General features: G+C 67.6%; 48 protein-coding genes and 2 pseudogenes (2 of these 50 cut by a window edge). 7 read left to right on the top strand and 43 right to left on the bottom strand.

Annotation, left to right across the window (positions count from 1 at the left end; genetic code table 11):
- The 3 genes in view from CBM2594_RS00545 to CBM2594_RS00555 are tightly spaced (at most 27 nt apart) and all read left to right on the top strand, a layout consistent with a single transcriptional unit that may run on beyond the window.
- Positions 1-202, top strand: partial view of an MBL fold metallo-hydrolase gene (locus tag CBM2594_RS00545; RefSeq protein WP_116355130.1) — the 3' end only. It extends 536 nt beyond the left edge of the window; only the last 202 of its 738 coding nucleotides appear in the window; its start codon lies beyond the left edge, outside the window; its stop codon occupies positions 200-202.
- 27 nt (positions 203-229) lie between these two features.
- A complete protein-coding gene (locus CBM2594_RS00550) occupies positions 230-703 on the top strand; it encodes an OsmC family protein (RefSeq protein WP_116355131.1) in 474 nt (157 codons plus the stop codon).
- A gap of 19 nt (positions 704-722) precedes the next feature.
- Entirely contained in the window at positions 723-1568 is an 846-nt protein-coding gene (locus CBM2594_RS00555; protein ID WP_116357635.1) for an alpha/beta hydrolase, read from the top strand.
- An 18-nt stretch (positions 1569-1586) separates the two neighbouring features.
- Here CBM2594_RS00555 and CBM2594_RS00560 read toward each other — a convergent pair whose 3' ends face one another.
- From CBM2594_RS00560 to CBM2594_RS00675, 24 genes are all read right to left on the bottom strand, one after another.
- On the bottom strand, positions 1587-2702 hold the full coding sequence (locus CBM2594_RS00560) for a YbdK family carboxylate-amine ligase (protein WP_116355132.1): 1116 nt from the start codon (positions 2700-2702) through the stop codon (positions 1587-1589).
- The gene (locus tag CBM2594_RS00565) at positions 2702-3928 is read right to left on the bottom strand and encodes a cation:proton antiporter (protein WP_116355133.1); all 1227 of its coding nucleotides are present in this window, start codon (positions 3926-3928) and stop codon (positions 2702-2704) included. The genes CBM2594_RS00560 and CBM2594_RS00565 overlap by 1 nt, the downstream gene beginning before the upstream one ends.
- Positions 3929-4094: 166 nt before the next feature.
- The gene (locus CBM2594_RS00570; protein ID WP_116355134.1) at positions 4095-6068 is read right to left on the bottom strand and encodes a tetratricopeptide repeat protein; all 1974 of its coding nucleotides are present in this window, start codon (positions 6066-6068) and stop codon (positions 4095-4097) included.
- A gap of 150 nt (positions 6069-6218) precedes the next feature.
- Positions 6219-7370, bottom strand: a complete 1152-nt coding sequence (locus CBM2594_RS00575; protein WP_116355135.1) for a branched-chain amino acid ABC transporter substrate-binding protein — start codon at positions 7368-7370, stop codon at positions 6219-6221.
- Between the two features lie 168 nt (positions 7371-7538).
- A complete protein-coding gene (gene putA, locus CBM2594_RS00580) occupies positions 7539-11522 on the bottom strand; it encodes a trifunctional transcriptional regulator/proline dehydrogenase/L-glutamate gamma-semialdehyde dehydrogenase (protein ID WP_116355136.1) in 3984 nt (1327 codons plus the stop codon).
- 194 nt (positions 11523-11716) lie between these two features.
- A complete protein-coding gene (locus CBM2594_RS00585; protein ID WP_116355137.1) occupies positions 11717-14002 on the bottom strand; it encodes a primosomal protein N' in 2286 nt (761 codons plus the stop codon).
- A 523-nt stretch (positions 14003-14525) separates the two neighbouring features.
- Positions 14526-15617 (bottom strand): uroporphyrinogen decarboxylase, encoded by a 1092-nt coding sequence (gene hemE, locus CBM2594_RS00590; protein ID WP_116357636.1) that lies wholly within the window; start codon positions 15615-15617, stop codon positions 14526-14528.
- A gap of 52 nt (positions 15618-15669) precedes the next feature.
- Positions 15670-16620 (bottom strand): alpha/beta hydrolase, encoded by a 951-nt coding sequence (locus tag CBM2594_RS00595; protein ID WP_116355138.1) that lies wholly within the window; start codon positions 16618-16620, stop codon positions 15670-15672.
- A 46-nt stretch (positions 16621-16666) separates the two neighbouring features.
- Positions 16667-17107, bottom strand: a complete 441-nt coding sequence (locus CBM2594_RS00600; protein WP_116355139.1) for a CoA-binding protein — start codon at positions 17105-17107, stop codon at positions 16667-16669.
- Between the two features lie 714 nt (positions 17108-17821).
- The gene (locus CBM2594_RS00605) at positions 17822-18238 is read right to left on the bottom strand and encodes a F0F1 ATP synthase subunit epsilon (protein WP_010811262.1); all 417 of its coding nucleotides are present in this window, start codon (positions 18236-18238) and stop codon (positions 17822-17824) included.
- Between the two features lie 96 nt (positions 18239-18334).
- The gene (atpD, locus tag CBM2594_RS00610) at positions 18335-19738 is read right to left on the bottom strand and encodes a F0F1 ATP synthase subunit beta (RefSeq protein ID WP_092316765.1); all 1404 of its coding nucleotides are present in this window, start codon (positions 19736-19738) and stop codon (positions 18335-18337) included.
- A 33-nt stretch (positions 19739-19771) separates the two neighbouring features.
- The gene (atpG, locus tag CBM2594_RS00615) at positions 19772-20647 is read right to left on the bottom strand and encodes a F0F1 ATP synthase subunit gamma (RefSeq protein ID WP_116355140.1); all 876 of its coding nucleotides are present in this window, start codon (positions 20645-20647) and stop codon (positions 19772-19774) included.
- 74 nt (positions 20648-20721) lie between these two features.
- A complete protein-coding gene (gene atpA / locus CBM2594_RS00620) occupies positions 20722-22263 on the bottom strand; it encodes a F0F1 ATP synthase subunit alpha (RefSeq protein ID WP_116355141.1) in 1542 nt (513 codons plus the stop codon).
- Between the two features lie 38 nt (positions 22264-22301).
- The gene (locus CBM2594_RS00625) at positions 22302-22847 is read right to left on the bottom strand and encodes a F0F1 ATP synthase subunit delta (protein WP_116355142.1); all 546 of its coding nucleotides are present in this window, start codon (positions 22845-22847) and stop codon (positions 22302-22304) included.
- 2 nt (positions 22848-22849) lie between these two features.
- Entirely contained in the window at positions 22850-23320 is a 471-nt protein-coding gene (locus CBM2594_RS00630; protein WP_116355143.1) for a F0F1 ATP synthase subunit B, read from the bottom strand.
- Between the two features lie 99 nt (positions 23321-23419).
- Complete coding sequence (gene atpE / locus CBM2594_RS00635; RefSeq protein WP_011299478.1) at positions 23420-23686, bottom strand: F0F1 ATP synthase subunit C; 267 nt, start codon at positions 23684-23686, stop codon at positions 23420-23422.
- A gap of 71 nt (positions 23687-23757) precedes the next feature.
- Positions 23758-24624, bottom strand: coding sequence for a F0F1 ATP synthase subunit A (gene atpB / locus CBM2594_RS00640; RefSeq protein ID WP_116355144.1), 867 nt, complete (start codon positions 24622-24624; stop codon positions 23758-23760).
- A gap of 244 nt (positions 24625-24868) precedes the next feature.
- Positions 24869-25375, bottom strand: a complete 507-nt coding sequence (locus CBM2594_RS00645; protein ID WP_116355145.1) for an ATP synthase subunit I — start codon at positions 25373-25375, stop codon at positions 24869-24871.
- Between the two features lie 317 nt (positions 25376-25692).
- On the bottom strand, positions 25693-26595 hold the full coding sequence (locus CBM2594_RS00650; protein WP_116355146.1) for a ParB/RepB/Spo0J family partition protein: 903 nt from the start codon (positions 26593-26595) through the stop codon (positions 25693-25695).
- A gap of 16 nt (positions 26596-26611) precedes the next feature.
- Positions 26612-27385, bottom strand: coding sequence for a ParA family protein (locus CBM2594_RS00655; protein ID WP_012354286.1), 774 nt, complete (start codon positions 27383-27385; stop codon positions 26612-26614).
- A gap of 85 nt (positions 27386-27470) precedes the next feature.
- Positions 27471-28172 (bottom strand): 16S rRNA (guanine(527)-N(7))-methyltransferase RsmG, encoded by a 702-nt coding sequence (gene rsmG / locus CBM2594_RS00660; RefSeq protein ID WP_116357637.1) that lies wholly within the window; start codon positions 28170-28172, stop codon positions 27471-27473.
- 21 nt (positions 28173-28193) lie between these two features.
- Positions 28194-30152 (bottom strand): tRNA uridine-5-carboxymethylaminomethyl(34) synthesis enzyme MnmG, encoded by a 1959-nt coding sequence (gene mnmG, locus CBM2594_RS00665; RefSeq protein ID WP_116355147.1) that lies wholly within the window; start codon positions 30150-30152, stop codon positions 28194-28196.
- 210 nt (positions 30153-30362) lie between these two features.
- Entirely contained in the window at positions 30363-31235 is an 873-nt protein-coding gene (locus CBM2594_RS00670; protein WP_116355148.1) for an N-formylglutamate amidohydrolase, read from the bottom strand.
- Positions 31236-31237: 2 nt separating this feature from the next.
- Complete coding sequence (locus CBM2594_RS00675; protein ID WP_116355149.1) at positions 31238-32233, bottom strand: Bug family tripartite tricarboxylate transporter substrate binding protein; 996 nt, start codon at positions 32231-32233, stop codon at positions 31238-31240.
- A 142-nt stretch (positions 32234-32375) separates the two neighbouring features.
- Here CBM2594_RS00675 and CBM2594_RS00680 point away from each other — a divergent pair, with 142 nt between their 5' ends.
- Positions 32376-33287, top strand: a complete 912-nt coding sequence (locus tag CBM2594_RS00680; RefSeq protein WP_116355150.1) for a LysR substrate-binding domain-containing protein — start codon at positions 32376-32378, stop codon at positions 33285-33287.
- A 283-nt stretch (positions 33288-33570) separates the two neighbouring features.
- On the opposite strand, the gene CBM2594_RS00685 is transcribed toward CBM2594_RS00680, so the two are convergent.
- The 13 genes from CBM2594_RS00685 to CBM2594_RS00745 all read right to left on the bottom strand — a co-directional run bounded on the left by CBM2594_RS00685 (position 33571) and on the right by CBM2594_RS00745 (position 49330).
- On the bottom strand, positions 33571-34314 hold the full coding sequence (locus CBM2594_RS00685; protein WP_116355151.1) for an ABC transporter ATP-binding protein: 744 nt from the start codon (positions 34312-34314) through the stop codon (positions 33571-33573).
- Between the two features lie 9 nt (positions 34315-34323).
- Entirely contained in the window at positions 34324-36177 is a 1854-nt protein-coding gene (locus tag CBM2594_RS00690) for a branched-chain amino acid ABC transporter ATP-binding protein/permease (RefSeq protein ID WP_116355152.1), read from the bottom strand.
- 3 nt (positions 36178-36180) lie between these two features.
- Complete coding sequence (locus CBM2594_RS00695; RefSeq protein WP_116355153.1) at positions 36181-37233, bottom strand: branched-chain amino acid ABC transporter permease; 1053 nt, start codon at positions 37231-37233, stop codon at positions 36181-36183.
- Positions 37234-37485: 252 nt separating this feature from the next.
- Entirely contained in the window at positions 37486-38634 is a 1149-nt protein-coding gene (locus tag CBM2594_RS00700; protein ID WP_112777012.1) for an ABC transporter substrate-binding protein, read from the bottom strand.
- Between the two features lie 288 nt (positions 38635-38922).
- On the bottom strand, positions 38923-39684 hold the full coding sequence (locus CBM2594_RS00705) for a sulfite exporter TauE/SafE family protein (RefSeq protein ID WP_116355154.1): 762 nt from the start codon (positions 39682-39684) through the stop codon (positions 38923-38925).
- Between the two features lie 85 nt (positions 39685-39769).
- On the bottom strand, positions 39770-40270 hold the full coding sequence (locus CBM2594_RS00710; protein WP_232346539.1) for a hypothetical protein: 501 nt from the start codon (positions 40268-40270) through the stop codon (positions 39770-39772).
- A 353-nt stretch (positions 40271-40623) separates the two neighbouring features.
- A complete protein-coding gene (locus CBM2594_RS00715; RefSeq protein ID WP_217449860.1) occupies positions 40624-41679 on the bottom strand; it encodes a branched-chain amino acid ABC transporter permease in 1056 nt (351 codons plus the stop codon).
- Entirely contained in the window at positions 41679-42563 is an 885-nt protein-coding gene (locus CBM2594_RS00720; protein ID WP_116355156.1) for a branched-chain amino acid ABC transporter permease, read from the bottom strand. Before CBM2594_RS00720 ends, CBM2594_RS00715 begins: the two co-directional genes overlap by 1 nt.
- Positions 42564-42867: 304 nt before the next feature.
- A complete protein-coding gene (locus tag CBM2594_RS00725) occupies positions 42868-44076 on the bottom strand; it encodes an ABC transporter substrate-binding protein (RefSeq protein WP_062795875.1) in 1209 nt (402 codons plus the stop codon).
- 79 nt (positions 44077-44155) lie between these two features.
- Positions 44156-44881, bottom strand: a complete 726-nt coding sequence (locus CBM2594_RS00730; RefSeq protein WP_116355157.1) for an ABC transporter ATP-binding protein — start codon at positions 44879-44881, stop codon at positions 44156-44158.
- A 15-nt stretch (positions 44882-44896) separates the two neighbouring features.
- A complete protein-coding gene (locus tag CBM2594_RS00735) occupies positions 44897-45673 on the bottom strand; it encodes an ABC transporter ATP-binding protein (protein ID WP_116355158.1) in 777 nt (258 codons plus the stop codon).
- 352 nt (positions 45674-46025) lie between these two features.
- Entirely contained in the window at positions 46026-47717 is a 1692-nt protein-coding gene (locus CBM2594_RS00740) for a GMC family oxidoreductase (protein WP_116355159.1), read from the bottom strand.
- Positions 47718-47833: 116 nt separating this feature from the next.
- Positions 47834-49330, bottom strand: coding sequence for a CoA-acylating methylmalonate-semialdehyde dehydrogenase (locus CBM2594_RS00745; RefSeq protein WP_373457577.1), 1497 nt, complete (start codon positions 49328-49330; stop codon positions 47834-47836).
- Between the two features lie 281 nt (positions 49331-49611).
- Between CBM2594_RS00745 and CBM2594_RS00750 the strand changes: the two are divergent.
- Positions 49612-49708: pseudogene (locus CBM2594_RS00750) on the top strand (LysR family transcriptional regulator); the annotation flags it as partial.
- On the opposite strand, the pseudogene CBM2594_RS00755 reads toward CBM2594_RS00750, so the two are convergent.
- Positions 49678-50118 (bottom strand): annotated as a pseudogene (locus CBM2594_RS00755) (aldehyde dehydrogenase family protein); the annotation flags it as partial. The pseudogenes CBM2594_RS00750 and CBM2594_RS00755 overlap by 31 nt on opposite strands.
- Positions 50119-50399: 281 nt before the next feature.
- On the opposite strand from CBM2594_RS00755, the gene CBM2594_RS00760 reads away from it, so the two are divergent.
- Entirely contained in the window at positions 50400-51287 is an 888-nt protein-coding gene (locus tag CBM2594_RS00760) for a LysR family transcriptional regulator (protein WP_116355161.1), read from the top strand.
- Here CBM2594_RS00760 and CBM2594_RS00765 read toward each other — a convergent pair.
- From CBM2594_RS00765 to CBM2594_RS00775, 3 genes are all read right to left on the bottom strand, one after another.
- On the bottom strand, positions 51284-52216 hold the full coding sequence (locus CBM2594_RS00765; RefSeq protein WP_116355162.1) for an alpha/beta hydrolase: 933 nt from the start codon (positions 52214-52216) through the stop codon (positions 51284-51286). The two genes, CBM2594_RS00760 and CBM2594_RS00765, sit on opposite strands and share 4 nt — an antisense overlap.
- Before the next feature lie 126 nt (positions 52217-52342).
- Positions 52343-52753: a Cu(I)-responsive transcriptional regulator gene (gene cueR, locus CBM2594_RS00770; protein WP_116355163.1), complete on the bottom strand. Its 411-nt coding sequence runs from the start codon at positions 52751-52753 to the stop codon at positions 52343-52345.
- Positions 52750-55263, bottom strand: a complete 2514-nt coding sequence (locus CBM2594_RS00775) for a heavy metal translocating P-type ATPase (protein WP_116357639.1) — start codon at positions 55261-55263, stop codon at positions 52750-52752. Before CBM2594_RS00775 ends, cueR begins: the two co-directional genes overlap by 4 nt.
- 195 nt (positions 55264-55458) lie before the next feature.
- Here CBM2594_RS00775 and CBM2594_RS00780 point away from each other — a divergent pair, with 195 nt between their 5' ends.
- The gene (locus tag CBM2594_RS00780) at positions 55459-55659 is read left to right on the top strand and encodes a heavy-metal-associated domain-containing protein (RefSeq protein WP_116355164.1); all 201 of its coding nucleotides are present in this window, start codon (positions 55459-55461) and stop codon (positions 55657-55659) included.
- 61 nt (positions 55660-55720) lie between these two features.
- Here CBM2594_RS00780 and CBM2594_RS00785 read toward each other — a convergent pair whose 3' ends face one another.
- Together CBM2594_RS00785 and CBM2594_RS00790 are read right to left on the bottom strand one after the other, a co-directional pair.
- A complete protein-coding gene (locus tag CBM2594_RS00785; protein WP_116355165.1) occupies positions 55721-56443 on the bottom strand; it encodes an OmpW/AlkL family protein in 723 nt (240 codons plus the stop codon).
- Between the two features lie 268 nt (positions 56444-56711).
- A protein-coding gene (locus CBM2594_RS00790; RefSeq protein WP_116355166.1) for an alkyl/aryl-sulfatase crosses the window boundary here: on the bottom strand, positions 56712-57410 show its final stretch. Its footprint extends 1287 nt past the window's final position; the window shows 699 of its 1986 coding nt (coding positions 1288-1986); its start codon lies off the right edge, out of view — the gene reads right to left on this strand; it ends in the stop codon at positions 56712-56714.

Here is a 57410-nt window from a genome sequence, read left to right on the forward strand (position 1 = left end):
CCATGACTACAAGGGCCGCACCGTCTCCACCATCGGCCATGAACGCGCGCATAACAGCCGCGTCGCGGGCCGCACGCGCGAACAGTTCGTCGAGATGATGCGCAACCTGAACCTGCCGCGGCCGAAGATGATCGATGTCGCCGTGCCGGCCAACCAGCGCCTGGGCCTGCGCGACGGCGAAAGCGTGCCGCACGGCGCCTGAGGTTTTCCTAACGTTAGGAGTCTTTGCATGTCCACATACACCGCTGAAGTTCTGTGGGAACGCGACGGGCAGGATTTTGCCGGCAACCGCTACAGCCGCCGGCATGTGCTGCGCTTCGACGGCGGCGCCGAAGTGCTGGGCTCGTCGTCGCCCCACGTGGTGCCGCTGCCGATGTCCGACCCCGGCGCGGTCGACCCGGAGGAGATGTTCATCGCCTCGCTGTCCAGCTGCCACATGCTGTGGTTCCTGTCGCTGGCGGCGAAGCAACGCTTTGTCGTCGAGCGCTACCTCGACGCGGCCACCGGCGTGATGGAAAAGAACGCAGACGGCCGCATGGCGATGACGGTGGTAACGCTGCGCCCGCAGGTCACCTTCAGCGGCGAGCGCGAACCCACGCGCGAACAGCTCGATGCCCTGCACCACGCCGCGCACGAGGCCTGCTTTATCGCCAACTCGGTCAGGACCGAAGTGCGCTGCGAACCGGTCTACGCCGACGCCTAGCCGCGCCCGGCACATGGCCATGCCCGCCCGCGCCCTGTCCACCGCAACGGCACTGTCGGCTTCACGGACCACGCGGGCGCGCCTGTGGCGCTGGCTGGCCGCAGCGCTGGCGGGAATCGCCGCGATCGCCATGCTGCAAGACCACTTTCTCTATTTCCCCGAACGCGCGCCGGTCGACGACATGGTCTCGCCCGGACTGCGCGCCTGGCCCGGTCCGGACGACTTCCGCGGCCTGGTGGCCGAGCCGCCCGGGCCGGTGCGGGCCACCGCCATGGTGTTTCACGGCAACGCCGGTCATGCCGGGCATCGCGGCTACTACGCCCGTGCGCTGGCGCCGCTGGGGATCCGCGTGATCCTGGCCGAATACCCGGGCTATGGTCCGCGCACCGGCACGCTGGGCGAGCGCAGCTTCGTCGCCGATGCGGAGCAATCGATAGCGCTGGCGCGGCGCCAGTTCGACGGGCCGCTGCTGCTGATCGGGGAATCGCTTGGGGCAGGCGTGGCGGCCGCCGCGGCCGCGCGCCAGCGCGACAACGTTGCCGGGGTGCTGCTGATCACGCCGTGGGACAAGCTGGCGCACCTGGCGTCGCACCACTATCCCTGGCTGCCGGCCGGCTGGGTGCTGCGCGATCGCTACGACAGCGTCGCCAACCTTGCTGGCTTGGGTCGCCCGGTGATGGTGGCGGTGGCGGCGCGCGACACCATCGTGCCGGCGCGCTACGGCGAGGCGTTGCATGCGTCGCTGGGCGAGCCGCGGCGCCTGGCGGTGATCGACGGCGCCGGGCACAACGACTGGACCGCACATGTCGATGCCGGCTGGTGGCGCGAAGCGCTGGACTTCCTGCTGCCGCGGCCGCCGCGCTGAAGAATCCCTGATGCGGTCTCAGGCGGCCCAGCGGTCGCAGGCCTTGCGCACGGTTTCGCGCTGGCTGCGCGCGTCCGCATCGACCTGGCGCAGCCAGCGGGCGTCGCCGTCGCGGCGCTCGGCCAGCGCGCGGATATTGGCCAGCGCCTCGAGCGAGCCGAGGGCCTCGGCATGCGGCACCAGCGCGTCGCAGATCGACAGGATGTGGTCGGCGATCGGCATGCGGGTCAGCTCGTTGGGATGCACGTACTCGCCCTCCAGCCCGAAGCGGCAGGCCTGGAAGCGGTTGAAGGTGTACACCAGGTAGTCGTCTTCCTGCGGCATGAACGGGCGCGACAGCAGCAGGTAGCGCGCCAGCATCTGGATATACGCGGCGATATCGCAGGCGCGCTGCACCGTCAGCGGCGTGTCCATCACGCGGACCTCGATGGTGCCGAACTCCGGCTTGGGGCGGATATCCCAATAGAAGTCCTTCATGCTTTCGATCACGCCGGTATTGCGCATTTTCTCGAAGTACGCGGTGAAGGCGTCCCACGTCAGCAGGAACGGCGCGCGCCCGCTCATCGGGAAGGCCGCGACCGAATTCAGCCGGGCCGAGGCAAAGCCGGTATCGACCCCTTGCACATAGGGGGACGATGCCGCCAGCGCGACGAAGTGCGGCACATAGCGGCCGATGGCGTGCAGCAGGAACAGCGATTCGTCGGCGCTGGGGCAGCCGATATGCACGTGCTGGCCGAACACGGTGAACTGCTTGGCCAGGTAGCCGTACAGCTCCGAGATGTACTGGTAGCGCGGCGAATCCGAGATGGTGCGGTCGGACCACTGCTGGAACGGATGCGTGCCGCCGCCAGCGATGCCCAGGTTCAGCGAGCGCGACGCCTGCACCATCAGGTCGCGCATCACGGTCAGTTCTTCCAGCGCCTGCTGGTAGCTGTGGCAGATGCCGGTGCTGATCTCGATCATCGACGGGCTGATCTCGGGCTTGATGTCGCCGGCATGCTCGGCGCCCTTGAGCGCGCGCAGCAGGTCGGGCGCGAACGGGGCCAGGTCATAGTCATGCCGGTTGACCAGCTGCAGCTCCAGCTCGACGCCGAAGGTCAGTGCCTCGGAGTGCTTGAACGGTTCGAGCGACATCAGCGCCCTCCTCCATTGGCCCGGATATCGACGCGGACTTCGCCTGCATAGCGCAGCGCCCAGGCCGCGATCACGGGGCCGAAAAGTTGTTCGATGGCCAGCGCGCACAGGATGATGGCGGCCAGCGGTTGCCCGGTGCCCGGGTAGAGGCGCGCGACGTCATGCATCAGCAGGTAGGCCAGGCCTGACATGGGCGCCAGCGCCAGCCCCAGCGCCATGCACTGGCGCAGGCTCAGCCCCGAGAACGAGCCCAGCGACACCACCCCGGCCAGCTTGGCCACATGGCGCAGCACCACCAGCGCAATGGCGTAGACGCCGCCCACGGCCCAGTCCTGCGCCGTCAGCGGCAGGCCCAGCGACACCACCATCACGATGATCAGCAGGCTGCCGGCGCTGCCGAAGTGCGGCGGCCACACATGCGGCTGGTTGTCCTGGTGCTTGAACACCACGCCGGCGAGCATCAGCGTCAGCGGCATCGACAATTTTAGTACCCGGGTCAGCGCCAGCGTGAACAGCACCAGCCCCACCAGCACCAGGAAGCTGTAGTGGTCGTCGGCCGACATGCGGTCATAGATGGCGTGCCCGAGCTTGCCCACCACCCACGCCAGCAGGCACGAACCCACCAGCAGGTACAGCGGATGCAGCAGCGCGGCGCCCAGGTTGCCGTATTCCGAATGCAGCCAGCCGGTGGCGACCTGCACGATGGCGGCGGCGTAGATGCTGTTGAGCGCGGCCATCGCCATCAGCCGCTCGGTGACCTGCCCGTCGGCGCGAAGTTCGTTCTTCAACTGCAGCACGATGGTGGGCGAGGTGCTGACCGCGATGCCGCCGGCCAGGATGGCCACGCCCGGCGAGGCGCCCATCCACTGCAGCACCGCCGCCACCAGCCCCCAGGTCAGCAGGCTTTCGAAGGCGCTGGTCAGCAGCAGCCAGCGGTTGGCGCGCAGCCAGGTCAGCGAGAGTCGATGCCCGAGTTCGAACAGGGCCAGTGCCAGCGCCATATCGATCAGGATACGGGTCTGGTTGATCATGTTCTCGTCGACGATGCCGCGGCCCAGCATGCCGGCGCACAGCCCCGCCGCGGCGTAGCCGACGATGCGCGGGCAGCGCAGCCAGCGCCGGCTCAGCTCGCCGGCCAGGCCGGCGCCGACCAGGGCCAGTCCGACCCAGAAGAGGCCGCCGGGCGCGAGCGGGAGGCTAGGAAAAAGTTGGCTCAGTCCATTCATGGCGACATGGTAATGTAAGCACTTCACAATCCATGTCAGTGATTGTCCGACACCGCACCAAACGCGCGCCTTATTTCGGTCATCTGCGCGTAAAAAACGCCATCTGCGGATGGCGTTTTTTACATTCCTTACATCTTCAGCCGATTCGCGCGGCGCGAGAGACGTTTCAGACGCCCCACATCTTCCACACCGGACGGGTGGCCTTCAATGCCGCCTCGACCTGCCCGTACAAGGTGCGCGTGGCGCCCTGCGCGGCACCGCGGGCACGCGCCTGCTCGAAGTAGCCGAGCGCGGCTTCGCGCAAGCCCTGGCCGAGTGCGGACTGCACCGCGCGCAGGTAGACCTCGGCGTCCCAGTCGTCACGTGCCGCGAAGGCGGCGACGAAATCCGCCAGCGCGGCATCGTGGCGGCGCGCGGCGTTGTGCACCAGGCCGCGCTGCACGCGCGCGCCGGCCTGGTCGTGCGGGTCGCCCTCGGTCAGCGCCACCGCCTGCTCGAACAGCGGCAGCGCGCGCTCGGGCTCGCCCAGCTCGCGCCAGACCTGGCCGAAGCGGTTGAACAGCCACGCATCTTCCACCAGCAGCGCGCGGCGCTGCTGGGTCTCGATCTCGGCCAGCGCATCGGTGCGGTCGTGCTCGTCCATGCCGGCCATGCGCGCCTGCAGCAGCGCGGCATAGTGCGCGCGCGCATGCGCCATCGGGTGCGCGGCCTCGCTGCGGGCTTCCACCGGCAGCGCGTCCAGGCGCGCGTCCATGTGCGCCATCGCGGCGCGCGCGGCCTCGGTCGGCTCGGCGCCGCCCATGGCCTTCCAGGCGGCGATCATGCGGCTGAAGGCCCACGTCACGTCGGCCGGGTTGCGCTCGAGCGGGTAGCGGTTGAGCACCTCGCCCGCCAGCTCCGCCACCTTCTGGTGCTGGCCCGCGTCGGCGTGGCAATCGAGCAGGTCGATCCAGTGCTCGATGAACTCGCTGGCGGCCATGCCCTGGCGGTGCAGCGCGATGCGCTCGTCCGCATGCGCGGCGTCGGCCGGCAGGCTGCGCGCCAGCAGCCGGCACAGCAGCGAATAGACATGGGGGTCGGCATTGCCGCCATGGCCGGCGGCATCGCCCTGGCCAGTGGCAAAGTACTGGTCGAAGCGCGCCACGCCCGCGCGCCCGGCCTGGACCAGCAGCGGACGCAGCGCGGCCTCGGCGGCCGGCACATCGTCGATGAACTCGCCCAGCGCCATCGCGGCGCGGTAGTAGCCGGCGCCGTCGTCGGACTGGTCGGTCAGGGTAAAGCGCAGCCACGGCTCGCGGTCGGCGGAGGCGGTGCCCGCGGTGCCTGCCTCGCGCTGCGCCAGCTGGTGGCGCCAGGCCAGTTCGCGTACCTGGCTCTGCGGGTCGGGGACCTGGCGCAGGTAGACGCCGAGGTCTTCGACCGCGCCCTGCACGTCACCGACGCCATGGCGCAGCGGCGCGCGCAGCCGGCGCGCCTCGGGGTGGTCCGGATGCCCAGCCAGCACGCGCGCGGCCTGGTCGGCGGCAACGGCATCGCCGGCGGCGGCGTCGAGTTGCAGCAGATGCGGGTTGTCCAGCGCGACCCGGCCCAGGCACACGCGCATCAGCGGCTCCGCCGGCACGCCGGCGGCCTCGGTGCGCGCGATGTAGTCGGCCACCAGCGGCGCGATATCGTCGGCGCCCAGGTCGGGGTTGCGCACCATCAGGTCGTACCAGTAGCGCGCGGCGCCGGCCATGTCGCCCAGCCGCAGCGCCGCCAGGCCGGCGTGGAAGTGCGCGGCCCATTCGCCGGTCAGCAGGCCGCTGCGCTGCGCCGCCTCATGCAGCCACGGGCGCGCCTCGGCATCGCGGCCAAGGCTCATCAGCATGGCGCCGTAGCGGTGCGCGATCACCCCGCGCGAGACCCAGCGGTGCGGCGGCTGCAGCGGCAGCGTATCGAGCCGCGCCAGCGCCTCGTCCAGCACCGCCAGCGCGGCATTGGCGTCGCCGTTGTCGAAGTGCAGCCGCGCCCGCAGCGTGACGAAATCCACCACCTCGGGGCGCGCCAGCGACAACTGGTCGGCGATCTGCAGCGCTTCGGCAAAGCGCCCCTGGTTGGCTAGCCCGATGGCGTGGTCGTAGCTGGCTTCCTGCTCGGACACGTACTGCTCCTATGGAATGAAAAAGTGCGAGTGCGGGATTATGCGCCAATGGCGGAAATTGGGATTTGGTTTGGGCAGGCGCCAGGCGTCCCAAAAGAAAAACGCCACCCGAAGGCAGCGTTTTCCGATCAGCCAGAAGCGGCCAGCAACTTACTTCCCGCCAACCGTCTCCAGCACCGTCCACTTGCCACCCACCACCTTGTAGACGGTGATACCACCATCCTTCAGGTCGCCGCGCGCGTCATACGCCAGCGTCTTGGTGGTCACGCCCTGCATGTTGGTGGCGGCCAGCACCGGCAGGTAGCGCGCCGGATCGGTCGAGCCGGCCTTGACCATCGCCGTCATCATCGCGGTGGCGCCGTCGTAGGCGTACGGCGAGTAGGTCTGCACCTTGGTGCCGAAGCGCTTCTCGTACTTCTTCTCATACGCGGCGCCGCCGGGCATCTGGTCCAGCGGCAGGCCGGCCAGCGATACCACGGTGCCTTCCGCGGCGGGGCCGGCAAGCTTCAGGAAGTTGTCGGTCTTGGACATTTCACCCGACACCAGCGGGGCCTTGATGCCCAGTTCCCTGACCTGCTTGGCCATCGGCGCGGACTGGGTCTCGGCGCCGCCGTAGAAGATGACGTCCGGGTTGCTGCGCTTGATATTGGTCAGCACGGCCTTGAAGTCCACCGCCTTGTCGTTGGTGAACTCGCGGCGCACGATCTTGCCGCCGGCGGCCTTGGCGGCCTTCTCGAACTCGTCGGCCAGGCCCTGGCCGTAGGCGGTGCGGTCATCGACGATGGCGATGTTCTTCGCGCCCAGCTTCTTCACCACGAAGGCGCCGATCACCGAACCCTGCTGGGTGTCGGAGGTCATCATGCGGAAGGTGGTCTTGAAGCCCTGCTTGGTGTATTCCGGCGCGGTCGCCATGGCGATCTGCGGAATGCCGGCGCGGTTGTAGACCATCGACGCCGGGATGGTGGTGCCGGAGTTGAAATGGCCCAGCATGCCCTGGATGCCGTTATCGACCAGCTTCTGCGCGACCACCGAGCCGGTCTTCGGGTCGGCCTGGTCGTCTTCGGAGACCAGCACGAACTTGACTTCCTTGCCGCCGATCTTGGGCTTGGTGGCGTTCATGTCCTCGATCGCGAGGACGATGCCGTTCTGCATGTCCTTGCCGTACTGCGCCTGGCCGCCGGTCATCGGGCCGGCAAAGCCCAGCTTGATTTCCTGCGCCTGCGCGAACGCGGCGGAGGCGGCGGTCAGGCCGGCCAGGGTCAGGGCAACGGTCATTGCCGTCTTGTGGAATGTCGAGCTCATCAGATCTCCTTGGGTCCCAAATGGTGCCGATGTGGTGCCGATGTGGTGTCGTTACCGGCAGTGGTATCGCGGCGCGGCCTGGCAGAGCCGCGCCGTGCTTGTCTGCGCGCCGGGGCAGGATCGCCGCCACCGCCGCGCGCTTCGACATGACGCCGTCCGAGAGTGCCCTCAGCCGATCGTCATCAAACTGGCATTGCCGCCCGCGGCTGCGGTGTTGACCGAGAGCGAGCGCTCGATCAGCAGGCGGTCCAGCGCGATATTCCGTTCCCCCTGCGCCAGGCCCTGCACGCCGATGATCGGACCGGGCCGCGCCGCCACCTGCTCGCAGACCGTGCGCAGCTGGTCCGAATCGCCGTGGTGCAGCACCGCATCGATTGCCGTGTCCGCCGCGGTCCAGTCGGCCACCATGCGGACGCGCGATTGTACGCCCTTAGGCAGGCGCGCAAACAGCCCCCGGCCGACCGGGTTTTCCTGCCATACCGCCTCGGCGCCGACCGTCAGCACGGCGCCCAGCTGCAGGGCCAGGTCGGCCTCCTGCGCGGCCAGGCACAGCACGCGCTCGCGCGGCAGCAGGGTGTAGGTGTTGCGCTCGCCGGTGGGGCCCGCCAGCGTCACCGCCAGGCCCGAGGCCGAGGCCTCGGCGAAGCGCTCGCATGCGGCCGCGACTTCCGGCAGCTCGCGGCGCGCCCAGTCGCGGAATGCCTCCGCGGCGCGCACGGCTTCATCGTCCGGGCCCACCGTCTGCGCGCCGCCCGCGCCGGCGTTGACATCGGCCGCGCGCACGCTGCGCGCCACCGCGTCCTGCGGACAGACCGAAAGCAGCCGGTGCAGGTAGAGCGGGCCGCCCGCCTTGGGGCCGGTGCCCGACAGCGCCTCGCCACCGAACGGCTGCACCCCCACCACCGCGCCGACGATATTGCGGTTCACATACAGGTTGCCCACCTGGGCCCGGCTGACGATAAACGAGATGGTCTCGTCGATGCGGGTATGGATGCCCAGCGTCAGCCCATAGCCGGTGCCGTTGATTTGGCTGACCATGGTGTCCAGCGCCGCGCGCGGGAAACGCACCACGTGCAGCACCGGGCCGAATACCTCGCGCTTGAGTTCCTCGATGCTGTCCAGTTCAATCAGCGTCGGCGGCACGAAGGTGCCATGGCGGCAGCTGGCGCCCTGCGCGGCGTTGGGGTCGGCCTGGTGGACGCGGCGGCCCTTGGCGCGCATCGCATCGATATGGCGCGCGATGCCGGCGCGCGCGTCTTCGTCGATCACCGGGCCGACATCGGTCGACAGCCGGTCCGGGTTGCCCATGGTCAGTTCCTGCATCGCGCCCTTGAGCATTTCCAGCACGCGGTCGGCCACGTCCTCCTGCAGGCACAGCACGCGCAGCGCCGAGCAGCGCTGGCCGGCGGAGTCGAAGGCGGAGTTGACCACGTCGCCGACCACCTGCTCGGCCAGCGCCGACGAGTCGACGATCATCGCGTTCTGGCCGCCGGTTTCGGCGATCAGCGGGATCGGGCGGCCGGCGGCGTCCAGGCGCCCGGCAACGTTGCGCTGCAGGATGCGCGCGACTTCGGTCGAGCCGGTGAACATCACGCCCTTGACGCGGGCGTCGCCCACCAGCGCGGCGCCAACGGTCTCGCCGCGGCCGGGCAGCAGCTGCACCGCGCCGGCCGGCACGCCCGCTTCGCGCAGCAGGCGCACCGCGGCGGCGGCGATCAGCGGGGTCTGCTCGGCGGGCTTGGCCAGCACCGGGTTGCCGGCGGCCAGCGCGGCGGCCACCTGGCCGGTGAAGATCGCCAGCGGGAAGTTCCACGGGCTGATGCAGACCACCGGGCCCAGCGGGCGATGGGTTTCATTGTCGAAGCCGCGGCGCACCTCGGCCGCGTAGTAGCGCAGGAAGTCCACCGCCTCGCGCACCTCGGCGATGGCGTTGGAGAAGGTCTTGCCAGCCTCGCGCATGATGATGCCCATCAGCGACTGCATCTGGGCTTCCATCAGGTCGGCGGCACGTTCCAGCGCGGCGGCGCGCACGTCAGGCGGCGTCGCCTGCCAGATCGGCGCGGCATTGACCGCGGCCTGCAGCGCGGCGTCGACGTCGGCCTGGCTGGCCTCGGTGACATGACCCACCACGTCGCGGTGGTCGGCCGGGTTCAGCACCGGGCTGGTGAGGGCGTCGGCGGCGCGCGGCACGTCGGCACCCAGCATCGGCTCGGCGACATAGCGCTCGCTGGTGCCGGCCAGCAGCGCCGATGACAGCGATGCAAGGCGGTGTTCATTCGCCAGGTCGATGCCGGCCGAGTTGGGCCGGCTCTTGCCATACAGCCTGCGCGGCGACGGAATGCGCGGGTGCGGCAGGCCCAGCACGCCTTCGTCGCGGTGCATGGCCTCGACCACGGCCACCGGATCGGCGACCAGCTCGTCCAGCGAGATGGTGTCGTCGGCGATGCGGTTGACGAACGAGGTGTTGGCGCCGTTCTCCAGCAGCCGGCGCACCAGGTAGGCCAGCAGCGTTTCATGCGTGCCGACCGGTGCGTAGATGCGGCACGGGCGGTTGAACTTGCCGTCGGCGGTGGGCCCCACCACCTGGTCGTACAGCGGCTCGCCCATGCCGTGCAGGCACTGGAATTCGTACTGGCCGGGGTAGTAGCTGTGGCCGGCGATCTGGTAGATCGCCGACAGCGTGTGCGCGTTGTGCGTGGCGAACTGCGGGTAGATCGCGTCCGGCACCGACAGCAGCTTGCGCGCGCAGGCGATGTACGACACGTCGGTGTAGACCTTGCGCGTATAGACCGGATAGCCTTCCAGCCCTTCCACCTGGGCGCGCTTGATCTCGCTGTCCCAGTAGGCGCCCTTGACCAGGCGGATCATCAGGCGATGGCGGCTGCGGCGCGCCAGGTCGATCAGGTAGTCGATCACGAACGGGCAGCGCTTCTGGTAGCCCTGCACGACGAAGCCGATGCCGTTCCAGCCGGCCAGCTCGGGCTCGAAGCACAGGCGCTCGAGCAGGTCCAGCGAGATCTCCAGGCGGTCGGCTTCCTCGGCGTCGATATTGATGCCGATGTCGTACTGGCGCGCCAGCAGCGTCAGCGACTTCAGGCGCTCGTACAGCTCGGTCACCACGCGCTCATGCTGCGCGCGGCTGTAGCGCGGGTGCAGCGCCGACAGCTTGATCGAGATGCCCGGGCCCTCATAGATGCCGCGCCCGCGCGAGGCCTGGCCGATGGCATGGATGGCCTGCTCGTACGACGCCAGGTAGCGCGCGGCATCGGCCTCGGTCATCGCGGCCTCGCCCAGCATGTCGTAGGAGTAGCGGAAGCCCTCGGCCTCATACTTGCGCGCGTTGGCCAGCGCCTCGGAGATGGTCTCGCCGGTGACGAACTGCTCGCCCATCAGCCGCATCGCCATGTCCACGCCCTTGCGGATCAGCGGCTCGCCGCCCTTGCCGATGATGCGCGTGAGCGCCTTGGTCAGGCCCGATTCGGTATGGGTGGCGACCAGCTTGCCGGTCAGCAGCAGGCCCCAGGTGGCGGCGTTGACGAACAGCGACGGGCTCTGGCCCAGGTGCGACTGCCAGTTTGCGCCGCTGATCTTGTCGCGGATCAGCGCGTCGCGCGTGGCCTTGTCGGGAATGCGCAGCAGCGCCTCGGCCAGGCACATCAGCGCCACGCCTTCCTGCGACGACAGCGAGAATTCCTGGATCAGTCCCTGCACCAGGCCTTCGCGGCCGGTGCCGACCTTCTGCTCGCGCAGCCGCGTGGCCAGTGCCTTGGCCATCTTGATCGCGGCCTCGGCCTGGTGTTGCGGCAGGCGCGCCTGCTCCAGCAGCACCGGCACGCAATCGGTTTCCGGACGCCGATAGGCCGAAGTGATGGCTGCGCGCAGCACCGACTGCGGCTGGATGCTCTGCGCAAATTCCAGGAAGGGCTGCGGCGCGGCGTCGCCATGGACCAGCTCGGTGCCGTCGCTGCCCTCGCCTTCGGCGCTGGCAGTGCCGGCGTCGTACGGCAGGTGGCCGCGCTCGATCTGCTCGAGGTAGCTGAAGATCGCCTGCTTGATCAGCCAGTGCGGGGTGCGGTCGATGGATTGGGCGACGCGCTTGAGGCGGTCGCGCGAGGCATCGTCGAGCTTGACGCCAAGGGTAGTGGTGGCCATTGCGGGCAATTCTCCGAAAGACTGGAGCTGCCGCCGGTGCTACCTCGTCCGTGCCGACAGGCAGGGGCGCGCGACCGGCCGCAGCCTGTGAGCTGGCGCGATCTTACTCCCGAAACTCACCAAGGTGCAACCTTGTGCAACCCTATCGAAAACCCAAAGTTCAGGGTTGCACCTTCGCTCCGCATCGCTGGCCGCTAGATCCGCAGCGGGTCGATCTCCAGCTGCCAGCGCACCCCCTTCGCCTCCGTGCCTACCTCTGCGAAAGTCTGTACCCACTCGGCCACAAACCGTTGCAGTACCGGGCGCGCGCTGGCTTCCACCAGCATCTGCGCACGTTCCCGGTTGAACACGCGCACCATCGACATCGGCACCGGATCATGCAGTTGCACCTCCGGCGCCAGGGTGCAGCGTTCGGCATGCCGGCGCGCGGCCTCCAGGAACTGCAACGCCCGCTCCAATTGCCCGTGTTCCGCCGTGACCAGCACCTGGAAGCAGAACGGGGGCAACCCGGCCTGGCGCCGCTCGCGCAACTGGCTGGCCGCGAATCCATCATAGTCATGGCGCGTCAGGGCCTGCAATGCCGGGGTATCCGGATAGCGGGTCTGGATCAGCACCTCGCCCGGCAACCCGGCCCGCCCGGCCCGCCCCGCCACCTGCATCAGCGACGCAAACAGGTGCTCGGCGGCGCGGAAGTCGTGGCTGAACATGGCCGCGTCCGGATGGACGATGCCGACCAGCGTCACGCGCTGGAAGTCATGGCCCTTGGCCACCATCTGGGTGCCCACCAGGATATCGACCTCGCCCGCGTGGACCTCGTCGAACATGGCCTGCGCGCTGCCCTTGCGGCGCGTGGAATCGGCGTCGATGCGGGCAATGCGGGCCTGGGGGAAGCGCGCCGCCAGCGCTTCCTCGATGCGCTGCGTGCCGCGCCCGAGCGGCGCGATATCGACATTGCCGCAGTCCGGGCAGTGATGCGGCACCGGCGCCTCGAGGCCGCAGTGGTGGCAGCGCAGGCGCCGTTCCGGCCGGTGCAGCACCAGGTACGCCGAGCAGCGCGGGCAACCCGACAGCCAGCCGCAGCTGTCGCAGGCGATCACCGGCGCATAGCCGCGGCGGTTCAGGAACAGCAGGCTCTGCTCGCCGCGCGCCAGGCGCGCGTCGATGGCCTCCAGCAGCGGCACCGACAGGCCCTCGAACAGGGCGCGCTGGCGCTGGCGCTCATGGTTCAGGTCGACCAGCCGCACCGCCGGCAGCGCCGCATCGGCCTGGGCGCGCTCGCGCAGCACCAGCTTGCGGTAAGTGCCCTGCCCGGCGCGCCACCAGGTTTCCATCGACGGCGTGGCCGACCCCAGCACTACCGCGATGCCGCGCTGCTTGGCGCGCCACACCGCCAGGTCGCGCGCGGAGTAGCGCAGTCCTTCCTGCTGCTTGTACGAGGTGTCGTGCTCCTCGTCGACCACGATCAGCGCCAGCGCCGGCAGCGACGCCATCACCGCCATGCGCGTGCCCAGCACGATGCGGGCCTCGCCGCGGTGCGCCGCCAGCCACTGCAGGCTGCGCTCCTGGTCGGCCAGGCCGCTGTGCAGCACCGCCAGCGGCAGGTGCGGGAAGCGCGCCGCGATGCGGGCCTGCAGTTGCGGGGTCAGGTTGATTTCGGGCACCAGCATCAGCACCTGGGCGCAGGGATCGCGCTCAAGCACCGCCTGCATCGCATGCAGGTAGACCTCGGTCTTGCCGCTGCCGGTCACGCCGTGCAGCAGGAAGGGGGCAAAGCCTTCGGCCTCGGCAATGGCCTGCACCGCGGCACGTTGCTCGTCGTGCAGCGGCGGCGCGATCGAAGGCGGCTGCGCGGGATCGGTCGGCAACAAGGTGCGCGCGGTGCGGCTGGAGTCGACCCAGCCGGCGGCCTGCCATTCGGCCAGCCGCGACGGTGCCGCGGCACAGAGGGCACGCGCCTCGGCCAGGGACAGCGGCTCCCCCGCGGGAGCGCGCTCGGCCAGCGCCTGGGCCAGCGCACGCACGCTGCGGGCACGGGGCGGCACGGCCGCCAGCAAGGCCTGCGCCTGGTCCGGCAGCACGCGGTATTCATCGGTGCGGGCACGCTGCGCCAGGTTCGGCCAGCTTTCCGCCTCGCGCAACGCGGGCGGCAAGGCCGGCAGCATCACTTCACCGAGGCGGCGCTGGTAGTAGCGCGCGGCAAAGGCCGCCAGCTCGATCCAGTCAGGCTGCAGCGGCGGCAGCCAGTCCAGCCGTTGCGCCACCGGGCGCAGCTTGTCGGCGGGCACGTCCGAGTCCTGCGCGAATTCGACCGCCACGCCGACCATGCTGCGGCGGCCGAACGGCACCACGACCAGGTCGCCCGGCGCGACCCCGGCAATGGCGAGGTAGTCGAAGCAGTCGTCGGCAGGGGTGTCGAGCGCAACCCGGATCACCGAAGGCCTCGCCATGGCGTCGGGAGTGCTGGCGCTTTCAGGCAGCATGCGCAACTTGCCGGGGCATCGCCATGGTGCAGCCGCCTGCTCGCTGGCGGCCTGGCAGGCAGGGGGGGAAAGTTAGTGTGCGGCGCAACATCAACTTAAAGTAAAACTTCAAATGTGGCCCTAAGTCGATGATAGATGACTGGTTTTCCACTAATTCCTGCGCCCCTGTGGATAACTTTGTTGAAAAGTCGCTTCGGCTGGCCGGGAAGGCCCGAAAAACAAGGGATCCACTGGCAACGACCCCTTCTTTGCAAATCTTCCAAAGCCTTAAAAATCAAGGGCTTGCAAACATCCCCCAGATAGGTTAGGGAATAACCCTGTTCCGCACTGCGGCAAACCTATCGGTGTGCATAAGTCAAGTGCCGCCAGTCAACTGCGCGCACCTTTTTGGCGGTTCCTGGCGAAAAAGTTAACTTGACAGGGTACGCCCGCGCGGCTCCCGCAGCACTGGGTACGGGCATGGCCGGGGCGTTGCAGCGCGGGGGCTCGCCCGAACCAGCCTGCTGGCTGGATACCGCGGCCGTCACTTCGCTGCCGCGCGCAGTTGGCGGCTGTGCCGGTGCACTTCGTCGACCAGCACGGAAACGGCCTCCGGCGGCGTGAACTGCGAAATGCCATGGCCAAGGTTGAAGACATGGCCGTCGCTGCCGCCAGCGGCGGCGTAGCTGTCCAGTACGCCACGCACCTGCTCGCGGATGGCGGCTTCGGGGGCAAACAGCACGGTCGGGTCGATATTGCCCTGCAGCGCCACGCGGCCGCCGGTGCGGCGGCGCGCCTCGGCGAGGTTGACGGTCCAGTCCAGCCCGATGGCATCGGCGCCGGTGTCGGCCAGCGCTTCCAGCCACAGGCCGCCGCCCTTGGTGAAGACGATCGCCGGCACCTGCTGGCCGCCGTGCTCGCGCTTCAGGCCGGCCAGCACGCGGCGCATGTAGGCCAGCGAGAACGCCTGGTACATGCCGTCGGCCAGCGCCCCGCCCCAGGTGTCGAAAATCATCACGGCCTGCGCCCCGGCTTCGATCTGCGCATTCAGGTACGCCGTGACCGCCTGCGCATTGATGTCGAGAATGCGGTGCATCAGGTCGGGGCGGCCGTACATCATCGCCTTGACGATGCGGAAGTCATCCGAGCCGCCGCCCTCGACCATGTAGCAGGCCAGGGTCCAGGGGCTGCCCGAGAAGCCGATCAACGGCACGCGCTGGCTGCCGTCCTGCACCAGCGCGCGGCGGATCTCGCGCACGGCGTCGAACACGTACTGCAGCGATGCCATGTCGGGCACGGCCAGCTTCTGCACGTCGGCCTCGGTGCGCAGCGGATGCGCGAAGCGCGGGCCCTCGCCCTGCGCGAACGACAGGCCCAGGCCCATCGCATCCGGCACCGTCAGGATGTCGGAGAACAGGATCGCCGCGTCCAGCGGATAGCGGTCCAGCGGCTGCAGTGTCACCTCGGTGGCGTAGGCCGGGTTCTTGGCCAGCCCGAGGAAGCTGCCGGCGCGCGCGCGCGTGGCATTGTACTCGGGCAGGTAGCGGCCAGCCTGGCGCATCAGCCACAGCGGCGTGTATTCGGTCGGCTGGCGGCGCAGCGCGCGCAGGAAGGTATCGTTCTGCAGTGCGGTCATGGTCATCCTCGTAAGACCGCCATTCTAAGGGATGGCCGCACGCGGATGCCGCTCAGGCGTCGTCGATCATCCCGGCGAACGCCGACGCGGCGCGGCGCATCCATTCCCGCGCGCGGTCCGCCTCGGGCTGCAGCCGCGCGAAGCCGTGGGTCATGCCGCTGGCTTCGATGGTGATGACCGGGGCGTCGTGGCGCACCAGGAAGTCGGCATAGGCCAGGCCGTCGTCGCGCAGCACATCGTGCGCGGCCACCATCAGCACGGTGGCCGGCGGCCGCACCGGCGGCGCGGCCATCAGGTGCACGCGCGGATCGCCGTGGGCGGCGCCCTGCGCCAGCGCCTCGGCGCCAATGTACTGGGTCCAGAACCAGGCCATCTCGTCACGCGTCAGGCCCGGGCCGTCGGCGAAAGCGCGATAGCTTTCGGTGCTGAGCACCGGCGCCGTCACCGGATAGATCAGCAGCTGGGCGTCGACCCGCACCGCGTCGCCGGCATTGAGCTGCTGCGCGGCCTGCGCCGCGAGATGGCCGCCGGCGCTGTCGCCGGCCACCGCCAGGAAATCCGGCGCCAGGCCCAGCGCCTGGCGCTGCCCGGCCAGCCACAGCACGGCTTCGACGGCGTCGTCGCAAGGCGCCGGGAAGGCGTGTTCAGGGGCGAGGCGGTAATCGACGCTGGCCACGGCACAGCCGGTATCCGCCGCCAGCAGCGCGGCGACGGTGTGGTGCGTCTGCGTCGAACCAATCACCCAGCCGCCGCCGTGAAAGTACACCAGCAAGCGCGGCGTGGCCACGCCGGGCGGGCGGAACAGCCGAGCCCCCAGCGTACGCCCGGGCAGCGCCACATCGAGCTGTTTCACGACCACGCCATCCGGATCGGGCCGCAACGAGGCCGCGGCAATCTCGGCGAAACGGGCCCGCTGCGCCGGGACGTCGGCCGGCACCGGCTCGGTGGCATAGCGTTCGGCCAGGCGTTGGAAATAGGCAAGCAGTTGGGGATCGATGGCCATGGTCGGCGGCAGTTGGAAATCGGTAGGGAAGCGGAAACAGCGGGAATCAGTCCCCGCCGAGCTGGCGCGTCAGCTCGACCTTGCTGCAGCAGTCCTGCACCGCCAGCAGCCCCGCACCGGTGGCGCGGCGCATGGCCTGGTCGTTGACGATGCCAAGCTGGAGCCATACCCCGCGCGCGCCAATGGCGATAGCCTCGTCGACCACCGCCGGCGTTTCCTCGGCACGGCGGAAGATATCAACCCAGGCGATCGGGGCGCCCGCCGCCGCGGCAGCATCGGCGGCCTCGCGCAGCGTGGCGTGGCAGGTCTCGCCCAGGATGCGTTCGCCGGCATGGCGGGGATTGACCGGCACAATGCGGTAGCCGTGGCCCTGCAGGAATTCGGCCACCTCATGACTGGGCCGCTCGGGGCGGTCGGACAGGCCGACCACGGCTACGGTCTTCATCGCCAGCATGGCTTGTATGGCTTGCTGCATCTCAGGTGCCATGGCATCTCCGTGGGGTGAACGTGGCTGGGGCAAGTGACCGTGGCACGGCCTGGACTGGACCAGGCAAGGCAGCGGCCGGTTGAATCGTAACCGCAATTGTCACGCAGGATTTGGTGCGGAACCGAACATGGCAGCAGCGGATATAAAGATAATCCGGCATTACATGGAGGCGCCAAACGTGATCCGTACGCGCAAAAATATGCCGATCACGCCGGATTTTCAGCGCTCCGGCTTTCAACTTCTTTCAAAACGATACATTTTGTTACTGCCATGCCCGGGAGTTTCCCCCACAATGCATTGACACACCCGCTGTCCGGGCGTGGCGCCCCGGTGAAAATGGCAGTGCAGACTAAAGGGGCGTGGTGAAGAAAGCCTGTTTGTAGCGTTTCCGGCAGTAACCCGATTTTCCGATCCAGCATCAAGCATGCTGGACCGGAGCACCAGGAAGACCGTTGCAGCGCGTGGCCTTTGCGGCCTGTTCGCGGATATTTTGATATCCGGTGCGCCTTGCTTGTCGACCTGGACCGAACCCGTTCCTTCGAATTGACCCCTCGAAGGGATTTTCCCGTCCGCGCGGAGCCTCCCCGGCCCGCGCGCTTTTTTTTGGTCCAGGCGCGGCAAAAGCATATCGCCGCGCTCACAAAAAAGGCAGCCTCGCGGCTGCCTTTTTCAATGTCGCATCAAAAAACAACAATGCGACAGGACTGCTGATTCTTACTTCTTACGACGCAGGCGGGCGATGGCAGCCAGCTGCGCAGCCGCCACGGCGAGTTCGCTCTGGGCACGCGCCAGATCGAGGTCGCTGCTCTGGTTCTGCATCAGCTCTTCGGCCGCACGCTTGGCTTCCTGGGCCTTGGCTTCGTCCAGGTCGCCACCGCGGATCGCGGTGTCTGCCAGCACGGTGACGTGCTTGGGCTGCACTTCGAGAATGCCGCCGGCAACGAACACGAACTCTTCGCTGCCGTCTTCCTTCTCGATGCGCACCGCACCCGGCTGGATGCGCGTGATCAGCGGCGTGTGGCCGGGCAGGATGCCCAGCTCGCCCGACTCGCCCGGCAGCGCCACGAACTTCGCCTGGCCGGAGAAGATCGACGCTTCCGCGCTGACGACGTCTACAAGAATGGTTGCCATATCTGATCCTTTCTCCAATCGCTTCGCTCAAGCGGCAGGCCCGGACCTAGCCGGGCCTGCCTTCGCTCCCGCTCGCGCGGGAACGCCAAGCAAGGCTTACTGGAGCTTCTTGGCCTTCTCGAAGGCTTCGTCGATCGAGCCGACCATGTAGAACGCCTGCTCGGGCAGGTGATCGCACTCGCCGTCGACCAGCATCTTGAAGCCGCGGATGGTTTCCTTCAGCGGCACGTACTTGCCCGGCGAACCCGTGAACACTTCGGCCACGTGGAACGGCTGCGACAGGAAACGCTGGATCTTGCGGGCGCGGTTCACTGCCAGCTTGTCTTCCGGCGACAGTTCGTCCATGCCCAGAATCGCGATGATGTCGCGCAGTTCCTTGTAGCGCTGCAGGGTCTGCTGAACACGGCGGGCCACTTCGTAGTGTTCCGTGCCGACGACCTGCGGGTCCAGCTGGCGCGAGGTCGAATCCAGCGGATCCACTGCGGGGTAGATACCCAGCGCGGCGATGTCACGCGACAGCACCACGGTCGAGTCCAGGTGCAGGAAGGTGGTGGCCGGCGACGGGTCGGTCAAGTCATCGGCAGGCACGTACACGGCCTGGATCGACGTGATCGAGCCGGTCTTGGTCGACGTAATGCGCTCCTGCAGCTTGCCCATTTCTTCAGCCAGCGTCGGCTGGTAGCCCACGGCGGAAGGCATACGGCCCAGCAGTGCCGACACTTCGGTACCGGCCAGCGTGTAGCGGTAGATGTTGTCGACGAAGAACAGGATGTCACGGCCTTCGTCGCGGAAGCGCTCGGCCATGGTCAGGCCGGTCAGCGCCACGCGCAGACGGTTGCCCGGCGGCTCGTTCATCTGGCCGAACACCATGGCCACCTTGTCGAGCACGTTCGAGTCCTTCATTTCGTGGTAGAAGTCGTTCCCTTCACGGGTACGCTCGCCCACGCCGGCGAACACCGACAGACCGCTGTGCTGCTTGGCGATGTTGTTGATGAGCTCCATCATGTTGACGGTCTTGCCCACGCCGGCGCCACCGAACAGGCCCACCTTGCCGCCCTTGGCGAACGGGCAGACCAGGTCGATCACCTTGATGCCGGTTTCGAGCAGGTCAACGGAAGGCGACAGTTCGTCGAACTTCGGTGCCTTCTGGTGAATCGCGCGCAGTTCGTCCGAGGCGATCGGGCCGGCTTCGTCGATCGGGCGGCCCAGCACGTCCATGATGCGGCCCAGGGTGCCGTGGCCAACCGGCACCGAAATCGGGGCGCCGGTGCTCTTCACTGCCATGCCGCGGCGCAGGCCGTCCGACGAGCCCAGGGCAATGGTACGCACCACGCCGTCGCCCAGCTGTTGCTGGACTTCGAAGGTCAGGCCCTTTTCGGCGAACGAGGCATCGCTGCTGTCTTCCAGCACGAGCGCGTCGTACACCTTCGGCATTGCGTCGCGGGGGAACTCGATGTCCACCACGGCGCCAATACACTGCACAATATTTCCGATACTCATTTCGTATCTCCGATAGCTTGAATTCGTGACGCCTTAGACCGCAGCTGCGCCGCTGACGATTTCCGACAGTTCCTTGGTGATCGCGGCCTGACGGGTCTTGTTGTAGACCAGTTGCAGTTCGCCGATCACGTTCTTGGCGTTGTCGGACGCAGCCTTCATGGCCACCATGCGCGCCGATTGCTCGGACGCCATGTTCTCGGCCACGGCCTGGTACACCAGCGCCTCGACGTAGCGGACCAGCAGTTCTTCCACCACGGTCTGGGCGTCGGGCTCGTAGATGTAGTCCCACGAGTAGGCGCGCTTCTCTTCTTCGGTCTGCGACAGCTTGTCGGCGGCGAGCGGCAGCAGCTGCTCGACCATCGGTTCCTGCTTCATCGTGTTGATGAACTTGGTGTACGCCAGGTACACCGCGTCGACCTCACCATTGGTGAAGGCATCGAGCTGGACCTTGATCGCGCCGATCAGCTTTTCCAGATGCGGGGTGTCACCGAGGTGCACCACGTGCGAGATCACCTTGGCGCCGACGCGGCCCAGGAACTGCATGCCCTTGGTGCCGATGGCGGTGGCTTGCACGTCCACGCCGCGGCCCTGCAGGGTTTTCAGTTCATTGGTGACGGCGCGCAACACGTTCGTGTTCAGGCCGCCGCACAGCCCCTTGTCGGTCGTGACCACGATCATGCCGACGCGCTTGACTTCGCGCTCCTGCATGAACGGGTGCTTGAACTCGGGGTTGGCCGCAGCCAGGTGCGCCGCAATGTTGCGCACCTTCTCGGCGTAAGGACGGGCGCTGCGCATCCGCTCCTGCGCCTTGCGCATCTTGGACGCGGCGACCATCTCCATCGCCTTGGTGATCTTGCGCGTGTTCTGCACGCTCTTGATCTTGGTTCGAATCTCTTTCGTTCCGGCCATATCTTCCTCTCCATCCGAACCATCGCCGCGCCGGCGTGAGCCAGGCGCGGCGACGATGTCGTGGAATTACGCGGTTAGAACGCGGCGGACTTCTTGAAATCCTCGACAGCGGCACGCAGGGCGGCTTCATCTTCCTTCGAGAGCTGCTTGGTCTCTTCGATGCGGTTGATGAGGTCGGCGTACTTGGTCTTCAGGTGGTCGTGCAGGCCCTTCTCGAACGGCAGGATGTCCTTCACTTCCACGTTGTCGAGGAAGCCGTTGTTGGCGGCGAACAGCGAAGCGGCCAGCTGCCACACTTGCAGCGGCTGGTATTGCGGCTGCTTCAGCAGTTCGGTCACGCGGCGGCCGCGCTCCAGCTGCTTGCGGGTGGCGTCGTCCAGGTCCGAGGCGAACTGCGCGAACGCAGCCAGTTCACGGTACTGGGCCAGGTCGGTACGGATACCGCCGGACAGGTTCTTCACCACCTTGGTCTGTGCAGCACCACCGACGCGCGACACCGAGATACCGGCGTTGATGGCGGGGCGGATACCGGCGTTGAACAGGTCGGTTTCCAGGAAGATCTGGCCGTCCGTGATCGAGATCACGTTGGTGGGAACGAACGCGGACACGTCGCCGGCCTGCGTTTCGATCACCGGCAGCGCGGTCAGCGAACCGGTCTTGCCCTTGACGGCGCCGTTGGTGAACTTCTCGACGTAGTCGGCGTTCACGCGGGCGGCACGCTCGAGCAGGCGCGAGTGCAGGTAGAACACGTCGCCGGGGTAGGCTTCGCGGCCCGGCGGGCGGCGCAGCAGCAGCGACACCTGGCGGTAGGCCCAGGCTTGCTTGGTCAGGTCGTCATAGACGATCAGCGCGTCTTCGCCGCGGTCGCGGAAGTACTCGCCCATGGTGCAGCCGGCGTAGGCGGCCAGGTACTGCATGGCGGCCGAATCCGAAGCGGCGGCGGCGACGACGACGGTGTATTCCATCGCGCCGTGCTCTTCCAGCTTGCGCACCACGTTGGCGATGGTCGAAGCCTTCTGGCCGATTGCCACGTACACGCAGAAGACGCCCTTGCCCTTCTGGTTGATGATGGCGTCGACGGCGACGGCGGTCTTGCCGGTCTGGCGGTCGCCAATGATCAGCTCACGCTGGCCACGGCCGATCGGCACCATCGCGTCGATCGACTTCAGGCCGGTCTGCACCGGCTGGCTCACCGACTGGCGCGCGATCACGCCCGGTGCCACCTTCTCGATCACGTCCGTTTCCTTGGCGTTGATCGGGCCCTTGCCGTCGATCGGCTGGCCCAGCGTGTTGACCACGCGGCCCAGCAGTTCCTTGCCCACCGGCACTTCCAGAATGCGGCCGGTGCACTTGACCGTGTCGCCTTCGGAAATGTGTTCGTACTCACCCAGCACCACGGCGCCGACCGAGTCGCGCTCGAGGTTCAGCGCGAGGCCGAAGGTGTTGCCGGGGAATTCCAGCATCTCGCCCTGCATCACGCCAGACAGGCCATGCACGCGGCAGATACCGTCGGTCACGGAGATCACCGTGCCGGTGTTGCGCACTTCAGCTTCGGCGCCAAGACCCGAGATGCGGGTCTTGATCAGCTCGCTGATTTCTGAGGGGTTCAGTTGCATCACAATGCTCCTAATTCTTCAATCCGCCGGACGGCCGCTCAGGCGGCGGTCAGCGCGGTTTGCATGGCTGCCAGGCGCGCACGCACGGAGGTGTCGAGCACTTCGTCGCCAACCTTGACGCTGACGCCGCCGATCAGGGACGGGTCCACCGCCACCTGCGCGTACAGCTTGCGGCCGAACTTGCGTTCGAGTGCGGCGATCAGGTCGTTGAGCTGACCATCTTCCAGCGGGAAAGCGCTGGTGATCTCAACGTCGGACGACCCTTCGCGGGCGTTCTTGAGCGCATGGAACTGTTCGGCGATGTCGGGCATCACCGTGAGGCGGTCGTTCTCCACCAGCAGCTGCACGAAGCGGCGTGCTTCGTCGCTGACGGGGGACTTCAGCACCGACAGGAACAGTTCGGCCAGCTTGTCGCCGGGAACGTTCGGGTCGTCGGCGACCGCCTTCATGTCGGGATTGGCAGCGACCTGCCCCATCTCCGACACCAGCTCGGACCATGCACCCAGATTGCCTGCGCTCGATTCACTGGCGACGCGGAACAGCGCCTCAGCGTAGGGACGGGCAATGGTTGCGGTTTCAGCCATGATTAGAGCTCAGCCTTGAGTTGATTGAGCAGGTCGGCGTGGACCTGCGCGTTCACTTCACGCTTGAGGATCTGCTCGGCACCCTTGACGGCGAGCACGGCGACCTGGTCACGCAGTTCTTCGCGTGCGCGGGTTGCCTGCTGCTCGGCCTCGGCCTTGGCCTGGGCAATGATGCGTGCGGCTTCTGCCTGGGCGTTCTGCTTGATCTCGTCGGCCGTCAGCTGGGCGCGCTTCTCGGCGTCAGCGACGCGTTGCGCACCCTCGGTGCGGGCTTCGGCCAGGGCCTGGTCCACACGCTTGTTGGCGAGTTCGAGCTCGGCCTTGCCCTTCTCGGCAGCGGCGAGGCCATCGGCGATCTTCTTTGCGCGTTCGTCGAGCGCCTTCACCAGCGGCGGCCAAATGAATTTGGCAACAACCCACCACAGGATGAAGAACACGACCATCTGCGCAAAAAACGTTGCGTTCAGATTCATGGTGTGTTCCTTTCGGTAATCAAACTACAGATAAATGCACAAAAGGCGGCTGGGCTGGTGGCCCGCGCCGCCCGTCAGCATCATGCAGACCGAAAAGAATTACTGGATGACAGCCAGCAGCGGGTTGGCGAACGCGAACAGCATTGCAACACCCACGCCGATCAGGAATGCCGCGTCGATCAGGCCAGCCAGCAGGAACATCTTGGTTTGCAGCGGGTTCATCAGCTCGGGCTGACGTGCGCACGCTTCGATGTACTTGCCACCCATCAGGGCGATACCCAGGCAGGCGCCGATAGCGCCCAGGCCGATGATGATGCCGATACCGATGGCGGTCAGACCCTGGATGTTGGCGAGAAATGCTTGCATGATGACTCCTTTAATTTAGAGAGACTTAGAACCAAAAAACCAAAAAACCAAAAACCTGAAACTTGCAGCGATCAGTGGTGATCGTGAGCCTGGCCGATATACACCAGCGTCAGCATCATGAAAATGAAGGCCTGGAGCAGGACGATCAGGATGTGGAAGATCGCCCAGACCGCGCCGGCCACGACATGGCCGACAAAGCCCAGCGCCGACAGGTCCGCGCCGAACGTCCAGATGGAACCCAGCAGCGCGATCAGCAGGAACACGAGTTCGCCGGCGTACATGTTGCCGAACAACCGCATGCCGAGCGAAACGGCCTTGGCCAGGAATTCGATCAGGTTCAGGACCAGGTTGAACGGCGCCAGGTACCACTTGGCGCCGAACGGGGCCGAGAACAGCTCGTGCATGAAGCCGCCCACGCCCTTGATCTTGAAGCTGTAGTAGATCATCAGCACCAGCACGGCGCACGACATGCCCAGCGTGCCGTTCAGGTCGGCCGTGGCCACTGCGCGGTGGTGGGGGATATGCAGGTGGAAGATGCCCAGGACGTGGTTCAGGCCGTTGACCCAGTCGACCGGGATCAAGTCGATGGCGTTCATCATGGTGATCCAGCAGAACACCATCAGCGCCAGCGGAGCGATCCACGAACGGTCGCCATGGATGATGCCCTTGGCCTGGTCGTCGACCATCTCGACGATCATCTCGACGAAGGCCTGGAAGCGGCCCGGCACGCCCGAGGTGACGCGGCGCGCGGCAGCGTACAGAAACAGCACGGCGATGGCGCCGCACAGCACGGACCAGAACACCGTGTCGTAGTTGAGCACGGAGAAGTCGACCACCGACGCCTGCTTGCCGCCGACCGAGTTCAAGTTCTGCAAGTGTTCGGCGATATAGCCGGAAGGTGTCAGCGCGTGTTCGGCGCTTTGGGTAGCATCAGACATGTCGATACGAACGGTATATTGCGAAATCTTCGGGCCGGTACGCCGCCACGGTCTGGCAATGCGCCCGGTACGCGTCTTGCATTGCCTTCGGCGGATTCGCCGGTCACCGCAATGCAAGCGGGGTCCAACCTTGACCGTGTCCGGAGTCAGCGTCGTGAACCCGCTGCATCCGTCACGGAAAACTCTTGATATTCCGTTTCGGTGCCACCACTTCCGACGGAAGCACCATTTTTGAGCCGCCGCCCTAGCGCATCGCCAGGGCCACCACCCAGTATGTCTTCAGCGCCAGCAGGAACGTGACCAGCAACGGCACCCAACGCAGATCCCGGTACAGCACCACGACCAGCACCAGCAGTGCCACCGTGGCAAAGACCTTGATCGCCTCGCCCAGCACCAGTCCGCCCACCGAGGCCCGGTCGCGCGCCAGCCACAGCCGGAATGCGAAAAACCCGCTCGGCACGAAGCACACCATGCCGCCGAACAGCGCCGACCATCCATATGGTCCCGGCTCTTTCGCAAACAGCGCCCAGCACAGTGCCGACAGCAGGGAAACCACCACCTGCGCCAGGACAACCTTGCCCGGGGTCATGCGCGAAGGACGCAGCGCGCGCTCGCCAAACAGCGTCACCGCCTCGGCATGCGACAGCGGATCGACAGCTTCTTCCTCACGGTCCGCGCCCTCTTTCCAATCGTCCCAGTCATCTTCCTGACGGGACCCGGCGCCTCGTTGCTGACGGTCTCGAACCACCACCTGCCTGCCTTGTTTCGGGCCGGAACTTTCGGCCCGACCAGAATTCAAACCGCACGATTTTAAGGGGAACTACTGATTCGCGTCAATCTGCTTACATTTGCCTTGCAGTGCGTTGCGCACAACGGTTGCCATCACGATTGCATGATGGCTGCGCGAAAATTGCGCGGCAATGATGTTTGACGTAATTGGATTGCGCAGCGAACCCTGCGCATGATGGGGGATTACTGGCCGCGCACAACGTATACCGGCGATCGGCATGTCCAGTGCTGCGTGCGCGCAACAGTCGCCGCAGCACTGGCCGTTAATCGCGCAGTAAATCAGGCGGCCTGCTGCCCTTCGCGCGATTCGCGCAGGCGCGTCAGCACACCCTCGAGCGCGTCGTTGTTGCTGAAATGGATCGTCAGCTGGCCCTTGCCGCGGGGCGACAGCTTGATCTGCACCGCCAGCCCCAGCGCATCCGACAGCTCCTCTTCCAGCCGCGCCACGTCGCGCACATTGTTGCCGCCCTTCTGCTTGAGCGACTTCAGGTCGAACGGCTTGAGCGTCGACGCCACCAGCTTCTCGGTTTCGCGCACCGAAAGCCGCTTGTTGACGATCTGGTTGGCCAGCGTGATCTGGTTGGCGCCGTCGACGGCCAGCAGCGCGCGCGCGTGGCCCATGTCGAGGTCACCGGCCATCAGCATGGTCTGCACCGGCGCCGCCAGGTTCAGCAGCCGCAGCAGGTTGGACACCGCGCTGCGCGAGCGGCCGACCGACTCGGCCGCCTGCTCGTGCGTGAAACTGAACTCGCGGATCAGCCGCATGATGCCCTGCGCTTCTTCCAGCGGATTCAGGTCTTCGCGCTGGATGTTCTCGATCAGCGCCATCGCCGCCGCGGCTTCGTCGGCGACGTCCTTGACCAGCACCGGTACCTTGTCCAGCCCGGCCAGTTTGGAGGCGCGGAAGCGCCGCTCGCCGGCAATGATCTCGTAGCGGTCCGGCTCGGCCACGCGCCGCACCAGGATCGGCTGCATCAGCCCCTGGGCGCGGATGCTCGCGGCCAGCTCTTGCAGCGCGCCCTCGTCCATGCGGGTGCGCGGCTGGTACTTGCCCGGCTGCAGCTGGTTCAGGTTCAGCACGGTGGGCGAGCCCTCCTGCCTGACCGATTCGACGATTTCGGCGGGCCCGCCCAACAGCGCTTCGAGGCCGCGGCCCAGGCCCTTCTTCTTTGCAGTGCTCATGCTCTTGCCCTCTCGTTCAGCCCAGCTGCCGGACCCGCGCGATCATCTCGGCGCCGAAGTCCAGGTACGCCTTGGCGCCCTTCGATGACGGATCGAACGCCACGCCCGGCATGCCATAGGACGGTGCCTCGGCCAGCCGCACATTGCGCGGGATCAGGGTCTTGAAGACCTTCTCACCGAAGTGCGATTCCAGTTGCGCCGACACCTGCTGCTGCAGCGTCACGCGCGGATCGAACATCACGCGCAGCAGGCCGATCACCTGCAGGTCGCGGTTCAGGTTGGCGTGCACCTGCTTGATGGTGTTGACCAGGTCCGACAGCCCTTCCAGCGCAAAGTACTCGCATTGCATCGGCACGATCACGCCGTGCGCCGCGCACAACCCGTTCAGCGTCAGCAGCGACAGCGACGGCGGGCAGTCGATCAGCACGAAGTCATAGTCGCCGTCGACCTCGGCAATGGCCTGGCGCAGCCGGCGCTCGCGCTGGTCCAGCTCGACCAGTTCCACCTCCGCGCCCGCCAGTTCGCGGTTGGCCGGCAGCACGTCGTACTTGCCGGTCTCGGAGCGCTGGCGCGCCTGCGGGATGCCGGCCAGGCCAACCAGCACCTGGTACACGCTGGTTTCCAGCGCCTGCTTGTCGATGCCCGAACCCATCGAGGCATTGCCCTGCGGGTCCAGGTCGACCAGCAGCACGCGCTGTCCCTGCGCGGCCAAGCCGGCGGCAAGGTTCACCGTGGTGGTGGTCTTGCCTACCCCGCCCTTCTGGTTTGCGATCACGAATACCTTGGCCATAAGCTCCTGCGGCTCCTGCTTCAAATCATCCGGCCAGCACGCGGCTGGCAGTTCGCGGCGCGCTTGCGCGGTGCCGCGGCGTAGGTCATGCGGGGGCGCCCGCGCGGCGCGACAGCACCACCAGGTGGCGCTCCGCGTCCAGCCCGGGCACGGCCAGCCGGGGCACGGCGTCGACCTGCCATTGCGCCATCAAGCCGGCGGCTTCCATGCGGTCCAGCTCGGCCTGCGGATACACGCCCTTCATCGCGATCAGCTTGCCGCGAGGCGCAAGCAAGTGGCCGGACAGGCTCACGAAATCCGTCAGTTCGGCAAACGCGCGCGAGGTGATCACGGCAAAGCCGTCGGCATCGTCCAGCTGCTCCACCGGGCCCCAGTGCGCGGCGGCATTGGACAGCCCCAGCTGGGCCCGGCATTGCGTCAGGAAGGCGGTCTTTTTCTGCACGATGTCGACCATCAGCACCGACACATCCGGACACGCGATCGCCAGCGGCAGGCCCGGCATGCCGCCGCCGGAGCCGACGTCGAGCACCCTGCCCCGCGCCGGCGCCGCGACCTCAACAGAACGGGCGGCTTCGGCAAGTGCCGGCACCGCGGCGAGCGAGTCCAGCATGTGATGCGTCAGCATCTCGTCGGGATGCCGGATCGCGGTCAGGTTGTAGACGCCATTCCATTTGCGCAGCAGGGCCAGGTACGCGAACAGCGTGTCGATCTGCGCCGGCGCCAATGCCAGCCCGATCTCGGCCAGGCCCGCTTCAAGGCGGCGACGCAGCGTGGCGTCGTCGGTCAGGGGGTGTCGCGGACCAGGCACTCAGGCAGCCTCTTCACCGGTGCCGGAAGATGCGCCGGCTTCCGCACGGCCACGGCCCAGCCTCTTCTTCTTCAGGTGTACCAGCAGCAGCGACACGGCGGCCGGCGTCACGCCCGAAATGCGCGATGCCTGGCCCAGCGTTTCCGGCCGATGCTGGTTCAGCTTCTGGCTGACTTCGAAGCCGAGCCCGCGCACCTCGGTGTAGTCCAGCCCTTCCGGCAGGCGCGTCGATTCGTTGGCTTCCAGCTTGTCGACTTCGGCCGCCTGGCGGGCGATATAGCCGTGGTACTTGATGCCAATCTCGATCTGCTCGCGGATCTGCTCCGCCAGCATCGGCTCCGCATCCAGCGGGGCTTCAGGGGCATGGCGGCCGCCCTGCAGTGCCATCAGCGCTTCGTAGCTGACTTCCGGGCGACGCAGCAGGTCGGCCAGGCTGTACTCGCGCTCGATCGGCTTGCCCAGCAGCGGCACTGCCTCGTCCGCAGGCAGCATCGACGGGTTCACCCAGGTGCTTTTCAGACGCTCTGTTTCACGTGAAACAGCGTCGCGCTTGCGGTTGAACGCGTCCCAACGCGCGTCGTCGACCACGCCCAGTTCACGGCCGACCTCGGTCAGCCGCATGTCGGCGTTGTCTTCGCGCAGGCTCAGGCGGAATTCCGCGCGGCTGGTGAACATCCGGTACGGCTCGGTCACGCCACGCGTGATCAGGTCGTCAACCAATACACCCAGGTAGGCCTGGTCACGGCGCGGCGTCCACGGATCGCGCTCGCGCACGTAGCAACCGGCGTTGATCCCGGCCAGCAGGCCCTGTGCCGCGGCTTCTTCGTAGCCGGTGGTGCCGTTGATCTGGCCGGCGAAGAACAGGCCGCGGATCGCCTTGCTCTCCAGCGAGGCCTTCAGGCCGCGCGGATCGAAGTAGTCGTATTCAATCGCATAGCCCGGACGCAGGATATGCGCGTTCTCCATGCCGCGGATCGAGTGCACCAGTTCCAGCTGCACGTCGAACGGCAGGCTGGTCGAGATCCCGTTGGGATAGAACTCGTTGGTGGTCAGGCCTTCCGGCTCCAGGAAGATCTGGTGGCTTTCCTTGCTGGCAAAGCGATGGATCTTGTCCTCGATGCTGGGACAGTAACGCGGCCCTACCCCTTCGATTACGCCGGTGTACATCGGCGAGCGGTCCAGCCCGCCGCGGATGATCTCGTGGGTACGGCTGTTGGTATGCGTGATCCAGCACGGCAGCTGCTGCGGATGCTGCTCGGGCCGGCCCAGGAACGAGAACACGGGCACGGGATCGAGGTCACCGGGCTGCTCTTCCATCACCGAAAAATCGATGGTGCGACCGTCGATGCGCGGCGGCGTGCCCGTCTTCAGGCGGCCTTGCGGCAGCTTCAGGTCCTTCAGGCGTGCCGACAGCGATACTGCGGCGGGGTCGCCGGCGCGGCCGCCGGTGTAGTTGTCGAGCCCCACGTGGATCTTGCCGTCCAGGAAGGTGCCGGTAGTCAGCACGACCGCGCGCGCACGGAACGCGATGCCGACCTGCGTCATGGCGCCGACGACACGGCCGCCCTCCACCATCAGGTCGTCGACCGCCTGCTGGAACAGCATCAGGTTGGGCTGGTTCTCAAGCCGGGTGCGGATCGCCTTGCGATACAAGACGCGATCTGCCTGCGCCCGCGTGGCACGCACCGCCGGACCCTTGCTGGAATTCAGGATGCGGAACTGGATGCCGGCCTCGTCCGTGGCCGCGGCCATGGCGCCGCCCATGGCGTCGACCTCCTTGACCAGGTGCCCCTTGCCGATGCCCCCGATCGACGGGTTGCAGCTCATCTGCCCAAGCGTCTCGATGTTATGGGTCAGCAGCAGCGTCTGGCAGCCCATGCGGGCTGCAGCAAGGGCGGCTTCAGTGCCGGCATGGCCACCGCCGACGACGATGACATCGAATTCTTTCGGGTAAAGCATGGGACACCTCCTCCGGGAGGCTGGCGGGAAAATACAGGAATGCGAAATTATAGCGGCATTCGAGTTGTCGCTTTCCCGCGGACACCATGTTTCACGTGAAACATGGCTTCTACGATACCCCGCAGTCGCCCGGAAACGACGTTGTGTTTCACGTGAAACAAAAAGGCCGGGCGCAATGGCCCGGCCTATGTTTCACGTGGAACAAGCGTCTCAGAGCCGTGAACGGATATATGCCGCGAGCCGCTCGGTCAGCTTGCCCAGATCCCGCTGCAACAAGGCAAAGCCGGCATTACGCTCGCGCGTCACCTCGTCCATATACAGCGGGCGGCGGATCTCGATCTGCAGGCTGTTGCGCCGCTCCGCCGGTCGCCCGATCTGTGCGATCAACTGCACGCCCTTGTACGGATCGTTGCGCGCAACGGTGTAGCCCATGCCGCGCAGTTCCCGCTCGACCAGGTCCACCAGCCCCGGCTCGCAAGTCGTGCCATCGCGATCGCCCAGCACAAAGTCGGCCAGCGGGTGCGCACTGGCGATCTTCAGGCGCTCGTACGCGTTGTTCGGCATGGAGTGCAGGTTCAGGTGCCAGAGTGCGCCAAAGCGCGCGTACGCGCCCTCCACGGCCTCGGCCAGCGCCGCGTGGTAGGGGCGGTAGTAGCGCTCGATGCGCGCCTGCACTTCCGCCACGGACAGCCGGCGATCGTAGATCGGCGTGGCCGCGTCGATCCGGCTCCAGATCAGCCCGTAGCCCAGCTGCGTCTTCGGCCCCGGTGCCAGCGCCGTCGGCCAGGCACCGTCGAGCTGGGCCGGGTCGATATCGTCAGCCATCCGGTTCGGGTCGATATAGACCCGCGGAAAGGTCGCCGCCAGCAGCGTGCCGCCGGCCGCGGGCACGGCCTGCCACAGCGCGTCGACGTGCGTGTCCTCGCCGCCGCGCAGGCGCTCGGCGGGAACCGCGGCGCCAAAGTCTGCCGGGTATGCGGTGCCGCTATGCGGAGAATCGCACACCAGCGGCAGGGCCTCCCCTTCCGGCAGGCGCACGATCACCGGCGGCAACGCGGCCGCCTGCTTGCTTGCTTCCGCCATGCTCAGTCCAGCTTGATCTCGGCCGCCTTGGCGACGCGGGCGTAGCGCGCCATGGCCTGCTGGATCTGGGCCTTGAACTGTTCCGGCGTGGTCGGCACCAGCGTGCCGCCGGACTCATCGACCTTGCGCTTGAACTCGGGGTTCTGCATGGCCTTGTGGATCGCCTGGTTCAGCCTGGCGACGATGGCGGGCGGCGTATTGGCCGGCGCGACAATGCCGAACCAGCCGCCTTCGCCCATGTCCTTGAAGCCCAGCTCGGCGTAGGTCGGCACGTTGGGCAGCTGCGCGGAGCGCGCCGCGCCCAGCACCGCCAGCGCGCGCAGCCGGCCGGCCTTCACGTGCGGCAGCGTCGACGACAGGTTGTCGGTAATCGCGTTCACCTGCCCCGCCACGGCGTCGTTCAGCGCCAGCCCGGCGCCCTTGTAGGGCACGTGCAGCAGGTCGATCTTGGCCAGCATCATGAAGTTCTCGATGTTGACGTGGCCGAGCGACCCGGCACCGGGCGAGGCAAAGCTGTATTTGCCCGGGTTGGCCCTGGCGAGCGCAATGAACTCTTGCATGGTCTTGGCCGGCACGCTGGGGTGCACCGCGAACACGCTGGGGATCGCCACCACGTTGGTGACCGGGGCGAAATCCTTGATCGGGTCGTACTTGAGCTTGGGGTATACGGCCGGGTTGGAGCCGTGCGTGCTGACCGTGGCCATGCCGATGGTGTAGCCGTCCGGCGCGGCACTGGCGACCTGCTCCATGCCCAGCGAGCCGCCGGCGCCGCCCTTGTTTTCCACGACGATCGATTGCCCCAGCTCGCGGCCGGCAAACTCGGCCACCAGGCGCGCCGACAGGTCGGTGGAGCCGCCGGCGGCGAACGGCACGATCAGGCGGATCGGGCGGGTGGGGTAGTTGGCCTGCGCCAGGGCGCTGCCGGCAAAGACCAGCGTGGCAGTGGCGGCGGTGCCGGTCAGCAGCAGCTGGCGGCGCGACATCCGGGCTCGGATCATGGGTTTCTCCTGTTGATTTTTGTGCATGAACCGGGCGAGTGTCAGCCGTTTACCGGCCGCGTGCAAACGACTATATTGCACCTTTGCATTACCAAAGATCATCCTTGCGCGACCGCGCGGGAAGCCCCCTGCCCCGTTCCCCATGCGGCTGCATTCCCCTTCGATGTCCGAGCTGCACGCCTTTGCCACCGCGGCGCGGCTGGGCAGCTTTACGCGCGCGGCGGAGGAACTATGCGTGACGCAGGGCGCGATCAGCCGTGCCATCGCGCGCCTGGAAGCGCATTTCGGCCAGCCGCTGCTGCAGCGTAATGCCCATCGGCTGGGACTGACCGACGCCGGCCGGCAATTGCTCGATGCCGTCGCGCAACCACTGGCTGCGATCGAGCACGCCAGCGCCGCCTTGCGCGCCGGCGACCGCCGCCATCACCTGACGCTCTCGGTCGTGCCCACGCTGGCCAGTGTCTGGCTGGTGCCCCGCCTGCCGGATTTCCACCGCCGCCACCCGCAGATCCGGCTGGACTTCGTCCCCTACCAGCGTGACGAAGACTTGTCCGGCCCCACCCCCGACGCTGCCATCCTGGCGGGCGAAGCCGGCAAATGGCCCAGCCTGCAGGCCGACTACGTGATCGGTCGGGAAATGGTGCCGGTCTGCCACCCGGACCGCGCCCGCGCCAGGCGCCAGGCCGGCCGCTGGCAGTCACCGGCGGAGTTGCTGGACGAGCCCCTGCTCTACCACACCACCGCGCCGGCGAACTGGCAAAACTGGTTGCAGGCGGCCGGCGTACCCAACGCTGCGCCCCGGTTATCCACAGCGTTCGACCAGGTCTCGATCCTGATCCAGGCGGTGCGCGCCGACATGGGCGTCGCCGTGCTGCAGCGCTGCCTGGTACGCGAGGAAATTGCCGCCGGACGCGTCGCGGCACCGTTTGACCTGCCAATTACGCTGCAACGCGGCTATTTCCTGTGCGCGCCCAGGGAGCGGCGCGATCATCCGGCCCTGCATTGCTTCCGCACGTGGCTGCTGGAGACGGCGGCGGAGGACACCGGCAAGTAAAGCGCCATGTTATTCATGGTATGGCTTTGATGGCCTTAGATTAGCGGCATGCTATCTATGCCGCGAATTAATCGTCCCGACGCCATCATCTGGATGGATATACTTTCGGAATTCTTGGCGCCACACATTCATTGCGAGAATATGATCTGACCCCGGATCTTCGGCACGGCTGGCAAAGCATGAAAAGCCGCGAAAATCAGGTTATCCCCAAAGTTATTCACACCACCAATAACAAAGGGCCCGCGTCAGCGGGCCCTCATTCCTCTGGCGAAAACCAGGCTCGCTACGCCGCCTTTTTCGCCAGTCCAAGGTAGGTTTCGATCACCTTGGGATTGGCCGCCAGTTCGTCGGCCGGCCCTTCCATCGCCATGTCGCCGGTCTCGATCACATAGCCGTAGTCCGCCACCTGCAGCGCCGCGCGCGCGTTCTGCTCGATCAGCAGCGTGGCCACGCCGGTCTGGCGCAGGTTGCTGATGATGTGGAAGATCTCCTTGACGATCAGCGGGGCCAGGCCAAGGCTGGGCTCGTCCAGCATCAGCAGCTGCGGCTTGGCCATCAGCGCGCGCCCCACCGCCAGCATCTGGCGCTCGCCGCCGGAGAGCGTGCCGGCGTCCTGGCGCGCGCGCTCGCGCAGGCGCGGGAACAGGTCGTAGACCACGTCCATCTGGTCCAGGTAGTTCTTCTCGCCGGCGCGCTTGCGGCGGAAGGCGCCCAGCTGCAGGTTGTCCTCCACCGTCATCGACGCGAACAGTTCGCGCTTTTCCGGCACCAGGCACATGCCGCGCGCGACCCGCCCTTCCACCGGGATGCCGGCCATGTCGTGGCCGAGGTAGCTGACCGCGCCGCTAGAAGACCCCGTCACCGGCAGCGCGCCCATGATCGCATTGAGCATGGTCGACTTGCCGGCGCCGTTGGGGCCGATCACCGTGACGATCCTGCCGGCCTCCACCTTCAGGTTGACGCCATGCACCGCTTCCACCTTGCCGTAGCGGACGTGCAGGTCCTTCACTTCGAGAATCAGGCTCATGTCCGGTCCTTACTCCACGCCACCCAGGTAGGCTTCCAGCACCGCGGGGTTCTTCTGCACTTCCTCGGGCACGCCTTCGGCAATGCGCGTGCCGAATTCCATCACCACCAGCCGGTCGGTCAGGTTCATCACGAAATCCATGTCGTGCTCGACCAGCAGCACGCTCATGCCTTCGCCGCGCAGCTTGCGCAGCAGTTCGGCCAGCGCCTGCTTCTCCTTGTAGCGCAGGCCCGCCGCCGGCTCGTCGAGCAGCAGCAGGGCCGGGTCGCAGCACAGCGCGCGCGCGATTTCCAGGATGCGCTGCTGCCCCAGCGCGAGACTGCCGGCTTCCATGTACATGCAATCGGCCAGGCCCACGCGTTCAAGCTGGCGCTTCGCCTCGAACAGCAGCTTCTCTTCCTCGACCTTGTTCATGCGCAGGATCGCCGCGCAGACACCGCCCTGCGCGCGGAAGTCGCCGCGCAGGTGGGCGCCGATGGCAACGTTCTCCAGCACCGTCATGGTCGGCAGCAGGTGCACGTGCTGGAAGGTGCGGCCGATGCCGCGCTTGACGATCTCGCGCGACGGCAGGCCCGAGATCACCTCGCCGCGGTAGCGCACCTCGCCGCCCGACACCGGCAGCACGCCGGTCACCAGGTTGAAGGTGGTGGACTTGCCGGCGCCATTGGGACCGATCAGCCCGATGATCTCGCCGGCGCGCACCTGGAAGCTGACATCGTTCACCGCGACCAGCCCGCCGAATTGCTTGCGCGCGGCGCGCACGTCCAGGATCAGCTCGCCCGCCTCGGGCTTCTGGCGCACCGCCAGCCCCGCGGCCTGCCCCGGCGCCAGCACCGGCGGCCCCGACGGCACCAGCCGCCGCAGGAACGGCCAGATGCCATCGCGCGCGTACTGCAGCAGCAGCACCAGCAGCACGCCGAAGACGATGATCTCGAAATTGCCGTCGGCACCGAGCAGCCTGGGCAGCACGCCTTGCAGCACGTCCTTCAGGATGGTGAGGATGCCGGCGCCCAGCACCGCGCCCCACACATGGCCCACACCGCCGACCACCGCCATGAAGAGATATTCGATGCCGTAGTTGAGCCCGAACGGCGTCGGGTTCACCGCGCGCTGCAGGTGCGCGTACAGGAAGCCCGACACGCACGCCAGGATCGCCGCCACTACGAAGATCACCACCTTCATCCACGCGGTGTTCACGCCCATCGCCTCGGCCATCACGCCGCCGCCCTTGAGCGCGCGGATCGCGCGCCCCGGGCGCGAGTTCAGCAGGTTCTGCGTCGCCAGCACGGCCAGCAGCACCACTGCCCAGATCAGGTAGAACATGGCGCGGCCGGACTGCAGCTCGATCCCGAACAGCGACAGCACCGGGATGCCGCTGATGCCGTCGTACTTGCCCAGGAACTCCAGGTTGCCGAACACGAAGAACAGCGACAGGCCCCAGGCGATGGTCGCCAGCGGCAGGTAGTGCCCGGACATGCGCATCGTGATCAGCCCGATCACATACGCCGACGCCATCGTGATCACCAGCCCCACCAGCAGCCCGAACCACGGCGACAGCCCGAACTGCGTGGTCAGGTACGCGGTGCTGTACGCACCCAGCCCGACGAACGCCGCCTGCCCGAACGAGGTCATGCCGCCCACGCCGGTGAGCAGCACCAGCCCGATCGCAACGATGCTGTACAGCCCGATGTAGTTGCCCAGCGTGATCCAGAATTCCGGCGTGGGCAGCACCGGCAGCAGCGCCAGTACCACGATCAGGGCCAGCACCAGCACCCGGTTGCGGTTCAGCCGCGCGCGGCTGCCGGCCTCGGCGCCGGCCACGCCGGCCTGCCTGTTGGCTTGCTTGTCGGTCAGCATGGTCATGGCTTATTCCTCCTCCTCGACATGCTTGCTCGTCAGCGAGCGCCACAGCAGCACCGGAATGATCAGCGTGAAGACGATAACCTCCTTGAACGCACTGGCCCAGAACGACGAATACGATTCCAGCAGCCCCACCAGCAGCGCGCCCAGCGCCGCCACCGGATAGCTCACCAGCCCGCCGACGATGGCGCCGACAAAGCCCTTCAGGCCGACCAGGAAGCCCGACTCGTAGTACACCGTGGTCAGCGGCGCGATCAGGATGCCGCACAGCGCCCCCATCGCCGCCGCCAGCGTGAACGACAGGCGCCCCGCCTGCGTGGTGCCGATGCCGACCAGGCGCGCGCCCAGCCGGTTCACCGCGGTCGCGCGCAGCGCCTTGCCCTGCAGCGTGCGCTCGAAGTAGAAGTACAGCGCCCCGATCAGCAGGCCCGACACCGCCACCACCCACAGGCTCTGCCCCGAGATGCTGAGCGCGCCCACTTCAAAGCGCGCATCCGAGAACGGATTGGTGCGCGAGCCCTCGGCGCCGAACATCACCAGCCCCAGCCCGACCAGTGCAAAGTGCACGCCGACCGAGACGATCAGCAGCACCAGCGTGCTGGCCTCGGCCAGCGGCTGGTAAGCCAGCCGGTACAGCATCGGCCCGAGCGGGATGATGACCAGCAGCGTCAGCGCGATCTGCGCCAGCATCGGCAGCGGCTGCGCGCCATACTGCTGCACCACCCAGTGCACCGCCAGCGGGAACACCAGGTACTTGCCGGCCAGCACGGCCAGCCGCTGGCCCAGCGTGCGCCGCAGCTCGGCGCTGCGCAGCACGGTGACGGTCTCGTAGAGAAAGGTCAGCACGCCCATTGCCAGCAGCAGCCAGCTGGTCTGCGGGGCATGGCCGGCCTGCATCGCCGCCAGTGTCAGCGCGCCATAGGCAACGAACTCCCCTTGCGGGATGAAGATGACGCGGGTCACCGAGAACACCAGCACCAGCGCCAGTGCCAGCAACGCGTAGATCGCGCCCGAGGTGATGCCGTCCTGCGCCAGGATGGCGGCGATAGATAGGTCCATTGTCTCCCCGTATCGTTGGAAAGCCTGCCTGCATCGAACGGGGTCAGCGGGGCGCCGACGGGCCGACAGGTGGTGCGCTTCGGGTTACGAAATAGTAAACGGGTTGCGCATTGCGCAAATACAGAGCAACCCTAGGTTGGCGCTGGCGGCGTCCGGCGCGCAGAAAAAAGGGCGCATGGTCAGCCATGCGCCCTGCTTCACTGCGAATCCGGCATGCCTTGCCGGCCGGCACCAGACGCGCGGGTCAGCCGCTTATTTCAGCAGCTTCCACTTGCCGTCGACGATCTGCACCATCACGCGCGCGCGCTGGTCGAAGCCGAGGTGGTCGGTGGCGCTCATGTTCATGATGCCGTGCGATACCGGCAGGTTCCTGGTCTGCTCCATCGCGTCGCGCAGGGCCTTGCGGAACTCCTTGGTGCCCGGCTGGCCCTTCTTCAGCGCTTCCGGAATGGCGTGCTGCAGGATCAGGCCCGCATCCCAGGCATGGCCGCCGAAGGTCGAGACCTGTCCGCCGAAGGCCTTCTCGTAGGCGGTCTTGTAGGTCAGCGCCGGCTTTTTCACCGGATTGCTGTCGGGCAGCTGCTCGGCCACCAGCAGCGGGCCGGCGGGCAGGAAGGTGCCTTCGCAGTCCTTGCCGCACACGCGCAGGAAGTCGGCATTGGCGACACCGTGGGTCTGGTAGACCTTGCCCTTGTAGCCGCGCTCCTTGAGCGTCTTGGCCGGCAGCGCCGCGGGCGTGCCCGAACCGGCGATCAGCACGGCGTCGGCGTTGGCGCCCATCATCTTCAGCACCTGCCCGGTAACGGACGTATCGGTGCGGGCAAAGCGCTCGTTGGCGACCACCTTGATCTTGCGCAGCTCGGCCACCTTGGCGAATTCCTGCGCCCAGCTGTCGCCGTAGGCATCCGCGAAGCCGATGAACGCCACCGTCTTCACGTTGTTGTTGCTCATGTGCTCGGCAATGGCGGTGGCCATGTGCGAGTCGTTCTGCGGGGTCTTGAAGACCCACGCGCGCTTGGCGTCCATCGGCTCGATGATGCGGGCCGACGCCGCCATGGTGATCATCGGCGTCTCGTTCTCGGCGACCACGTCGACCATCGCCAGCGAGTTGGGCGTGACGGTGGAGCCCACCATCACGTCGACCTTGTCCTCGCTGATCAGCTTGCGCGTGTTCTTGACCGCGGTGGTCGTGTCCGAGGCATCGTCCAGCACGATGTACTCGATCTTCTTGCCCGCGATCTCCTTGGGCATCAGCGTGAAGGTGTTCTTTTCCGGAATGCCCAGCGATGCCGCCGGACCCGTGGCCGACACCGTCACCCCGACCTTGACCTGCGCCTGGGCGGCACCGGCCACCAGGCTGGCCGCAGCGATTGCCAGCAGGCTGGCGCGCTTGAAATCCATCTTGTCTCCTTCGGTTCCTGAAACGGAAAGGCATCCGTCCGGCGTCCACCGGCGGATGCCCCTTTTTTGGATCGACCCCTCGGGTCAACGCAGGCACATCGCCGGCACCTGCGCTACAACCAGGAACGACACAGGCCGTTCCCCATTTCCCGTCCACGCCACTCCCCCGGAAAGGCGCTTCGGTCATTCACCGACCGTGCGGTCGGGAATGCGGATCGAGTCTATCACAGCGCCCTGGCGCGAACAGCGAGGATTAACCCGCATCGCGCGCCCCGCCTGGCTTTGCCGTCAGCGCACGAAGGCGTCCCAGGCGGTCTTCAGGATCAGCGCGCTGACCACCACGATAAACATCTTGCGCACGAAGGCGCTGCCGTGGCGCAGCGCCAGCTTGCTGCCCACCTGGCTGCCGGCGACGTTGGCCACGGCCATCACCAGGCCCAGCTGCCACCAGACATGGCCCTTGCTCGCCAGCAGCAGCAGCGCCGCCAGGTTGGTGGCCAGGTTGACCAGCTTGGTCGACGCCGCCGCGTGCAGGAAGTCATAGCCGAACACCCGCACGAACACGATCATCAGGAAGCTGCCGGTGCCCGGCCCGAACACGCCGTCATAGAAACCCAGCACGGCGCCGGCGAGCAGCGCCGCGCCGCGTTCGCCCCAGCCGGTCAGCGTGGGCGCGTGCTCGGCACCGAGATCCTTCTTGGCGACGGTGTAGACCAACAGCGCCACCAGCACGAACGGCAGCGCCTTGCGCAGCGGCTCGGCCGGGATCAGGGTCAGCGCCCAGGCGCCGGCCATCGAGCACGCAAAGGCCGCCACCACCGCCGGCGCGGTCGCGCCCCAGTAGATGCGCACGCTGCGGCCGTAGCGCAGCGCCGCGCTGGCGGTGCCGGCGATCGAACCGACCTTGTTGGTCCCGAGCAGCGTGGCCGGCGCCAGGTTGGGATAGGCCGAGAACAGCGCCGGGATCTGGACCAGCCCGCCGCCGCCGGCGACTGCGTCGATCAGGCCGGCAAGAAAGGCGGCAACCGCCAGGAATGCGAATTCCGTCATTGCAGAAAAGCGAAATGGGGGAAAAGGAAGGGAAAACCTGGAAAGTCCGGGACAGCAACGCCGGCGCCCGGCCGGGCGGCGCGGCTCAGCCCAGTACCTTGGCCGCCGGCACCAGGCTGCCGTGCCACATGCCGTTGCCGTGCAGGCGGAAGCCGGGCGGCGCGCCGCCGTGACCGGCCACCAGCCCCGGCGCCAGCAGCGCATGGCGGATGCCGTGTGCGCGGCCCCACTCGGCCAGCGTGGCGCAGCACGCTTCCAGGCAGGCGCGGCGGGTGGCCGCGTCGAGCTCCGGCCGCATCCACCATTCGCTGGCGCAGGCCGCCAGGCCCGCCAGCTCCAGGCTGGGCAGCAAGGCCACCGGCAGGCAGGCCAGCAGGCCGCCGCGCTCCGTCGCGCCGCTGGCCAGCAGGCAAATGCCGCGCCCGGACTGGGCCAGCAGTTCGCCCAGCATCAGCTGCCGCGCGCGCGCATCCGGCACCGGCAAGGGGTGGATGTGGTCCAGCCAGGCCGATACCAGCGCCGCGTCGGCGCCCTGCCCCAGGCGTACCCGGACCTGCGGCGCGACGGCGCCGCCATCACGTGGCATGGCTGAAGAGGGATCGGGGGGAACGGTGGCAGACATGGGCGGGCAGCAAGGAGCGCCCGCATTGTCGCATGCGTGAGGGGCGAGGTGATGCCGATGCGGCATGAGCGCCCCAAAATGGGGCGAAGCCGTCACTGCAGGGGCGGGAAGCGCCAATGAAAAAAGCGTTGCCGAGGATCACCCGGCAACGCCCTTTATTTATAACGCTGCTACCCGACACCGGGTGCGCGCCTGTCGTCTCCTCGCTTCCGCCTCCATTTAACCTGCGAAAACCGTATATGGAATGTAACGAAGCGGTGCATCGAGGACAAGCTAGAAAAAACCCTAGCCCCAGAATCGGGCATGTCGACCCGCGGTCACTCCCGGCGCCCGGCGTGGCCGCCGAAGCGCGCCAGCAGTTCGCCCATGATGCCGCGGCGGAAGGTCAGCACGCAGATCACGAAGATCACGCCGGTCACCATCGTCACCGACTCCCCCAGCGTGCCGAACCACGAGATGCCGGTCACCGACGCCAGGAAGTTGCCGATGTCGCCCAGCTTGTTCTCCAGCGCGACGATCACGAACGCGCCGACGATCGGCCCTGACAGCGTCCCGAGGCCGCCGACCAGCGTCATCAGGATCACCGACCCCGACATCGACCAGTGCACGTCGGTCAGGGTCTCGAAGCCCAGCACCAGCGCCTTGATCGAGCCGGCCAGCCCCGACAGCGCCGCCGACAGCACGAACGCGGTCAGCTTGAAGCGGTCGACGTCATAGCCCAGCGAGATCGCGCGCGGCTCGTTCTCCTTGATCGCCTTCAGGATCTGGCCGAACGGCGAATGCACCGTGCGCACGATCAGCGCGAAGGCGGCGACGATGATCACCAGCGCCACGTAGTACAGCGTCAGGTCGTCCGACAACGGCAGCACCCCGAACAGCTTGCCGCGCGGGATGCCCTGCAGCCCGTCCTCGCCGCCGGTGAACGGCGCCTGCAGGCAGATAAAGAACAGCATCTGCGCCAGCGCCAGCGTGATCATCGAGAAGTAGATGCCCTGGCGCCGGATGGCCAGCGAGCCCACCACGTAGCCGATCAGCGCGCCGGCGCCGGTGCCCAGGATCAGGCCGATTTCCGGCGTCACGCCCCACACCTTCATGGCATGGCCGGCAGCGTAGCCGGCGCCGCCGAAGAAGGCCGCGTGGCCGAACGACAGCAGCCCGGTATAGCCGATCAGCAGGTTGAAGGCGCACGCAAACAGCGCGAAGCACAGCACCTTGAGCACGAACACCGGATACGCCCCGGCCAGCGGCGCCGCCAGCAGTGCCAGCAGCAGCAATCCGTACAACAGTTTCTTCTGCACGCCTTGACCCTTTCCTGCCTTGCCTGCATTGGCCGCCACGGTGGCTGGCGTCGATGATGTGGACGGTGCGCTCATCACTTCTCCTTGCCGAACAGCCCGGCCGGGCGCAGCAGCAGCACGATCACCATGATGAAGAACACCACGGTTGCCGAGGCTTCCGGATAGAACACTTTGGTCAGGCCTTCGATCACGCCGAGCCCGAGGCCGGTGAGGATCGAGCCCATGATCGAACCCATGCCGCCGATCACCACCACCGCGAACACGACGATGATCAGGTTCTGCCCCATCAGCGGCGAGATCTGGATCACCGGCGCGGCCAGCACGCCGGCAAACGCGGCCAGCGCCACGCCGAAGCCGTAGGTCAGCGTCACCATCAGCGGCACGTTGACGCCGAAGGCCTCGACCATCTTGGGGTTCTCGGTGCCGGCGCGCAGGTAGGCGCCCAGCTTGGTCTTCTCGATCACGTACCAGGTGGCAAAGCACACCGCCAGCGAAGCCACCACCACCCAGGCGCGGTAGTTGGGCAGGATCATGAAGCCCAGGTCAGTGGCGCCCTGCAGCGCGTCCGGGGTCTGGTACGGCAGGCCCGAGACGCCGTAGATCGAGCGGAAGATGCCTTCGATCACCAGCGTGATGCCCAGCGTCAGCAGCAGGCCGTAGATATGGTCGAGCTTGTAGATCCAGCGCAGCATGGTCTTTTCGATCACCACGCCCAGCGCGGCGACCACCAGCGGCGAAAGCAGCAGCATGATCCAGTAATTCAGCCCGGCGTACTCCATGCCCATCCAGGCCAGCACCGCGCCCAGCATGAAGAGCGCGCCGTGCGCAAAGTTGATGACGTTGAGCAGGCCGAAGATCACCGCCAGGCCCAGGCTCAGCATCGCATAGAAGGCGCCGTTGACCAGCCCCAGCAAGAGCTGGGAAAGCATGGCCGGCAGGGGGATTCCGAAGATGTCCATGGGCATCGATTGCTGGTTGTTGGCAGACACTAGGCAGAGCCAACGGTTTTGGGCGCGCCAAAGCCGCCCGAGCTTGCCTGAGCAAGGTGTTCTCCCTCTGCCCTCACGGGGAGAGGGTTGGGGTGCGGGGCGGTTTAGCGAGGAACCACGTCAAGCGAAGCCTTCGGTGTGTTCCAGCATGGCGCCCCTGGCAAGGCCAGCGGTGTTACCCCGCCGACCTCAGCCCTTGACGCTCAAGCCCTCACCCCCTGCCCCTCTCCCGCAAGCGGGAGAGGGGAGCCAACCGTCGCCGTTGCGCTGGCGACTACTTCTTCAGCATCGCGCACTTCGACTCGGCCACCGTGGTGAAGGCCTGCTCGCCCGGGATGGTCGCGACCACCTTCAGGTAATCCCACGGCTTCTTCGATTCGGCCGCGGTCTTCACCTGCATCAGGTACATGTCGTGGATGCCACGGCCGTCCTGGCGGATATAGCCCTTGGTGTAGAAGTCGTTGATCTTCATCTTCTTCAGCTCGGCCATGACCTTGTCCGGATCGTCGGTCTTGGCGGCTTCGACGGCCTTCAGGTAGGTGCTGGCGGCCGAGTAGTCCGCGGCCTGCAGGCTGCTCGGCATCTTCTTCATCTTGCCGAAGAAGCGGTTGGCGAACTTGCGGGTGTCGTCGTTCATGTCCCAGTACCAGCTGTCGGTCATCAGCAGGCCTTCGGTGTTCTTCAGCCCGAGGCTGTGCACGTCGTTGATGAACATCAGCAGGCCGGCGATCTTCATCGACTTGGTGATGCCGAATTCCTTGGCCGCCTTGATCGAGTTGATGGTGTCGCCGCCGGCGTTGGCCAGGCCCAGGATCTGCGCCTTGGACGCCTGCGCCTGCAGCAGGAACGACGAGAAGTCCGAGGCCGACAGCGGATGGCGCACCTGCCCTGCCACGGTGCCGCCGTTGGCCTTGACCACCGCGGCGGTGTCGCTTTCCAGCGAATGGCCGAAGGCGTAGTCGGCGGTCAGGAAGAACCACGACTTGCCGCCCTGCTTGACCACCGCGCTGCCGGTGCCCTTGGCCAGCGCCACCGTGTCATAGGCGTAGTGCACCGTGTACGGGGAGCACTCTTCGTTGGTCAGGCGCGCGGTGCCGGCGCCGATATTGATGTAGACGCGCTTCTTCTCGGAAGCCACCTTGTTCATCGCCAGCGCGGTGCCGGAGTTGGTGCCGCCCAGCAGCATGTCCAGGCCTTGCTGGTCCATCCATTCGCGCGCCTTCGAGGCGGCGATGTCGGCCTTGTTCTGGTGGTCGGCCGAGACGATCTCGATGGGCTTGCCCAGCACCTTGCCGCCGCGGTCCTCGATCGCCATCTTGATGGCTTCCAGGCCGCCGGGACCGTCGATATCGGCATACAGGCCCGACATGTCGGTGATGTAGCCGATCTTGACGGTGTCGCCCGATACTTGTGCGGCAGCGCCGAAGGACACCGCACCCATGGCAATGGCCGCCATCGCGGCCGCGAGCCGAGTCTTTTTCATTTCCCTGTCTCCTGATTTGCGGCGGCGTGCGCGCCACCCGTTCCTGCCAACAAGCAACCATCGACCCGCGTTGCGCGGATCAGACCCCGAGCAATTCATGCAGCACCGGCATCTTGGCCTGCAGCTCACTGGCCGCGAAGCGTTCGACGATGGTGCCGTGCTCCATCACGTAGAAGCGGTCCGCCAGCGGCGCGGCGAAGCGGAAGTTCTGCTCCACCATCACCACCGTGTACCCCTTCTGCTTGAGCATCCGGATCATGCGCGCCAGCGCCTGCACGATCACCGGTGCCAGCCCTTCCGAGATTTCGTCGAGCAGCAGCAGGTTGGCGCCGGTGCGCAGGATGCGCCCGACCGCCAGCATCTGCTGCTCGCCGCCCGACAGCCGCGTGCCCTGGCTCTGGCGGCGCTCCTTCAGGTTCGGGAACATCTCGTAGATGTCGGCCTCGCTCATGCCCTGGCTGGCGTCGGCGCCCTTGAGCACCGGCGGCAGCATCAGGTTCTCTTCGCACGAGAGGCTGGAGAAGATGGCGCGCTCTTCCGGGCAATAGCCGATGCCGTAGTGCGCGATCTTGTGCGTGGGCAGGCCGATGGTCTCGTGGCCGTCCACCTTGATCGAGCCCTTGCGCGCGCCGGTCAGTCCCATGATCGCGCGCAGCGTGGTGGTGCGCCCGGCGCCGTTGCGCCCGAGCAGCGTGACCACCTCGCCGCGGTTCACGGTCAGGTCGACGCCGTGCAGGATGTGCGATTCGCCGTACCAGGCGTGCAGGCCCTTGATTTCCAGGGCGGGAGTATTGGCTGTGCTCATGGTGTCGTCCCCGCCTCAGTGCGCGCCCTGCAGTTCCGCGTCGACGGTGCCCATGTAGGCCTCCATCACGCGCGGGTCCTTCGACACTTCCGCATACGGGCCTTCGGCCAGGATCGCGCCACGCTGCAGCACCGTGATCTTGTCGGCGATCGATGAGACCACGCTCATGTTGTGCTCGACCATCAGGATGGTGCGGCCCGCCGAGACCTGCTTGATCAGCTGCGTGACGCGGTCCACGTCTTCGTGGCCCATGCCCTGCGTGGGTTCGTCGAGCAGCATCAGCTCGGGCTCCATCGCCAGCGTGGTGGCAATCTCCAGCGCGCGCTTGCGCCCGTAAGGAAGGTTCACCGTCAGCGTGTGCGCGAACTCGGTCAGGCCGACCTGCTCGAGCAGTTCCATGGCGCGGTCGTTGAGCACCTCCAGCGTGCGCTCGCTGCGCCAGAACTGGTACGCCGTGCCGAGTTGCCGCTGCAGCCCGATGCGCACGTTCTCCATCACCGTCAGGTGCGGGAACACGGCCGAGATCTGGAACGAGCGGATCACGCCGCGCCGCGCGATCTGCGCGGGCTTTTCGCGGGTGATGTCGATGCCGTTGAAGAGAATGGTGCCGGTGGTCGGCTCCAGGAACTTGGTGAGCAGGTTGAAGCAAGTGGTCTTGCCCGCGCCGTTGGGGCCGATCAACGCATGGATCGAGCCGCGGCGCACCCGCAGGTTAACGTCGCTCACCGCCGTGAACCCCTTGAACTCCTTGGTGAGGTTCCGCGTTTCCAGGATGGTTTCCTGCTGGTTCATGTCTCCTGCCCGCCCTCTTGCTGTACTGCCGGGGTGATGCCCGGCACTGACAATGGTCCGAACCGGCCTTGTAGGCCCTTTGCTGCCGCTTGTTCCGTCAGGCGTGCCGTGATGGCGGCCCTGCCTGCGGGTTTTTATCAGTGCGGGGCGGCTCCCGCGAGGGCTGCGATGGCGGCATGGGATGTGCGGCCGAAGCACCCTGTGAGGCGTCTATTGTGTGCGCCTGTTGCATCGCAAAACATCGGGGTTTGCACTATGAAACATGAACCAAGTGTCAGTTTTTTCGCGGCCGCACAAGCGCCGCAAGCGCCGCATGACCTTCACCCCGCTGGCGGTCATGCGGCGAGCCGCTTCAAGCGCTTGCGGCTGCCGCCGCGGGCGCCGGCGTGGCCTGCACCGGCGCCTGCGCCGGGCCTGCCACTTCCGCTGACGCGCCACCATGCCTGCGGTCTTCGCGGATCATGTCGCTGGCGCGCTCGGCGATCATGATGGTCGGCGAGTTGGTATTGCCCGAGGTGATCAGCGGCATCACCGAGGCGTCGACCACGCGCAGCCCCTGCACGCCGAGCACGCGCAGCCGATGGTCCACCACCGCCATCGGATCGTCGGCGCGGCCCATCTTGCAGGTGCCCACCGGATGGAAGATGGTGGTGCCGATATTGCCGGCGGCCTCGGCCAGTTCCTCGTCGCTCTGGAACGCCGGCCCCGGCAGCCATTCCTCGGGCCGGTACGGCGCCAGCGCCGGCGACGCGACGATGCGGCGCGTGAGCCGGATCGCATCGGCGGCGACCTTGCGGTCCTCGTCGGTCGACAGGTAGTTGGGCGCGATCACCGGCGCCTGGCGGAAATCGGCGCTGCCCGCGTGCACGCTGCCGCGCGAAGTCGGGCGCAGGTTGCAGGCGCTGGCGGTAAAGGCGTTGAAGGCGTGCAGCGGATCGCCGAACTTGTCCAGCGACAGCGGCTGCACGTGGTACTCGATATTCGGCCGCGCCTGCGAGGGGTCCGAGCGCGCGAACGCGCCCAGCTGCGATGGCGCCATGCTCATCGGCCCGCTCTGGTTGAAGGCGTACTGCACGCCGATGCAGAACTTGCCCCACAGGCTCGCGGCGCGCGTGTTCAGCGTGCGCACGCCGTTGACCTTGACCACGCTGCGCAACTGCAGGTGGTCCTGCAGGTTCTCGCCGACGCCGGGCAGCGCGTGGCGCACCGCAATGCCCAGCGCCTGCAGCCGTTCGGGCTGGCCGATGCCGGACAGCTCCAGCAATTGCGGCGTGTTGACCGCGCCGGCGGCGAGGATCACCTCGAGCGTGGCCGCCGCCGTGTGCGGCCGGCCGCCGCCGAGATAATTCACGCCGGTGCAGCGGCGCCCGTCGAAGCTCAGCCCGCTCACCTGCGCGCCGGTGACGATGGTCAGGTTGGGCCGCTCCGACGCGCGCCGCAGGAACGCCTTGGCCGTGTTCCAGCGAATGCCGCGGCGCTGGTTCACTTCGAAATAGCCGACGCCGAAATTGTCGCCGCGGTTGAAGTCGTCGGTGCGCGGGATGCCCGCTTGCTCGGCGGCGTCGGCAAAGCGCTCGAGGATATCCCAGCGCAGCCGCTGCCCCTCGACGCGCCATTCGCCGCCGGCGCCGTGGAATTCGTTCGGGCCCCGGTGATGGTCTTCGCTGCGCTTGAACAGCGGCAGCACATTGTCCCAGCGCCAGCCGTCGTCTCCGGTCAGCCGCGCCCACTCGTCATAGTCTTCGCGCTGGCCGCGCATGTAGATCATGCCGTTGATCGACGAGCAGCCGCCCAGCACGCGCCCGCGCGGATAGCCCAGCGAGCGCCCGTTCAGCCCTGCTTCGGCTTCGGTGCGGTAGAGCCAGTCGGTGCGCGGGTTGCCGATGCAGTAGAGGTAGCCCACCGGGATATGGATCCAGTGGTAATCGTCCTTGCCGCCGGCTTCCAGCAGCAGCACGCTGACGTCCGGGTCCTGCGTCAGCCGGTTCGCCAGGACACAGCCGGCCGAGCCGGCCCCCACGATGATGTAGTCGAATGTCTCCATGGCGCCTGTTGTGCTTGTTGTGCTTGTTGTGCTTGTTGTGCTTGTTGTGCTTGTTGTGCTTGTTGTGCTTGTTGTGCTTGTTGTGCTTGTTGTGCTTGTTGTGCTTGTGGTCGGGTTTACTTCGCCACCGGCATGGTGAACTCGGCGCCCTTGGCGATCGAGTCCGGCCAGCGCTGCATCACGCTCTTGTAGCGCGTGTAGAAGCGTACCCCCTCTTCGCCATAGGCATGGTGGTCGCCGAACAGCGAGCGCTTCCAGCCGCCGAACGAATGCCACGCCATCGGCACCGGGATCGGCACGTTGATGCCGACCATGCCCACCTGGATCTGCCGCGCGAACGCGCGCGCGATGCCGCCGTCGCTGGTGTAGCAGGAAACGCCGTTGCCGTATTCGTGCGCGTTGATCAGCGCCACCGCCTCGGCAAAGTCATGCACGCGCACCACCGACAGCACCGGGCCGAAGATCTCTTCCTTGTAGATGGTCATCTCCGGCTTGACGTGGTCGAACAGCGTGCCGCCGACATAGAAGCCGTTCTCGTGGCCATCGACCTTGTGGCCGCGGCCATCGGTCACCAGCGTTGCGCCCTCTTCCACACCCTTGGCGATATAACCCTCGACCTTGGCCTTGTGGACAGCGGTCACCAGCGGACCCATTTCGGCGTCGGCCTCCATGCCATTGCGGATCTTCAGCGCGCGGGCGCGCTCGGCCAGCCGCGGCACCAGCCGGTCGGCGACATCGCCGACCGCCACCGCCACCGAGATCGCCATGCAGCGCTCGCCCGCCGAACCGTAGGCGGCGCCGATCAGCGCATCGACGGCCTGGTCGAGGTCCGCATCGGGCATCACCACCAGGTGGTTCTTGGCGCCGCCCAGCGCCTGCACGCGCTTGCCGTGCTTCGTCCCTTCCGTGTAGATGTACTCGGCAATCGGCGTCGAGCCGACGAACGACAGCGCCTGCACGTCGGGGTGCGCCAGCAGCGCATCGACCGCTTCCTTGTCGCCCTGGACCACGTTGAACACGCCGTCGGGCAGGCCGGCCTGGCGCAGCAGATCAGCGATCAGCAGGCTCGGCGACGGGTCGCGCTCGGACGGCTTGAGCACGAAGGTATTGCCGCACGCCAGCGCCACCGGGAACATCCACATCGGCACCATCACCGGGAAGTTGAACGGCGTGATGCCGGCCACCACGCCCAGCGGCTGACGCAGGTTCCAGTTGTCGATGCCGCCGCCGATGTTGTCGGTGAAATCGGTCTTGAGCAGGTTGGGGATGCCGCAGGCAAACTCCACCACCTCGATGCCGCGCGTGACTTCGCCCTTGGCATCGGAGAACACCTTGCCGTGCTCGCGCGTGATCAGCGCGGCGAGGTCGTCGTGGTGCTGGTCCAGCAGTTCCTTGAACTTGAACAGGATGCGCGCGCGGCGCAGCGGCGGGGTGTCGGCCCAGGCGGGAAACGCGGCCTTGGCGGCGGCCACGGCGTCGGCCACGTCCTGCGGGGTGCCCAGCGCCACGCGTGCGGCAACTTCACCGGTAGCGGGGTTGTAGATATCGGCCAGGCGCTGCGCGGCGCCGCGCGTCTGCCGGCCCGCGATGCTGTGGCCGATGATGGCCTGCACTGCGCTGGCCTCTGCAAGGATGTCTTCCACTTCCGCTCCTGAATACTGGTTCCGCGGGCGCTTCGGCCCGTCGATCTTTGCGTCCGGTGAAGACGCTGCTGTGCTCGGCCGCACGCCGGACGCGGCACGTATGCCGCGCGGCACAAGACTTCGGGCCATGGTTGAGCGCAAGCTTGGTGCAGTTGCGCGGCCCCGTCCAATGATTTATCGTCAATCGCAATATAAGCCGCGCAAAATATTGCGACGCAGCACACACCCCTCCACGCCCCGGCCCCGCTCCCTTGGACCTCCATCACCTGCGCGCCTTCGTTGCCGTCGCGCGCGAAGGCAACCTGACCCGCGCCGCCCAGCGCCTGCACCTGACCCAGCCCGCNACGCAGGTTCCAGTTGTCGATGCCGCCGCCGATGTTGTCGGTGAAATCGGTCTTGAGCAGGTTGGGGATGCCGCAGGCAAACTCCACCACCTCGATGCCGCGCGTGACTTCGCCCTTGGCATCGGAGAACACCTTGCCGTGCTCGCGCGTGATCAGCGCGGCGAGGTCGTCGTGGTGCTGGTCCAGCAGTTCCTTGAACTTGAACAGGATGCGCGCGCGGCGCAGCGGCGGGGTGTCGGCCCAGGCGGGAAACGCGGCCTTGGCGGCGGCCACCGCATCGGCCACGTCCTGCGGGGTGCCCAGCGCCACGCGTGCGGCAACTTCACCGGTAGCGGGGTTGTAGATATCGGCCAGGCGCTGCGCGGCGCCGCGCGTCTGCCGGCCCGCGATGCTGTGGCCGATGATGGCCTGCACTGCGCTGGCCTCTGCAAGGATGTCTTCCACTTCCGCTCCTGAATACTGGTTCCGCGGGCGCTTCGGCCCGTCGATCTTTGCGTCCGGTGAAGACGCTGCTGTGCTCGGCCGCACGCCGGACGCGGCACGTATGCCGCGCGGCACAAGACTTCGGGCCATGGTTGAGCGCAAGCTTGGTGCAGTTGCGCGGCCCCGTCCAATGATTTATCGTCAATCGCAATATAAGCCGCGCAAAATATTGCGACGCAGCACACACCCCTCCACGCCCCGGCCCCGCTCCCTTGGACCTCCATCACCTGCGCGCCTTCGTTGCCGTCGCGCGCGAAGGCAACCTGACCCGCGCCGCCCAGCGCCTGCACCTGACCCAGCCCGCGGTCAGCCTGCAGCTGAAGGCGCTGCAGTCGGCGTGGCGCATCCGGCTGTTCGAGCGCACCGCGGCGGGCCTGACGCTGACCGCCGACGGCGCCGCGCTGCTGCCGCTGGCCGAGCGCATCCTCGATGGCGTGGGCGACCTGCAGCACACCGTCAACGCCATGCATCACACCGTGCGCGGGCGGCTGGCGATCGGCACCATCCTCGACCCGGAATTCACGCGGCTGGGCCCGATGCTGCGCACGCTGGTCGAGCGCCACCCGCAGATCGGCACCGAGCTGCGCCACGGCATGTCGGGCTGGGTGCTGCAGCAGGTGCGCAGCGGCGCGCTCGATGTGGGCTTCTACCTGGGGCAGCCGGCCGAGCCCGGCTTCCACGCGCTGACGCTGACCCCGTTCTCGTATTACGTGGTGGCGCCCAAGGGCTGGAAGGAGCGCACCGCGCTGCGCTCCTGGGCGCAGCTGGCGACGCTGCCATGGATCTGGACCCCGCCCGAATCGGCGCACAACCGGCTGTTGTCGGCGCACTTCGCGCAGGCGGGCGTGGACCCGGCCACGGTGCCCAAGGTGGCGCATGTCGACCAGGAAGCGTCGATGCGCGACCTGGTGCGCTCGGGCGTGGGGCTGTCGCTGGTGCGCGATGCGATCGCGCTGCGCGAGTCGCATGCGCACGGGCTGGTGATCGTCGAGGGGGTCTCGGTGCAGACCGAGCTGACCCTGGTCTGCCTGGCCGCGCGCCGCGACGACCCGGTGGTCGCGGCGGCGTTCGGCGTGGCCGAGTCGGTGTTCCGTACCTAGCGCTGCGGGCTGGCCAGCCGGCGCTGCAGCCAGCCGGTCAGCGCCGCGAACACTTCGCCGCGCAGCGGCTGCGCTTCATTGAAGATCTCGTGGTAGCCGTGGTCGAACCAGACCTGCTCGCGCAGGTCGGGCGGCGCACTGTCGAAGAAGGCGCGGCTGCCGGCCGGGTCCACCACGCGGTCGGCGCCGCCGACCAGCATCAGCATGGGCGCCTCCAGCAGCGCCGCGTCGGCCTGCGCCTGCGCCATGCCGCGGATAAAGCCCTCCAGCACGCTGGCGGTGATGGTGGTCTGCACCAGCGGGTCGGCGCGGTAGGCGGCGACCACCGCCGGGTCATGCGACAAGTGCCGCGCATCGATCGGATTGGGCACGCGCAGCCGCGGCGCCAGCGTCAGCAGCACGCGGTGCAGCGCCAGCGCCGGCCGGGACAGCCGCAGCGCCAGCGCCGGCGATGACAGCACCAGCGCACGCACCGGCCGCACGCGCGCGGTGGCAAAGCGCGCCGCGACCAGCCCGCCCATGCTGTGGCCGAGCAGGAACGGCAATTCGCCCCAGCCGGGCACCGCGGCATCGTAGATCTCGGCGAGGTCGTTCAGGTAGATGTCCGGATGGTCCGCCACCATGCGCGCGCCGCCGCTGGCGCCGTGGCCGCGCAGGTCGAAGGCGCGCACGCGCAGCCCCATGCCGCACAGCAGGTCGGCGACATGCTGGTAGCGGCCGGCGTGTTCGGCAAGCCCGTGCACCAGCAGCACCGAGCCGAGCGGTTCGGCAAAGCGTGCCGGATCGGGTTGCCAGGTACGGAGCAGCAGTTCGGTGCCGTCGCGCATGCGCTGGCGGCTCTGCATCGGCGCATGGTTGCCCGCCGGGCTCGTGGCGGGTGGGGTGGCAACGCCGGCCATGGCCGGATCGTCCGTCATCGGCTGTTCCATTTGCACAGGTCTCCTGCCAGCGCGCGCGGGCCAGGCGCGGCGCCAGCTATCGTTGTTGTTATGGAGTCCGCGGCGCCGGCATGTGCCGGCCCTGCTGTGGCGACAACCGTCGCGTGAAGCGCGCTCTCAGCCGTGGCAGGCCGGCGCCTCCGGCTGCGCCATGTCGGCCAGGATCGGGCAGTCCGGACGGTCGTCGCCGCTGCAGTGCTGCGCCAGTTCGCGCAGCGTGTCGCGCATCGCCGCCAGTTCGGCGATGCGCTGTTCCAGGTCGGCCACATGCCGCAGCGTCAGCGCCTTGACGTCGGCGCTGGCGCGGCCGCGGTCGTGCCACAGCGACAGCAGGTTGCGGATCTCGTCGAGCGAGAAGCCCAGATTACGGGCCCGCCGCACGAAGCGCAAGGTATGCACCGCGCGTTCGTCGTAGCGGCGGTAGCCGCCTTCGGTGCGCGGCGGCGCCGCCACCAGCCCGATCGATTCATAGTGGCGGATCATCTTGGCCGATACGCCCGAGGCCTGTGCCGCTTCGCCGATATTCATTTGCCGCCTCCTTGCCCGGCGGGGGACGCGCCCGCGGCGCCGGCCTGGGCATGCCAGCGGCGCAGCAGCAGCGCATTGCCGACCACGCTGACGCTGGAGAACGCCATCGCCGCGCCCGCCACCACCGGATTGAGCATGCCGGCCGCGGCCAGCGGGATCCCCACCACGTTATAGAAAAAGGCCCAGAACAGGTTCTGGCGGATCTTGCGCACGGTGCGGTGCGAGACCGCCAGCGCATCGGCCACCAGGGCCGGGTCGCCGCGCATCAGCGTGATGCCGGCGGCGTGCATGGCCACGTCGGTGCCGGTCGACATGGCAATGCCCACGTCGGCCGCGGCCAGCGCCGGCGCATCGTTGATGCCGTCGCCCACCATCGCCACCACCGCGCCATCGCGGCCCAGCGCCTGCACCCGCGCGGCTTTGTCTTCGGGCAGCACTTCGGCCTGCACGTCATCCAGCCCCAGCGCCTGCGCTACGCGCGCCGCGGCGCCGGCGTTGTCGCCGGTCAGCATCACCGTGCGCACCCCGGCGGCGCGCAGCCGGGCGATCGCCGCCGGCGCGCCCGGCTTGATGGCATCGCCGAACGCGACCAGCCCGGCCACGCGCGGCGGCGTGGCCTGCACCAGCCACGACACGGTGCGGCCTTCCGCCTGCAGCTGCTCCGCCACCGCGGCCAGCGCGCCGGCCGGCGCGCCCAGCGACTCGCGCAGCCGCTCGCTGCCCAGTTGCAGCGCCTGGCCGTCGACCACGCCGGCAATGCCGCGGCCGGGCAGCGCCTGCACGCCGCTGGCCGGCGGCACGGCGATGCCGCGCGCCTGCGCCGCGGCCAGTACGGCGCGCGCCAGCGGGTGCTCGCTGCCCGCCTGCAGCGCGGCCAGCCGGGCCAGCAGCGCGCGGCCGTCGGCGTCGGCGGGATCGGCGGCATGCAGGGCCACCACTTCGGGCTTGCCGACCGTCAGCGTGCCGGTCTTGTCGAACGCCACCACGCTGACCCGGTGCGCCACTTCCAGCGCCTCGGCGTCCTTGATCAGGATGCCGGCGCGCGCGCCGGCGCCGGTGCCGGCCATGATCGCGGTGGGCGTGGCCAGTCCCAGCGCGCACGGGCAGGCGATCACCAGCACCGCCACGGCATTGAGCAGCGCCGCTTCCCAGTCGCCTGCAATGAGGCCCCAGCCCAGCACCGTCACCAGTGCAATGCCCAGCACCACCGGCACGAACACCGCGCTGACGCGGTCGACCAGGCGCTGGATCGGCGCCTTGGCCGCCTGCGCGTGCTCGACCATGCGGATGATGCGCGCCAGCACGGTCTCGGCGCCCACCGCCACGGTGCGCGCCACCAGCAAACCTTCGAAATTGATCGCGCCGCCGGTGATGCGGTCGCCGGGCTGCTTCGGCACCGGCAGGCTTTCGCCGGTCAGCATCGATTCATCGGCATGGCTGGTGCCTTCGACCACCTCGGCGTCCACCGGGATGCGCTCGCCGGGGCGCACCACGATTTCATCGCCGACGCCCACGGCCGCCAGCGGCACGCTGTGCTCGACCCCGCCGCGCCGCACGCGCGCGGTATCGGGGCGCAGCGCCGCCAGTGCGCGGATGGCATCGGCGGTCTGGCGCTTGGCGCGCGTCTCCAGCCACTTGCCCAGGCGCACCAGCGTGATCACCACCGCCGCGCTCTCGAAGTACAGGTGCGGCATGGCATCGGCCGGCGTGCGCCACATCAGCCACAGCGACAGCCCGTAGGCCGCCGTGGTGCCCAGCGCCACCAGCAGGTCCATATTGCCGGCGCCGGCGCGCACCGCCTTCCAGCCGGCCTTGTAGAAGCGCCAGCCGAACACGAACTGCACCGGCGTGGCCAGCAGCCACTGCACCCACGCCGGCAGCATCCAGTGCACGCCGAACCATTCCAGCACCATCGGCGCCACCAGCGGCAGCGACAGCGCCGCCGAGATCGCCACCGGCCACGGGCCGTCCCAGAAGGCCGGACGCGCGGGCTGGCCGGGCCGGGCCAGACCGCCGGCGTCCACCGCCTGCGCCACCGGCGTCGCGCCATAGCCGGCGCGCGCAACCGCGCCGACCAGCGCCGCGGGTTCGGCGGCGCCGCGCAGCAGCGTCACGCTGGCGCGCTCGGTGGCCAGGTTGACGGTGGCCTCGACCACCCCCGGCACGGCGCGCAGCGCCTTTTCCACCCGGGCCACGCACGAGGCGCAGGTCATGTCGGCGATATTCAGTTCGATGGTGTCCTGCGGCACGGCGTAGCCGGCGTCGGCCACGGCGCGCGCGGCGGCGGGCAGCACCGCGGCGGACGCCGCGCGCAGCGTGGCGGCCTCGGTGGCCAGGTTGACGGCGACGTCGCGCACGCCCGGCACCTTGGCCAGCGCCTTTTCGACGCGTCCCACGCACGAGGCGCAGGTCATGCCTTCGACCGGCAGCCGCCATTCGGGCATGGCGTCGGCGGGCGGGTGGTCCGTGCGGACCGGTTGGGAAGCGAGCACAGCGCTGGAATCTGGCATGGTCTGGGTCATCCACAGTGTCGATGTCAGCATCATGGACCTTACCATCATTGGAAGGTCAAGGATCGATGTAGATGCTGCCCGCGCCACCTCCACACCAGAAATTTCCCCTTGCGCTTCCCATCGTGGCAAGGTTCACACTGTGTCTGTCGCGGCTCGATGCCGTATTTCCCTCTTGTTCAGGAGCGTTCCAGCATGATCCAGTTCCAGGTAGAAGGCATGACGTGCAACCACTGCGTCGGCGCCATCACGCGCGCCGTGCTGGCCGTCGACCCCGCCGCGCGTGTCAGTGCCGATGTGCCGGCCCAGTCTGTTCGCGTCGACAGCGACGCCGACACGCAGGAGCTGCGCGAGGCCATCGAGGAAGCCGGCTACCCGGTCAAGTCGGTGGCGTAAGCCGTCGCCAGACAGCAAAAAGGGCGCCCCCGGGCGCCCTTTTGCTTGCCGTGTGCCGCGCTCAGAAGCGGTAGCCCACGTTCAGGAACGTCACCACCGGATCGATCTTGATCTTGGTGTGCGACTGGATCGTCACCGGCCCGGCCTGGGTGGTGAACGACGCCCGCGTCGACACCGGCACGTACGACACCGACAGCCCGACGAACCAGTTGTCGTTGATGGCGTAGTTGGCGCCGATATTGAACACCGGGTTCCACGACGGCTTGGCGCTCGCGGTCATGCGCGCGCCCGGCGCGAACTCGCGGTTGACGAAGTTCTGGTTGGTAATGGTCTCGTCGGTGAACCAGGTGTAGTTCACGCCGATGCCGATATAGGGACGGAACTTGGTCTTGGCGTCGAAGAAGTGGTACTTGACCACCAGCGCCGGGCTCCACTGCTTGACCGAGCCCAGCTTGCCGTACTGGGCGTAGTTGCCGGTGCCCTTGACATCATGCTTGGGCGGAATGCCCGCGACGAACTCGCCGGAGATGTTGTCGGTGAAGTAGTGGCTGAAGGCCAGGCCCAGCGTGTCGGCGGACTCGATCTCCGCGCCGGTGTTGGGACGGGTCATGCCGACCGGGCGGCCGCCGATGCTGTCGACGGTCAGCGGATCGGCGGAGCTGTTCGGCATCACGCGGAACCAGCCCATGCTGACGATATTGCTGCCCGCGGACTGCGCGTGTGCGGCTCCGGTCAGCGCCATCACGGCGCCCGCGGCCAGCATCTTCTTATAGGTCGATTTCATAATCCTCTTACTCCTCTTTCGGTAACTGCCGCGTGCATTATCCGGCCAGCCCGTGCGCGGTTGTTTCATCAATGACACGGATTCGTAGAGGCAGCCCCCTAAAGGGAGGGTTAACCATAGGAAAAAGGGGCGGCAGCGGCCCACCCGGCCGCCATCCGCTGCATCCACGCAACGGTTTATGCCGCGCCGTGGAAAAAACCCTCACAAGGAAGCGGTTTTAGGGGCCAGGCCCGCAACAGCGACCGGCGGGCCTGCCCCCGAAGTGCCGTCAGGGCGTCACGATGGCAAAGTTGGGCTCGGACTTGTCCATCAGCCCCGCCCACGCGGCCAGCGCCTGCGGGTCGCCCTCGACGCGCGCGCGGCCCGCCTGGGTCTCGGCCTGCAGCGTGGTCTGGCCGGCCAGCACGCCCATCAGCACCGCGCGCGGCATGGTCAGCGTCGCCTGCGGCGCGGCGTGCTGCGCGTCGGCCTTGTAGCGGAATACGCCGTTTTCCACGGTCAGCGCGAAGCGCTTGCCGGTGTCCGGCTGTACCCAGTTCAGCGCCAGCGTCTTGCCGGCGGCCCGATCGCCGTTCAGGCTGATCGCCAGGTAGTCCAGGAACATGGTGTCGGTCATCGCGCGCAGCACGTCGGGGCTGCCGGCGCGGCGGCCGGTCTTGGGCGGGCCGCCGCGCAGCTCGGCGGCGCCGCTCAGGTAGGCGTTGCGCCAGGTCGACGATTCCGCCTGGTAGCCGAGCTGCTCGAGCGCATCGGCCTCGAGCTGGCGCGCGGCCTGGTTGGACGGATCGGCAAAGACCACGTGCTTGACCACCTCGGCCACCCAGCGGTACTCGCCGCGCGCATAGGCGGCGCGGGCCTGCTCCAGCACGCGCGCGGCGCCGCCCATGAATTCGACATAGCGCTTGCCCGCCTCTTCCGGCGGCAGCGGGTTCAGGTTGGCCGGGTTGGCGTCATACCAGCCCAGGTA

Source organism: Cupriavidus taiwanensis (assembly GCF_900249755.1).
GTDB classification, from domain to species: domain Bacteria; phylum Pseudomonadota; class Gammaproteobacteria; order Burkholderiales; family Burkholderiaceae; genus Cupriavidus; species Cupriavidus taiwanensis_D.

Bases quoted from the DNA above. Each gene is read 5' to 3' on its own strand.
- CBM2594_RS00550 (WP_116355131.1), top strand. From the start codon at position 230: ATGTCCACATACACCGCTGAAGTTCTGTGGGAACGCGACGGGCAGGAT.
- CBM2594_RS00555 (WP_116357635.1), top strand. From the start codon at position 723: ATGCCCGCCCGCGCCCTGTCCACCGCAACGGCACTGTCGGCTTCACGG.
- CBM2594_RS00560 (WP_116355132.1), bottom strand. From the start codon at position 2,702: ATGTCGCTCGAACCGTTCAAGCACTCCGAGGCACTGACCTTCGGCGTC.
- CBM2594_RS00565 (WP_116355133.1), bottom strand. From the start codon at position 3,928: ATGAATGGACTGAGCCAACTTTTTCCTAGCCTCCCGCTCGCGCCCGGC.
- CBM2594_RS00575 (WP_116355135.1), bottom strand. From the start codon at position 7,370: ATGAGCTCGACATTCCACAAGACGGCAATGACCGTTGCCCTGACCCTG.
- putA (WP_116355136.1), bottom strand. From the start codon at position 11,522: ATGGCCACCACTACCCTTGGCGTCAAGCTCGACGATGCCTCGCGCGAC.
- CBM2594_RS00585 (WP_116355137.1), bottom strand. From the start codon at position 14,002: ATGCTGCCTGAAAGCGCCAGCACTCCCGACGCCATGGCGAGGCCTTCG.
- hemE (WP_116357636.1), bottom strand. From the start codon at position 15,617: ATGACCGCACTGCAGAACGATACCTTCCTGCGCGCGCTGCGCCGCCAG.
- CBM2594_RS00595 (WP_116355138.1), bottom strand. From the start codon at position 16,620: ATGGCCATCGATCCCCAACTGCTTGCCTATTTCCAACGCCTGGCCGAA.
- CBM2594_RS00600 (WP_116355139.1), bottom strand. From the start codon at position 17,107: ATGGCACCTGAGATGCAGCAAGCCATACAAGCCATGCTGGCGATGAAG.
- CBM2594_RS00605 (WP_010811262.1), bottom strand. From the start codon at position 18,238: ATGGCAACCATTCTTGTAGACGTCGTCAGCGCGGAAGCGTCGATCTTC.
- atpD (WP_092316765.1), bottom strand. From the start codon at position 19,738: ATGAGTATCGGAAATATTGTGCAGTGTATTGGCGCCGTGGTGGACATC.
- atpG (WP_116355140.1), bottom strand. From the start codon at position 20,647: ATGGCCGGAACGAAAGAGATTCGAACCAAGATCAAGAGCGTGCAGAAC.
- atpA (WP_116355141.1), bottom strand. From the start codon at position 22,263: ATGCAACTGAACCCCTCAGAAATCAGCGAGCTGATCAAGACCCGCATC.
- CBM2594_RS00625 (WP_116355142.1), bottom strand. From the start codon at position 22,847: ATGGCTGAAACCGCAACCATTGCCCGTCCCTACGCTGAGGCGCTGTTC.
- CBM2594_RS00630 (WP_116355143.1), bottom strand. From the start codon at position 23,320: ATGAATCTGAACGCAACGTTTTTTGCGCAGATGGTCGTGTTCTTCATC.
- atpE (WP_011299478.1), bottom strand. From the start codon at position 23,686: ATGCAAGCATTTCTCGCCAACATCCAGGGTCTGACCGCCATCGGTATC.
- atpB (WP_116355144.1), bottom strand. From the start codon at position 24,624: ATGTCTGATGCTACCCAAAGCGCCGAACACGCGCTGACACCTTCCGGC.
- CBM2594_RS00650 (WP_116355146.1), bottom strand. From the start codon at position 26,595: ATGAGCACTGCAAAGAAGAAGGGCCTGGGCCGCGGCCTCGAAGCGCTG.
- CBM2594_RS00655 (WP_012354286.1), bottom strand. From the start codon at position 27,385: ATGGCCAAGGTATTCGTGATCGCAAACCAGAAGGGCGGGGTAGGCAAG.
- mnmG (WP_116355147.1), bottom strand. From the start codon at position 30,152: ATGCTTTACCCGAAAGAATTCGATGTCATCGTCGTCGGCGGTGGCCAT.
- CBM2594_RS00670 (WP_116355148.1), bottom strand. From the start codon at position 31,235: ATGGCGGAAGCAAGCAAGCAGGCGGCCGCGTTGCCGCCGGTGATCGTG.
- CBM2594_RS00675 (WP_116355149.1), bottom strand. From the start codon at position 32,233: ATGATCCGAGCCCGGATGTCGCGCCGCCAGCTGCTGCTGACCGGCACC.
- CBM2594_RS00680 (WP_116355150.1), top strand. From the start codon at position 32,376: ATGCGGCTGCATTCCCCTTCGATGTCCGAGCTGCACGCCTTTGCCACC.
- CBM2594_RS00685 (WP_116355151.1), bottom strand. From the start codon at position 34,314: ATGAGCCTGATTCTCGAAGTGAAGGACCTGCACGTCCGCTACGGCAAG.
- CBM2594_RS00690 (WP_116355152.1), bottom strand. From the start codon at position 36,177: ATGACCATGCTGACCGACAAGCAAGCCAACAGGCAGGCCGGCGTGGCC.
- CBM2594_RS00695 (WP_116355153.1), bottom strand. From the start codon at position 37,233: ATGGACCTATCTATCGCCGCCATCCTGGCGCAGGACGGCATCACCTCG.
- CBM2594_RS00700 (WP_112777012.1), bottom strand. From the start codon at position 38,634: ATGGATTTCAAGCGCGCCAGCCTGCTGGCAATCGCTGCGGCCAGCCTG.
- CBM2594_RS00705 (WP_116355154.1), bottom strand. From the start codon at position 39,684: ATGACGGAATTCGCATTCCTGGCGGTTGCCGCCTTTCTTGCCGGCCTG.
- CBM2594_RS00710 (WP_232346539.1), bottom strand. From the start codon at position 40,270: ATGCCACGTGATGGCGGCGCCGTCGCGCCGCAGGTCCGGGTACGCCTG.
- CBM2594_RS00715 (WP_217449860.1), bottom strand. From the start codon at position 41,679: ATGAGCGCACCGTCCACATCATCGACGCCAGCCACCGTGGCGGCCAAT.
- CBM2594_RS00720 (WP_116355156.1), bottom strand. From the start codon at position 42,563: ATGGACATCTTCGGAATCCCCCTGCCGGCCATGCTTTCCCAGCTCTTG.
- CBM2594_RS00725 (WP_062795875.1), bottom strand. From the start codon at position 44,076: ATGAAAAAGACTCGGCTCGCGGCCGCGATGGCGGCCATTGCCATGGGT.
- CBM2594_RS00730 (WP_116355157.1), bottom strand. From the start codon at position 44,881: ATGAGCACAGCCAATACTCCCGCCCTGGAAATCAAGGGCCTGCACGCC.
- CBM2594_RS00735 (WP_116355158.1), bottom strand. From the start codon at position 45,673: ATGAACCAGCAGGAAACCATCCTGGAAACGCGGAACCTCACCAAGGAG.
- CBM2594_RS00740 (WP_116355159.1), bottom strand. From the start codon at position 47,717: ATGGAGACATTCGACTACATCATCGTGGGGGCCGGCTCGGCCGGCTGT.
- CBM2594_RS00765 (WP_116355162.1), bottom strand. From the start codon at position 52,216: ATGGAACAGCCGATGACGGACGATCCGGCCATGGCCGGCGTTGCCACC.
- cueR (WP_116355163.1), bottom strand. From the start codon at position 52,753: ATGAATATCGGCGAAGCGGCACAGGCCTCGGGCGTATCGGCCAAGATG.
- CBM2594_RS00775 (WP_116357639.1), bottom strand. From the start codon at position 55,263: ATGCCAGATTCCAGCGCTGTGCTCGCTTCCCAACCGGTCCGCACGGAC.
- CBM2594_RS00780 (WP_116355164.1), top strand. From the start codon at position 55,459: ATGATCCAGTTCCAGGTAGAAGGCATGACGTGCAACCACTGCGTCGGC.
- CBM2594_RS00785 (WP_116355165.1), bottom strand. From the start codon at position 56,443: ATGAAATCGACCTATAAGAAGATGCTGGCCGCGGGCGCCGTGATGGCG.